Here is a 56,910-nt window from a genome sequence, read left to right on the forward strand (position 1 = left end):
TGCCATTGCCATTGCCATTGCCATTGCCATTGCCATTGCCATTGCCATTGCCATTGCCATTGCCATTGCCATTGCCATTGCCATTGCCATTGCCATTGCCATTGCCATTGCCATTGCCATTGCCATTATCGTCGTTATCGCCCTCGGTGTCCTCGTTATCGTCGACCAATTCTTCTGCAGGTTCCTCGGTCGGCTCAGGTGTAGGTTCCGGTGCTGGCTCGGGAGTAGGTTCCGGCGTTGGCTCGGGTGTAGGTTCCGGTGCTGGCTCGGGAGTAGGTTCCGGCGTTGGCTCGGGTGTAGGTTCCGGCGTTGGCTCGGGTGTAGGTTCCGGCGTTGGCTCGGGTGTAGGTTCCGGCGTTGGCTCGGGTGTAGGTTCTGGCGTTGGCTCGGGTGTAGGTGCTGGCGTTGGCTCGGGTGTAGGTGCTGGCGTTGGCTCGGGTGTAGGTTCCGGCGTTGGCTCGGGTGTAGGTGCTGGCGTTGGCTCGGGTGTGGGTTCCGGTGTTGGCTCGGGTTGCTGCGATTCTATCCGGGCTTCGCTAATCGTGTTTTGTACCGAGCTGTCGTCTTCTAACGACGTGAGTTCAGCGTTTTCAAAGAAAGTACCTGCCGAGGATGTGCCGGGATTATTTGATGGCTCAGTAGCTGTTGTGTCTGGAGGCGTTTCTGTTGTTGAGTCTTCGCCCTGCGGCATGTTGTTATCGAGCTGCTCAAAGATGTCGATGCCCCCGGGAATCAGCTGTGGTGCGGTATCGAGTGACGGCGTGAAAAAGACTTGGCCCGGGCGAATAAGGGTTTCGCCTGCATTCGTCGACATGGCCAGCATGCCGCTTTCCACATAGAAATAGCTACCTGTATCGACGCCGGGGAGCGATGAAGTGCCACCTTCCGGTACATGGAGGATTTGAAAGCTGGTGCCACGTATCCCGATGGTGGCAACGGGGGTTTTATGCGTGACGTTCTGCGGCGCGTTTTTGCCAATGGCGCCGGTAATCGAGCGCAGTCCACCGCGGAGAAGTTCGCCGCTTTGTGCCGAGTTTTCTGGTGTCTCTTCGTCGAGCACATAACGCTCAAGGATATAGGAGCTATCAGGACGAATCGCCTTGGTACCGCCATCGCTGTAGCGCAGTTGCAGCGTACTGGCTTGAGCGGTATGAAAGGTATCCCCGGCAAAAAAATCGTCGCCGCGCTCAGCCGGTAGACGCTGTCCGTCGCGCTCGATGGTGGCATCGCCATGAACAAACATGATACGCCCTGCTGGCGTATCAGCGAAGGAGGGAAACGGCAGTAGCGCCAGGCTACCCAGGCCGATCGTTGTAAAGCGAGCTAATGGGCGTTTGTGAAAACAGGCCATAATAATCCTCGTTAGAAAAGGTAGCGAAGCGCTAACTGAGTCTGGTAACGGCGCGTGTCAAAGAAATTGACTGAGGAGCGTCGGCGTTCAACATCGGCGCTGGCTTCCAATAGCCAGTCCGTATTGAATTGATGTAGCCACGAGAGCCGTGCTTGCCAAATGCGATCGCGGCGGGTTGTGGCTGAAAATTCGTTAAACGGTGCGTAACCATCTTCTTGGTAGGTGCGAATTCGGTGGTTGAGGTTGGCGCGAATCAGGTGGCGATCACTTAATGGATAGTCGATACCTGCGCCTAGCAGCAGGTGCAGAAGATCACCGCCGTCGCGAATGCCAGTGGCCCACTCATGCTCAATTTGCGCGGTTAAACGAGTACGAAGCGCGGTATAGTTGGTGTTCAACTGAACGCCTAAACGACCTGAATCGTAGTTATTGTTGGCGGCGCTAAAGCGGTTATGCTGCGCATCAAGCTGCCAGGTGAGTTCGCTGTCCAATCCGATGGGATGGCGTAAATCCACACCGCTGCCCCAGCGGGTAAGCAGGCGGCTTTGGCTAGGCCCGCTCCAACCCTGCAGTGCGCTGCCTTTGAGCATTATCGTGCGCTGCGCTGCTAGGTCGCGCTGGTAGCCCAACTGAGCCTGGGCCAGTGTGAGGTCGTAATCTTGTGCCGCCACTTCGGTATAGCGCTGAGCTTGTCCAGTTGTGTTAATTCGCCAGCGAGACTGCGAATCGATAGGGAAAAGACCCTGATAGTTTCCTTGTAGCCGCTGATAGCTACTGGCATCGCGGCTGAATACTTGCTTATCAAACATCGATGGATCGCCATTGGGCTCCAGCCCTAGATCGATAAGTTCTTCAACCACACGACGTATATCGGGCCGCAACGGGTCGATAGCAATTTCGTTAGGAAACTGCTGAGGATTGCTGTCATAACCGATATCCACACCTAAAAGGCCTTGATGCTGCGGGCCATTCTTGGCTTGCTGGCGCTGCTCAATTAAGGCTTGAAATCGGGCAATGGCGGCTTGAGCATCGGGTGGGGGTGAAAGGGCTTGTAATTGCTTTATTTCACGTTTGGCTGTCTCAAGTTGATCGAGCTGAACCAGGGCGGCAACGCGCTCCATACGGGCGCCGGCATGGGTGGGTTGACGTAAAATCGCCCTTTCTAATGCCATCAATGCGTGACTGGCTTCACCCGCGCGGAGGGCAGTGACACCTAGCCAGTAATCATATTCAGGGTTACCGCTGTGTTCGAGTTCTGTGGCTCGCAACTGCGAGTAGGCGGACTGGTTATCGCCTTGGGCCAACAAATCTTGAGCGCTAACAAGTTCTGCTTGAAAAGCCCATAAGGGGGAAATCACTGCCGCACTAAGTGACGTGCCAAGAAGGCATTGAATTATGCTGCGTCGCATAAATTGCCTCATGAAGGCAGGGCCCAGTTCAAGTTAGAGGGGAGGTGCTGACGAAGCTCACTGGCAATGCGTTCGCGCTGTTTAGGCTTTAAGTGTGTAATCCATAGCTCTTTTGGGGGTGTATCCAGAGACTCAAGGAGCGAAGCGAGTCTTGAAGGTGTGAGATGATGGCCAACTTCTGCTAGTGCATCAAAGTCGTTGCTATAGGCACATTCGATGGCCAATCGATCTAGTGGTCCTAGACGGTTAAGTGATTCAATCGTGGACTCGCTAAGACCAGTGTCACCACAGATAGCCATCTGTTGGGACCCATCGCTAATCCAATAGCCACAAGTGGGGACACCATGGGAGAGGGGAAACGGTGTCACTTGTAACGCAATATTTGCTTCCCCAGGTAATGTAAATGTCTGCCACAAAGTGATCGGCACAAAGTTGAGCACAGGAGCGACCGATGAGGGTAGCTGTGTGAAATCAGGCCAAATATGCTCGTTGAATATATGTCGTTTAAGTGTCTCTAGCACTTCAGGAAGCGCAAAGACACTTAAGGCACGCTCTTGATCAGCAAGTGCTTCAAACTGCATATCGATTAGAAGTGGGAGACTTGCAATATGATCAAGATGGGCATGGGTTAGCAGTACACTATGTAGTGACGTTAGTTCTGAAATACTGAGTCTCTGAGTGCCTGTGCCAGCATCAATAAGTGTATGAGGTGGCAAATGGAAAGCGGTGGTGCCCTGCTGTGGTTCAAGCCCGCCACTAGCACCCAGAGTTATTATTTGCATAATTAGATATGTATCTTAAAAAAGTTAATTGTTATCTTTTTTGAATTACGTGATACGTAATCCTGGGAGTGAGTCGATATCAACAGTGTCAATTTGACATTCGTTCAAGTACTGGTTTGCATAATCGAGGTAGACACCTTCTTCGATAAACACAGCGAATAAAGCCGGGTCGAGGTGCTGATCCTCTACCATTTGCCCCATGATGGTCAGGGCTTGGGACAATTTCATTGCGGCTTTATAGGGACGGTCTGGTGCTGTAAGCGCTTCAAAAACATCGGCGATGCCCAACATCCGTGCTGGCAAAGAAAGCTGGTTTCGGGTCAGCCCTTTAGGATAACCCGTTCCGTCCATTCGCTCGTGATGGCCGCCCGCATACTCAGGAACTCGTTGTAAATGTTTCGGGAAGGGGAGCTCATCAAGCATATTGAGTGTGGCAACCACGTGCCCTTCAATGATTTTGCGCTCTTCCTCATTCAGTGTGCCGCGACGAACACATAGATTATCTAGCTCATCTTCAGTTAATAAGGGCTGAAGTTGACCATTGGTATCTTCCCAGGTTTCTTGCGCTATCGCCTTGAGACGTTGAATATCAATATCATCTATAAACTCACCATCTGTATTCGAGCGACGAACCAGTTCGAGTTGCTTCTGCAGTGCTAACTGATCTATTACGAAACGTTTTCGGTCTACGTCAGTAAAGGCCTCATCCTTGCGATAAGCGTCGAACTCCGCACGCAACTGTGCCATCTTCAGTGCTTGCTGTTTAACTGCGAAGCGGGCTTCAATTGAAGGGAGGCGGTCAAACAGCCCTTCAAGTTTTGTCGACTTTTCCATCACATGGTGAGGTATGACGACTTTTCCGCAGTCGTGCAGCCAGGCAGCCGTTTTAATTTCGTATCGATCTTCGTCAGTTAAAGTAAAACTGGCAACTTCAGGATGTTTTGAGCGGTGTGCGGCCTCGGCGAGCAGCAGAGTCGCATCAGGTACACGGCGGCAATGTGCACCGGTATGAGCAGATTTAGCATCAATAGCGGTGGCGATAACGCGGACAAAACTGTCGAAGAGAGCCTGCATTTCGTCAACAAGGCGATGATTGGTGATGGCTACGGCGGCCTGCGAAGCAAGCGACTCTGCAATATGCTGATCAGCTGAGCTAAAAGTACCGTCAATACCGCTTGCGGTACGTTTATTCAAAAGTTGCAAAACCGCTACAGTATCACCCTGGTGGTTGTGCATCGGTACAGTGAGAAAAGCCCGCGACCGATAACCCGTGGCTTGGTCGATTTTACGTGTGCCAGCGAAATCGAAGCCTTCTGCGGTGTAAGCGTCTTCAACATTGACGGTACAGTCGTTTAAAACGGTATAGGCTACTACTAGGTGGTGATTGGGTAAGCCATCAGCTTGATATAAATCAATGAGGGGAAACTGTTCGCCTACTGGTTCGCTAAGTCCCCCAAGGCGTAGGTTCAATGTATCGTTTTGTACGATGGCAAAAGAGAGCTGCTGTTTTGAAGCATCAAAAGTGTAGAGCGTGCCAGCGTCTGCTTGGGTTAATTCCCTTGCGCTAGTTAGGAGGTTCTCTAGCAAAGCATCGTGATTGTGCTCTGAGGAAAGAGCAATGCCAATCTCGTTGAGTTGGCGAATCCGTGTAATGTCATTGCTGTAAGCCTCCCCACCCATATAGCACCTATTTTATTTTGTTTCATTCATTATATAGGATGAAAAAAGTTAATCCAGAAAAGATGTAAATTCTAATCGAATCATTTGCTCGGCTAGGCGAAATGAACTAGCTCCAGATTAACAGACATTTGGGATAACAACTTGAAAATTACCTGAATGAGAACAAGCCGATGGGTTTTTTAATCTACTCTCGGTAGTCAAAAGCCCAGTCGGCGATAAAATATCGATATAAGCTATTGTTTATAAAACAAAATATAATTACATCGATCGTTAAGAGCAAAATTGGTAGTCAGATTCTTGGGTGTGAAGAGACTCCCAGCGGACTCCTAAGTGCTTTCAATAAGCCTGCGGCTCACCTGTAAATGAATCATCGGCTATCATTAAAAAGTATGGTGCAGGAACGGCCGCTGCGCTTCGCCAGATACATGCTGCGGTCGGCGGCTTCAATAAGTTCAAGAGGTGTCCGAAAGATAGCGTCACTCATGCTGGCAATACCTATCGAGGCACTCACCTTAAGAGGTTGGCCCGATATTTCGGTCATCGTGGTAGTTAGCAAAGCGTGGTTCAACTGTTTTGCTAGATGTTCAGCTTGCTCGGGTGACTGTTGCGAAAGCAATACCAGGAACTCTTCGCCTCCGTAACGACCCACCATAATATCCTGTAGATTGACCGCTGACTGTTTTTTGTTTGCTACTAGACCTGAAAGAAGTTTGGCGAACTGTCTTAACACATCGTCGCCTACTTGGTGTCCATAAGTATCATTAAGTTGTTTGAAGTGATCCAGATCAATAAAGATTACGCTTAGCGTTTCTTGGCCAGAGGTGGCTTGCTTGAAAAAAAGTGCCAGTTGCTTTTCCAGATATGCGCGATTGGCGATGCCGGTGAGTGGATCTGTTCGGCTCTGGTGATCAAGGAGGGTATTTTGCTCCTGCAGGGCAATGCTTTTTTCCTGCTCACGTTTCAGTAGTAACTGAAGCTGCTGATTTCGCTCGTGCAACAGTTGTTTGGCTTCTGCCAGCAGGACCTCACTGTTGAGCATAGGGGGCATGATGAGGTTGAACAGCTGTGCTATAGGCGGTAGCTGCGTTTGCAAATGATCCAGAAGATTTGCTAATAGCTTGGGTTCTAATGCTGGATGGTGCGTTACTAATTCTCTAAAACACTTTTGCGGAGTAAGTGAAAGCCAGGCGTCGGCAATACTCCCCGAAAGTTGCAGGCATAGCAGGGGAGTCTTAATAGTCTCATTGCCGTCATGGCTTTGAGCGACCAAGATGGCGAGATCCTCAGGTATTCCCAAACTCTTCAAAAGCCAGGCACCAATGGCGGCATGATCGCAACCAAAGAGTGCTTTTTCCTGAACGCAAAGTGCAGTGTGATCGTGTAGATATATCTCAAGCATTTCCGCATAAGGAGGTGCGATTTCATGCAGCGCCATTATCCCAATATCCTGCAACAAGGCAGCGGTAAAAAGCTGTCTCGCTTGTGACTGACACAGAAAATGTTCGCTGAGACATTGTATGCTGAGAGTTGCGATTACGGCTCGTTGCCAGATATATGTATAAGTCGCAGTGCTCTGTTTGCCGCCAATCAAGCTAAAGCTCAATACGGCGGCAATGGTTGCGTCAGTACCAAGCCGGATGACAGCTTCCCGGCAAATCGTGACTTTTTTCTTGGTTCCCCGGTACAGGGCACTATTGGCAAGAGATAAAAAGCGCACGGTAAGGGCGGGGTCACGCTCTATAGCATTGGCGTAGTCGCTCAACGAGGCGTCTGGGTCTCGTGCTACTTTTAGGACCTCCAAGACTGCGCCAGGCATTGAAGGCAGGGACTTGCAATTCTTCAGACGTTGCGTCAAAGCGGGCGGTAGGTCGAAAAATGGTGGTAAAACATTACTAGCCAAATTGGTGCTAACGGTCGGTGCCTGGAAGTGCTCGGACATAATTTATCTCTTATTTTTTTTACGACCTTGGCCTAGAAAGTAGCATTGCATAAGGCCAATGTTTGGCTGTGCTTCTTAGAATGTATGAGTTTTCTAAGAAAATACGACTAAAATTTTGGTGCTAACGATTTTTGTATTCACATATCAGCTTGTGAACGCTCGAATTTCAATAAAAATACCACTATATTTCAATAGCTTATTAGTATTTTGTGCAATGACCCGTCTGCACTAATCGTGCTTTCTTTCGGTTGCTTCACACATAAAATAAGCACTTTTATTCTAGCATGTTACTTAAAAAATGGACATATTGGATGGTAAAAATACGGTTGTTCTAATTAATATTTACCAGAAAGCTAAGTCTAAAGCATGAATTGTCCTGGGTATTCTAGGCACCCGTTAGGCTCTTAAAATAAGCTTTTCATATTCGGCCGATGACAAGTTATCACTCGTGCCGTGTCGGCGCTGAACACGCCGCGTCTAGTCGCTTCTTGTGTGGAATATATCTGCCGCTTGATCCGCTCTCTACATGTCACGGCGAGGATGCTCGGTACAGTAGAGGATACTGCGCGCAACGATGCGGGGTTCGTAGAGCGGTGGCGGCAGAGTTGGTTCCCTTTCCATGACGTTACCAGCGTGCTCGGGGAAGGGCGTGGCGATGCTGGCAGGTTTGATCAACGTGACCGAAATGGGCGCTTCGGCATGCTCGGCAGCCATGCGCGCCGTTACTAGGCCGATGCCTGCGGTGTCGCCTGTGATAATTACCGTCTGGTGTTCCAAGCTTTTAAATGCAGTGTCATTTCGCTCTCCTTGCTAGTGTCTGCGGTTTTTGGGTAGGAACTGTTGAACTCAGCTTTTCAGTTCACTCCACTTTCTCAGAATAGACGCTCTGTAAAGATTGCAAAATGCTGTGACACAACGGGCATGGCCTTGAGTTGCTCGCCCATTAAGCGTCTGCGCTGCCTAGCATACAGTTAGAAACAATAGCCCCGCTGGTTGTCCAGCGGGGCTATTGTGGCGTAGTGGCTTAACATTCTATGAGGTTGTAAGCCACTTTATGTCTGGCCAGCATCGCTAGTTGTGAATATTAAGGCCGATTATCGTAATCGTTGTTGGGCCGTTGCGCTGTTGTATTGCGAGAAGTGTCTTGCGGCTGCTTCGAAGCATTTCGATTACGAAACTTGCTCCATGCAGATTTGGCTTTCTGTTGATTTTCTGGCTTACGCAACCAGTTAGCAGCTGCCATCATAATCCATTTTTTCATGCGAACCTCCAAGTTCTTAATTGCTAATGGGCATATGCGTTATAGCACTGCCGCCTGTGTCTAGCCATTCAAAATTGGCCAGCACTCATTTTCGTATTCGACGTGCACTAGTGCCTTGAGTTCCAGTCTTCGTATTTTCCTGCTGCAAGACAGTCTGGCGTCTATGCTGCTTTTTTTTCTGACCGGCCAACCGGCTTAATCTCCAACGCTGTATCTCCGGACATGTTGTTTTTTTGTACTTCTCTTACTGGGTAGCCGGCTTGCTCTCTTGCTTTGATAGCTATCGACATGCGCTTCGAGAGAAAGTAAACTGACTTCTATTGAATATTGCACACAATGATCATTAACTCGACGATAGTATAATATGCCCAGTACAACAATTTTAAACGCGCTGGTGAAAAGGCTGATGGCGGGGTACTGAGTAAATTGCAAACGTAAAAGCAGTTTAGGGAGAAAGTAATGGAGCTTATCAATAGTGTGCCTGCGGTCATTAGGCTGAATCTTCATGACAACGTTGGCGTGGCAAGTAGGGCTGTTCCGAAGGGTTATCCCATCGACGATGCACAGCACACTGCCCATGAGAATATTGATGCTGGTCATAAAGTTGCGTTAACGGCCATTGAACCAGAGCAGCCCATCATCAAATATGGTCAGATTATTGGGTTGGCAACGCGCCGAATTGAAGCCGGTGAGCATGTTCATACGCACAATATTGTTATGCTGGAACTTGACACATCGCTTGAGCATTTCAAGCCAGCGCCAAGAACAGGGGTGATGGAAAATCAGCGCACCTTCAATGGCTACCACCGTGCCAATGGTCAAGTAGGTACGCGCAACTACATTGGCGTTCTCTCCACCGTGAATTGCTCGGCCACGGTCTCAAAAGTGGTTGCAGAGCGTCTCAATGCAAGCGGCGAGTTTGAAGCGTTAGGCTTTGATGGCGTTGTGCCGGTGACGCATGGTTCAGGCTGTGCGATGAATACCGACTCTGAAGGGTTTGCCTTCCTTGAAAGGGTCTTAAATGGCTATGCGATCAACCCTAATTTTGCTTTCGTGCTTATTATTGGGTTAGGTTGCGAAGCCAATCAAGTTAAACAACTGGTTGAAAAATACGGACTGACGGATACATCAAGAATATTTTATTTCAATATTCAAGGCGCTGGCGGTACTCGAGCCAGTATTGAAAAGGCGTCGGAAAAAATTCGGCAAATGTCGAATGACTACCGTCATGCCGAGAGGCGCCCGGCCCCGTTGAGTCACCTAACCGTGGCACTGCAGTGTGGTGGATCAGATGGTTATTCTGGCATTACTGCTAACCCCGCCCTGGGCCATGCGGCTGATCTCATCGTCCAACATGGCGGTAGCGTGATATTGAGTGAAACGCCTGAAATCTATGGTGCTGAACATTTGCTTTTAGATAGAGCCATTAATGAAGACGTGGCGCGTAAGCTGCTCGCAAGGATCGAGTGGTGGAAGCACTACACCCAGATTAATGGGGCAGAATTAAACAATAACCCTTCGCCGGGAAATAAAGCAGGGGGGTTGTCGACCATTCTGGAAAAATCGCTGGGCGCCGTGGCTAAGAGTGGTTCTTCAAGCCTTAATGACGTGCTTGAGTATGCCCAACCGTTGAAAGAGCCCGGTTTTAATTTTATGGATAGCCCCGGCTATGATCCGGTATCCGTCACGGGCCAAATTGCTTCAGGCGCAACCGTCGTGTGCTTTACCACCGGGCGCGGCTCTGTCTCCGGGTTCAAGCCTGCACCGTGTATCAAGCTGGCCACCAATACGCAGATGTATGAAAGCATCCTCGAAGATATGGATATTAACTGTGGCACCATTGTGGATGGTACCGCCACGGTTGAAGAAGTGGGCGAGCATATTTTTGAGAAGATCATTTCGATTGCCTCAGGCGAGCAGAGTGCCAGTGAATCGTTGGGTTATGGTAACAATGAATTTGTGCCGTGGATGGTAGGTGCCGTTACTTAACAGCCTTTTACTAATACCTATTTAATGAGTGGCTTGAATGTCGCAGTCGTTGAAAGACCAGCTTTATGAGGCGCTTAAGCGAAGTATCAATAGCGGCCACCTTGAACCAGGCTTAGTGCTACTCGAAGGCAATATTGCAGAGATATTCGGTATGAGTCGATCACCTGTTCGTCAGACGTTAGGGCGATTGCATGATGAACAGCTAATTTGCCGTTTCGGTGGTCGTGGCTATTTGGTGGGAGCTGCGGCTGGTGAGCCTATCCGACGGAACCTAACGACGGCCGATTTCAGTGCGTTGGGCGAGGATGCCAAGATTGAGCGCACTGACACTTGGCGCGCCATTGCTGATGTCGTCGAACATGATGTTGTCTTGAGTTCGATGAAGGGTAGGTTCGAACTCAATGAACTCCAACTGGCAAGAAAATACAGTGTCAGCCGTACCATTACGCATCGCATTCTGCTCTATCTGCAGTCCATTGGCGTGGTTGAAAAAGTGAAGTACACCAGTTGGTCCATCGTGCCACTGGACAATGATCGGCTGCATAACCTTTATGAGGCGCGTAGGCAGCTAGAACCCTTTATGATTGCCAGGGCTACGCAGGTAATGCCCGAGCAACAAATCTCCCATTTCATTGAGAAGTTAGAGCAGACGGCTGCGAAATATCCTAACGTCGAAGGCGCGACACTGGATGAACTTGAAAGCGATCTGCACTACAAAACCGTGAGTATGGGGGGGAATCAAGAAATTTTTGACATGCTAAGGCGCACGCATCCTGTCCTGCTTATGAGCAAGCATCTGCTCGGTTCGAGCATGGCTCTGCCAGACAAAGATCCTTTCTTTTATGACCACCTGAAAATCTTCGACAGAATGCGTCATAAGGAGGGTGAGCAAGCTAGCCAAGCGCTCTCTGCTCACTTGGCAGGCTCCGAAGCCAAGGTTCAAGAGCGCCTTAGCGATTTTCGTGACCATGGGGTTCTCGACATCCCCGATTACTTGCGCTAACGATAGTGTGCGTTATTAATCGATGGGCATTGTGTTTCTACGCCTGAGTTCTCGAATCAAGGCGCTATGGTCGAGTTCTCCTTCGTCATGGGCGACCACATCAGTAAATTAGTCAATCACCAGTAATATTAGCGGAAGCTTGGGAGATGATAATGCTTTGGCGTGCACTGATGCGTTACCAGCAATCATGCATACCATCACCATGGGCTAGTGATAAACAGCACTTTCCGCTAAGCTCCTCAGCAATTTTTATTAACGTTTGCGTTGAGGTGAGTATATGTGGAGCCTTTTCAGGCTGTCTGCCATCACACTATCATTACTCATGATAGCGGGTTGTTCAGATCCCAAAATTGATACAAGCTCGATGCCAGCATCGGTCGTCTCGGTCGAGAAGGTGCGTAACTCACTGCCTACTTATAAGCGTGACGATTTTGATCAAGGGCTCATTATCATTGCTACCGCGTCGGCGTTCGACGGTATCGATATTCTTAATCCTCATCGCATGAACGCGGCCGAAATTGCCGAGTCAGCCAATTTACAAATGCATGGCTTGACGGGTGACCAAGTCATTCAACGTGCCGACCAGATACTCCGCGAACGTCGAGCCCGCGAGCGTGAGCAGGCCATTGGCACGTTAAAACGTTTGGAGGAGAAGCAAGCGAAAGCGGAGAGCGACCAGCAGCAATTGGCGCGTTTTAGTATCGATAGCGCGCGTTACTACATGGATGAGAGTCCTTACGGTGCGACTGAACCGGTTATTGATCTGGAAGTGACTAATGGTACGAATCAAACTATTTCTGAGCTTTTGTTACGAGGCGTTGTTACTAGCCCTGGTCGTTCAATTCCTTGGGTAGATGAAGAGTTTTACTACGTGGTATCAGGAGGCATTGAGCCGGGAGAAACACTTACCTGGAGTCTTGCGCCAAATCGGTTTGGCCCCTGGGGAGAGCCTCAAATTCCTAGCAATGCAGAACTGACAGTTAGTTTGGAAGGCTTGCGAGATGCCAATGAGCAGCCATTATGGGAATCCCCAGCTTTAAGCGAGAGTGAAGTGACAAAACTGGAGCGTCTGCGGGAGGAGTATGGTGGAGTGGTGCTTTCAAGCACTGACTAAAAAGCGACGGTTGTTATAGAGCCTATTGTCATTAATAACGCCCTATCGGTTGGCCGGTAGGGCGTGTTATTTATTTCAAGAGCAGCTTTCGTTACGTTGTTTATTCATTAGCTTCGTGATCGGCCAAGGCCGCCACAATTGCCTCTTCCCATTGCCCTTCCGTAATGCCCCAATGCTCCATTTCGGCTTGGTCGGGGCTGCCTTCAGCGGCATCGCGTAATTTATCAACACTGCTGCTTTCATAGCAGTGTTTGGCAAAATCTTTGGTATTTACATCTTTTAACTGATCGATCATCGACATGTTGAGTTCCTTTCAAGGGTAGGAGGGAGCGGCATGCTAAGTGTAACGAATCAGGCCACTATTTTCTGCAATGGTTCCAACGCAGGCGCATAGCAATAGAGGGCACAATGCTAAGCCTAGTTTTTAGCACTCAATGAGCCATCAGTGTATCGATAAAAATTTTGCAAGCGATACCTGCCAGCAGCAGCATAATTAAATTATCAAACCAGCGGTGCGGTAACCGTTTACCAAGGTGGGCACCAAGCGGCATGGCTGCAACAATAGCGACTAAGGCAATAACGCTGAAGAGGAAACGTTCAGCCGTCAAAATACCGGCGCTTAGCAGCGCCGGAATCTGCACGCAGGTAATGGCTACAAAGAAAACAGAAATGGAGCCAATGTAAACGCGACGCTCCAGTTGCATGGCATTTAAAAACGTTACCGATGCGGGTGCCGACATGCCGGCGGCACCTTGTAATATGCCTGCCAGTAACCCAACGGGGATCACCAGTCGTGCAGCGATATTGAAGGGCAGAGCGACACGGCGTTTTAGCATTTTAATGATTAGGTACAACACGATGGCACTCGCCACCACAAGTGACAGAATTTCCGTCGAGAGCACCACCAATCCCCACGTACCTAGCACAATGCCAAGACCACCCGCTAGAGAGAATGCAGCCAAAAAGCGAAGCGGTAGCAAGTGGCGTCGATATTGCCAAACTTGCAGGGCATTGCTTATCAAATTGGGCGCTACCAGCACTGCAATCGCTAGCTGAACATCGTAAAGCATTGTCAGCACAGGCACGACGATCACCGGGACACCCGAGCCAATGGCACCTTTGACGATGCCTGCGGCTAGCAGCGTTATGAATGCAATCAGCATTGAGGCATCCCGGCTCCTATCTACTTTACTCGCCACGAGCTAGCAGCGGCAGTGCGTTTCATTTGAGCCTCGCTATTTCAATACATAGCAAGGCGTATAGGGTTGGCCATCAAGTTTCATACGGCCCTGGGCCACAAACGAGGTCAGCAGCTCATCTAAACGCTGCATCAACTCAGGCTCAGCCGTCAGCACAAAGGGGCCATGGGCCTCAATAGCGCGAATGCCGGGCTCTTTAACGTTGCCGGCGACAATCCCAGAGAAGGCGCGGCGTAGGTTGGCAGCTAATTCATGCGTCGGCTGCTGACGGTGGAGCGCAAGCGAACGCATGGCTTCATGGGTGGGTTCAAACGTCGCCTGGAATTCCCGTGCAATGGTCAAGCGCCAATTGTAGTAAAACGCATCCTGATGAGTACGCCGGAATTCGGCGATTTCATCAATACCGTGGCGCATGGTACGCGCAACGGCAACCGGATCGCCGGTAATAATGGTGTAGTAGCGACGAATGTCCTCGCCCAGGGTATAGACCAAGAATTCGTCAATTTTTTGGAAGTAGGCGGCTGAATTGGCAGGGCCTGTAAAAATTAACGGGAAAGGAATATCTGTGTTGCTTGGGTGTAGCAGAATGCCCAGCAGATAAAGAATTTCTTCTGCGGTACCCACCCCGCCAGGAAAGACGACAATGCCATGGCCCAAACGAACAAAGGCTTCCAGGCGTTTCTCAATGTCGGGCATGACGACCAACTCATTAACAATTGCGTTGGGCGCTTCGGCGGCGATAATACCGGGTTCTGAAATACCCAAATAGCGGCCTTCCTTCCGGCGCTGTTTGGCATGAGCGACGTTCGCACCCTTCATTGGGCCTTTCATCGCGCCAGGCCCACAGCCTGTGCAGATATCTAAATCACGCAGGCCTAGGTGATAACCGACATCTTTTGTGTATTCGTACTCTTCACGCGAAATGGAGTGGCCGCCCCAGCAGACGACCAGACTCGGGTCGCGGCCCGGTTTCAACGTGCCTGCTTTGCGTAGAATATGGAAGACGGCATTGGTTGTGCCTTCGCCTGTGCTAAGGTCAAAACGGTTGTGGTGTTGAATTTCGTTGTAGACGTAAACAATGTCACGAATGATGGACGAGAGATGTTCGCGTATACCGCGGATCATCCGGCCATCCACAAATGCTTCTGCTGGCGCGTTAGTGAGCTTTAAACGAATACCACGGTCTTGTTGCAATACTTCAATATCAAAATCTTTATAGGCTTCTAAAATAGCCAGACTATCGTCACTTGGATTACCGCAATTTAAAACCGCCAGAGCGCAGCGCCGAAGTAAATCATGAAGGCCACTTTGAGAAGTGCTATGTAGCCGATTAACTTCATGCTGAGAAAGCACTTCAAGGCTTCCTTCAGGAGAAATGGTGCTGGAAAGGGTGGCGCGGGGTTGAGCAGTTGCGGTCATCAGTGGGGCTGTCCCTAGTCGTTTGAGTGCTGTCAGCAGTCTACCACGCCCTGGCAGACGGTACAGCGGGGCAATGACTGCCAGCATGCTGTGCTACTATGAGGCTTATTTAAAACGATGGCTGCTAAAGACAATGGTTCTTTACTATGTTTAATGCCCAATATTTCCGTACATTCATTACGCTAGTAGAAACGGGTAGTTTTACCCGTACCGCGCATCGCTTGGAAATGACGCAACCGGGTGTAAGCCAGCATGTACGTAAATTGGAAAGCTATTTAAACAAAGAACTGCTAGAGCGTAAGGGGCGTAGCTTTACGCTAACCGAAACGGGTCGGCGCGCTTATGATTATGCGTTAAAGCTGTTTGCCGAGCATGAACAGTTTCGGCATGGCCTAGATGATGACTCACTGGATAGTGGTGATTGTCGTATTGCCTCACCGGGAAGCGTGGGTCTGATGTTTTATCCGTACATTTTGGGTCAACAACAGATGCACCCCAATTTAACGGTCAATTATAGCTTCGCCTTTAACCATGAAATCGTGAATGATCTTTTAGATGGTCGCTATGATATCGGCATTGTCACGGAGGCGATGCAGCATCCAGAGCTTGATTGTTCCATTTGGCATCAAGAGCCTCTCTGTCTGGTAGTACCCGCCGATTTTGCAGGCAGCACACTGTCAGATTTAATGGGCATTGGCTTTCTTAATTATTACGACGGTATCAATCATGCCAATGCGCTATTACGGGCTAATTACCCAAATGATTTCCGTTCGATGACGCATTTTCGTCACCAAGGCTTTACTAACGAAGTCAGCATGGTACTTGATGCGGTCGCCAGGGGGCTTGGCTTTACCGTGGTATCGAGGTTGGTGCTGGAAACATCTCCCTGGCAACGCCAGGTGAAAGCGCTGAATTTGCCCAATGCGGTCAACGAAGTGCTTTACCTGCTGCGTCGTCGCGACTCGGTGCTGCCCAAACGCTACGAAAAGCTGCTGAACGGTTTCCATGCGCAGCGCATGCAAGAAAAAACGCCCTTGCTGCCCACGAACGGTTAGGGCAGCAAGGGCGTATTGTCGCTTTCAATATCGGCTCTTTACGATTTATCCGTGAGCGCGATTAGTCACGATATTCATCAATGCTAGGGCAGGAGCAGATCAACTGACGGTCGCCAAAAACGTTATCTACGCGATTAACGGCGGGCCAGTATTTCGCGGCTTGCACAGCAGCGGTGGGAAACGCAGCCAATTGCCGATTGTAAGGACGCTTCCATTCGTTATCCATCAAATCCGCCTGGGTGTGCGGCGCATTGACCAGCGGATTATTATCCAGCGGCCATTCACCGCTCTCTACTCGCGCGATCTCTTCCCGAATAGCAATCATGGCCTCGCAGAAACGATCGATTTCATATAGTGACTCAGACTCGGTCGGCTCGATCATCAGCGTACCGGGAACGGGGAATGACATGGTGGGCGCGTGGAAACCGTAATCCATTAAGCGCTTGGCAATATCTTCTTCGCTAATCCCAGAAGCGGCTTTGAGCGGACGAATATCGATAATGCATTCGTGAGCGACGGTGCCATTTTGGCCGCGGTAGAGAATAGGGAAGGAAGCTTCCAAGCGCTTGGCAATGTAATTGGCATTAAGAATGGCAAGCTCGGTGGCTTCCCGCAGACCGCGTGCACCCATCATTTTAATGTAGGCCCACGAAATCGGCAGAATAGAGGCGCTACCAAAAGCCGCTGCGGAAACGGCACCGCTGTCGCTATTCACACCGTTGATCGGCGTGACCACATGATTCGAAACATAGGGTGCAAGGTGTGCTTTAACACCGATCGGGCCCATGCCAGGGCCGCCACCGCCGTGAGGAATACAGAACGTTTTGTGTAGATTAAGATGCGAAACATCACCACCAAAGTCGCCGGGGCGTGTTAAGCCGACCTGCGCGTTCATGTTAGCGCCATCTATATAAACCTGGCCGCCATTATCATGTACCACTTTGCACGCTTCGCGCACGCTGGTTTCAAATACACCATGGGTCGACGGATAGGTAAGCATAATAGCCGAGAGCTTATCGCGATGCTGCTCGGCTTTGGCACGCAAGTCTGCCATATCGATGTTGCCGTTTTGATCACACTCCACCACGACCACTTTCATCTGCACCATGGCGGCTGAGGCCGGGTTGGTGCCGTGGGCGGAACTGGGAATCAAGCAAACATCGCGATGACCTTCGCCCTGGGCCGCCTGATAGCGACGAATAGCCACTAGGCCTGCGTATTCCCCCTGCGCGCCGGAATTGGGTTGCATGGAGAGATGATCGTAACCGGTGACTTCGACCAGAAAAGCCGATAATTCATCGATCATCTGATGATAGCCAGCCACCTGATCGCGAGGTGCGAAGGGGTGCAGGTGGGCAAATGATGGCCAGGAAACAGGGATCATTTCACTGGTGGCATTAAGCTTCATAGTGCACGAGCCGAGCGGAATCATCGCATGAGCAAGCGACAGATCCTTGTTCTCCAAGCGCTTCAAGTAGCGCAGCATTTCGGTTTCGCTGCGGTAGCGGCTGAAAGTAGGGTGGTTCAAGAAGTCGCTTTCACGTTGGCAGCTAGCGGGAATGCCACTGGCGCCGTTGGCGATGACCTGCTCGTCCAATACCGCCACAGAGAGACCATGCTCATCGCCAAGCAATACGTCGAATAAAGTGGCTACATCGTGAGCGGTGGTCGTTTCATCGAGGCTGATGCCCACATTGCCATTGGTAGAGTAGTGCAGGTTAATATCGTGGGTCATGGCGCGGCCATGGATCTTGCCCGCATCAACACCGCTTAAACATAGCGTATCAAACCAGTTGTCATGGGCGAGCGCCACGCCTGCCTGCTTTAGGCCCTCAGCAAGGAGGGTGGTCAAACGGTGAACGCGGCCAGCAATTTTACGCAGGCCCTCAGCGCCGTGATAGGTGGCATAAAAGCCGGCAATATTGGCCAGCAGTGCCTGGGCTGTGCAGATGTTCGAGGTCGCTTTCTCGCGGCGAATGTGTTGCTCGCGGGTTTGCATCGCCATGCGCAGTGCCGTATTGCCGCGGCTATCTTTGGACACGCCGATGATACGTCCTGGAATCGAACGCTTGAGCTTGTCAGACGTTGCAAAAAAAGCCGCGTGAGGGCCGCCAAAGCCCATCGGCACACCAAAACGCTGGGAGTTACCCACCACAATATCAGCGCCTAGTTTGCCGGGCTCTCTCAGTAGCACAAGACTCAAAAGGTCGGTAGCCACACAGGTCATGATGTTATGGTCAGCGGCTGCGCTGAGTAGCGGCGTTAAATCGCGGACCTCACCGCTGGCAGAGGGATACTGCACAAGGGCGCCAAACACATCGTGGTTGGCCAGCTCTTCTGCTGGGCCGGTGATCAGTTCAAAGCCAAAGAACTCGGCACGCGTTCTGACCACATCGAGCGTTTGTGGAAAAACATCATCGGCGACGAAGAAGGCGTTGGATTTGCTTTTCTTATTGCCGCGCTTGCAGAGCGCCATGGCTTCAGCCGCCGCGGTGGCTTCGTCGAGCAGAGAAGCATTCGCAAGCTCCATGCCGGTTAGATCCATCACCACTTGCTGGAAACTCAACAAGCCTTCCAGGCGGCCTTGAGAAATTTCCGGTTGGTAAGGGGTGTAAGCCGTGTACCAACCGGGATTTTCCAGCACATTGCGCTGAATGACCGCTGGCATGTGCGTGCCGTAATAACCCTGACCAATGTAGCTTTTTGCCACGCGATTTTGCCGCGCCAGCTGGGCTAGGTATTCTAACGCTTCAGCTTCGCTACGTGGTTCATCCAACGCTAGTTCGCGGCCAAGGCGGATATCGCTCGGCACGGTCTGCTCAATCAGATCTTCCATGTGCTGCATATTGAGCGCTTTTAACATCGTGGCGACGTCATCGCTACTTGGGCCATTATGACGTTTGATAAAAGCATCGTGGTCGGCCAACTCGGCCAGGCGGCGTGTTTCAAAAGGCATGAGGAAGATTCCGAACGTTAAGAGAGAACCGTGCAGGGGAAAAATGCAAAGCGCCTGCTGTGAGTGGCAGGCGCTGATATAAAATTTAGTCGTCGGCGCTTAGTGTTGCCTGGTAGGCATCAGCATCTAACAGACCCTCAATGGCATTGCTGTCTAAGCGAACTTTCATGATCCAACCGCCTTCATAAGGCGCTTCGTTGACCGTTTCGGGAGCGTCTTCCAGAGCTTCATTCACTTCAATCACTTCGCCAGCAACGGGGGAGTAAAGATCCGAAGCGGCTTTAACCGACTCAATCACGCCAAATTCTTGGCCTTTCGTCAGGGCTGCACCCACTTCAGGCAGCTCGACAAAGACCACATCACCCAGGGCTTGCTGAGCGTGATCGGTAATGCCGACGGTAACGGTGCCATCTTGGTGGTCAAGTACCCACTCGTGGCTTTCAGCGTAACGAAGATTGGCAGGCAGATTGCTCATGATGATTTCCTATATGAAACAGTTTTCTGGACCCGAGCATACTAGCGGTTGTCGTACGACTTGGCGACTGTCGGATAGCGTAAAAGCGGGTGCACGGTTGAGCACTTAGCCAAGTCCGATGACTTGGTATAACCACGCGAATAGGGGTGCATGTTACCGTGTTTCCGATTGGAAACAAATTTCTTCATAGCTCCTTGGCGACGCAATTCGTGTTACGAATCTGGTACCTTATCACCTAGCCGAGGTTATGAAAAAAGCGGCATCCTCTATGCGCAAGCGACATCACCCTAGATGCTTGCTGAGTTCATGGTGTAAAACAAGTAAATCGCATGCTAATCAACACTAGCGGCGGTCAAAAATGCAATAATTATTCCTAACCAACGGAGTGAGGAGATACATGTGGAAACTTTAACGAGCCTTTTGGGGGCAATCAATGGCGTGGTCTGGGGCCCCGTCATGTTGATTTTGCTTTTGGGTGTGGGGATCTACTTACAGCTTGGCTTGAAACTGATGCCGATTAGAAAGCTCGGCATGGGTTTCAAGCTAATGTGGGCAGGCCGCGAACTAAAACCCAGCGTGGGGAAAGGGGTTGCCAAAGGCGGCGATGAGGGCGAAATATCTCCCTTTGATGCCTTGATGACAGCGCTTTCAGCGACGATTGGCACCGGCAATATTGCGGGTGTTGCCACAGCGATTGCGCTTGGTGGCCCCGGTGCGGTTTTTTGGATGTGGATTACCGCCTTGGTGGGCATGGCGACAAAATTTGCCGAGGCGGTATTGGCAGTGCGCTATCGCGAAACAGATAGCACTGGCTTTCACGTCGGTGGGCCGATGTTTTATATCAAAAACGGCTTGGGCAAAAAGTGGCTTTGGCTTGGCGGTGTGTTTGCTTTCTTTGGTGCGGTAGCCGCGTTCGGTATTGGTAACACCGTGCAATCTAACTCGGTCGCTGATGCCATGGACGCTACTTTCGGTATCCCCACATGGCTTAGTGGTGTTGTCATGATGGTGTTGGCTGGAGCGGTAATACTCGGCGGCATCAAGCGTATTGCCAAGGTGGCGGGTAAGCTGGTTCCTATCATGGGCATTGCCTATGTGGTAGCAGGCCTGCTGGTGTTGATTATCAACGCCGGACAAATCGGTGAAGCCTTTGGATTGATCTTCTACTACGCCTTTAATCCCATGGCCGCTGCCGGTGGTTTTGCAGGTGCTGCGGTAATGGCAGCTATTCGTTTTGGTGTGGCACGCGGCATTTTCTCTAATGAAGCAGGGTTAGGTAGTGCGCCGATTGCCCATGCGGCGGCCAAAACCAAAAACCCGGTGCGTCAGGGCTTGATCGCTATGCTGGGCACTTTTATCGATACCATCGTCGTCTGCACGATTACGGCATTGGTCATTTTGACTTCGACCGTGTGGATAGAGGGCGAGGCGGGCGCGTCGTTGACAGCACTCTCGTTTGACGCCGCGCTACCAGGGTTTGGTAACCAGATTGTCGCGGTAGCCTTGGCCATTTTTGCGTTTACCACCATTCTTGGCTGGTCGTTTTATGGTGAAAAGTGCTGCCAGTTTCTGTTTGGAACCCGTTCTATCATGATCTACCGTGTGCTGTTCGTGTTGGCGATCCCCCTAGGCGCTATCGCTCAACTGGGATTTATCTGGTTAATGGCCGATACCTTCAATGCCATGATGGCCATTCCCAACCTGATTGCCTTGGCACTGCTTTCGCCGGTAGTCTTTAAGCTAACCAAGGACTATTTCGACGGCAAAGATGTGCTGCCGGGTGAAGAGCTAGAACATGATCAATAAAATGCGCCGCTTGTTAGGTAGGTAGCAGTGAAAAATGGGTGAAGGGAGTCGGGAAGGCACAGATAGGTGGCTTCCCGCTCTCTTTTTTAGTGAAGAAATTTAAGTGAGGAAAGCCCCCATGTCAGAATTGAAGCAAACGCCGCTGCACGCGCTGCACCTTAAACTGGGTGCCAAAATGGTGCCCTTTGCTGGCTACGAAATGCCTGTGCAGTACCCGCTGGGGGTCAAAAAAGAGCATGAGCACACTCGCCAACAGTGTGGCTTGTTTGACGTCTCACACATGGGGCAGATTAGCGTTTCCGGCGATAGCGTTGCTGAAGCGCTGGAAACCTTGATACCCGCCGATTTAGTAGGGCTTGATAAGGGCGCTCAACGGTACGGGCTGTTGACCAACAGCGAAGGCGGCATTATCGACGATCTGATGGTGGTCAATGCTGGTGATCATTTTTACCTCGTGGTGAACGCTGCTTGTAAAGATCAGGATTTAGCGCATTTACGTTTAAATCTAGCGTCGACCCATGAGATTGTGACATTAGACCGCGGTCTGCTGGCGCTCCAGGGCCCCCAGGCGCGGGATGTAATGCAACGATTGTGCCCTGAAGCCTGCGAGCTGGTGTTTATGCAGCATGGCCGCTTCACCATTGCGGGGCAAGAAGTGTGGGTGAGCCGCAGTGGGTATACCGGTGAAGATGGCTTTGAAATTTCAGTGGCGGCTGATGCCTGTGAAGCCTTCGCCGAACGGCTGCTAGCCGAGCCCGAAGTAGAAGCAATTGGCCTTGGGGCGCGAGATTCTCTGCGTCTTGAAGCCGGGCTTTGCCTCTATGGGCATGATATGGATATGCAGACGACGCCCGTTGAAGCTGGGCTGATTTGGGCGATTGGTAAACCCCGCCGTCACGGTGGCGAGCGCCCTGGAGGTTTTCCGGGCGCTGACATTATCCTGCACCAAGTGGATACCAAAGATCATACCCGTAAGCGTGTTGGCCTGTTAGCCGACGGGCGTGCACCGGTTCGTGAGGGGGCGACGCTGGTGGATGAAGGCGGTAATGAAGTGGGCAGTGTTACTTCAGGCACCTTTGGGCCAAGCGTTGGCAAGCCAGTCGCGATGGGCTACGTGAGCCGTGAGCTGGAAGCCCCCCAAAGCACCGTATACGCGGTAGTGCGGGGTAAGCAGCTACCAATGGTGGTTACCCCAATGCCGTTTGTAAAACCTGGCTACTATCGCGGCTAATATAACGGCTGAGGCTAGCCTGCTTAACCCGACGGCTCCTGTTTAAACAGGGGCCGTTTGTTTTTAAGGGTTTTAACATGCACTTTAGCAATAGCGTTACGAAACGCGTTAGCGCAGCACCTGCCTTGGGTCGATGGGCTTGCCCCCTTGGCGCAGATCAAACAGCAGATCATAGCGTTGTGTGGCGCTGCTTTGCCCGACTTCACAAAGCGCATCACCCGCGCTTACTTGCTTGCCTACCTCGACTAAAATGCGATCACACAGCGCATACACGGTTTGTAGGTTGTCGGCATGGTGGACGATCACGACTTCACCTAACTGACGCATGCCATCAGCAAAACGTACTTCGCCGGAGGCGACGGATTTTGCTTGGGCGCCGGCTTGAGTAGCCAGTAACATAGGCTGCAGCGTGCCACGGCTATCAGGACCGAAGCGACGAACGACGCGATAATCATCCAGCGGCCAGGGCCATCGTCTGGCCGAACTTGGCAGTGCTTGGCTGGGCGCACTACTGGGTGTGGCAGCGGGACGGCTAGCGTTAGCTGAACCGCTGCTGCTGGATGCGCTTCGTGGCGCAGAACCGCCAAGAGGCACGCTGACCACCTGGCCGACGCGAAGGTTAGTAGGGGTCGCGCTAGGGTTGGCGCTCTGTATGCGCCCACTGGTGGTGCTAAAGTGGCGGGCCACGCTTGAGAACGTATCGCCCGGGCGAATTTGGTAACGATAAGGGCCGCCCGAGGGCGCGCGCTCTTGCTGCGTGGGGATCAAGAGTCGTTGGCCTACCTCAAGGCGCCGTGCATTCACGCCGGGGTTGAATCGTTGTAATCGCTCTAACGGGACATTAGCCCGAGCCGCCATTTGTCCCAACGTATCACCGCGCTGCACTTGTACCCAGTTGCCACTAATCTGAGCCGTACTTGGAACCGCCGCACGCTGCGATGAAGATTGTGGGGCACTGGCACAGCCGACAAGCATTCCGACTAGTAGACACGAGCTGATCAAGCCAATCAGTCGTGATGGGTGCTGCCGTCCAACAGGCCATCTTTTTCCCGCCAGAGTGAATTGATCCATGTGTGGAAACGTTCCTTATGCTGCTTTTCGTCGTGGTTATTAGGTGCGTACATCCACTGGGGAATAGCTAATTGCCTTGCGTGCAGCGTAATAGGTGCTTCATTGCCGCACAAAAAACCCCAAAAAGTAGGGGAGGGATTGGTATAGCTTATTGTCACATCCAGAATACCATCTAACTGACTGCCTAGCAGGCTAAGAACTTGCGCGACGCCCCCCGCTTTAGGGCGTAATAAATGGCGGAAAGGACTTTGCTGGATGTCGCGCTTAGCAACGCTAAACCGCGTGCCCTCCACAAAATTGAAAATCGCAATGGGCGCATTACGTGCCTGCTGGCACATCCGCTCGGTAGAGGCGCGGTCAATCGTTGCAAGTTTAGGGTTCTTCGCTATTTGTTCGCGGCTAAAACGGCGCATGAAGGGAAATTCTAGCGCCCAAAAAGCCAAACCCACGATAGGAATCCAGATTAATTGACGCTTCAGAAAAAAACGCGGCATGGGAATACGCCGGTGTAAGGCCATAAACAGCATGAAGATATCGGTCCAACTGCGGTGGTTGGAGATCACTAGCCACCACTGCTGAGGGCTCAACTGCTCGGGAACCGTAATGGTGACGTCAGGTTTTAACCAATGGTGCATCCACCACAGGTTGAAACCAATCCAGTTGAGCGCCACGCTATTTAACCCCCGCAATACCTTCTGTTTCAGCCGCTGACCGGGCGCAATGACTTTGAGCAGCGTTAATAGAATCAGCGGTACGCCCCAAAATAGCGTGTTGAGCGTTAGCAGCAGTGCGCTGACAAGCCCCTTTAAAATAGGCATACCACGTTTCCTTACCGTCAGACGAATAGCGTAATATTGAATGCTAAATGATCCTAGCCACGCTGCCCAGCATAAACCCCGCTTACTGCATCACCTTAATGACGATTTAGTTTAGTGATGGCTTAATCGAGAGCTAGCGAAGGTGCTTGAACGGTCTTGAGTAATACAGTGCGAAGCGCGTGGGCGGCAACGGATAGCTCTTGATGCGTCAAAATACCTACCCGGCATGAGATCGCAGGCGCTGTCAGTGGGATGCAGCGCGCTCCCAGTTCATGCATTTGGCGAATACACATGGAAGGTACTGCACTGACACCCAAACCGTCGGCCACCATCCTACCTACGGTGGAGAGCTGGTGGCTTTCAAATGCCACTGGCAGTTCCATTGCTTGTTTTCGCAGCTCTTGTTCAAGTAAACGGCGTACCATTGACGGGCGTTGAAGAGTGATGAAGTCGTGTCCAAGAAGCGTCGACCAAGCTAGCTGTGAAGCCTGATTTAGTGAAGACGTTGGGGGCACCACGGCCACAAAATGATCTTCAAACAGCGGGGTGAAGAGCAGGCTCCCCGTGCCTTCGGGTGAAAAGGCGATGCCCATCTCTACTTGACGAGAACGCACCATTTCAGTGACTTCCTCATTGATGACATCGTGCACTGTAATATTGATTTTCGGGTATTGTCGTCGGAAGTTGACTAACGCTGCAGGTAACAAGTTACAGGCGAAGGCAGGCATGGCAGCGACACTCAGTCGCCCCAGTTGGAGGGTGAAGCGTTGGCGTAAGCGCTCTTCGGTATTGTCCCACTGGGCCAGCAAATGTTTGGCTAACGGTAGCAGTGACTCGCCTTCAGGGGTTAGCCTAACGCTTCGAGTACTGCGGATTAACAGCTTGCCTCCCAGCGACGCTTCCAGCCCCTTAATCGCCAGGCTCAGTGCTGGCTGAGATAAATGCAGGCGCTCGCAGGCTTGAGTAAAACTGAGCGTTTGGGCGACTACCAGAAAGGCGCGAAGCTGCTTGACCGTCATAAAATGCCTTTTATTATTTTTACAAATAAATTGATAAGAAAAACAAACTTAACAAATATATCATCTGGTACAACACTGGCACTATCTTTAGATGCGGTTATGCATCATTGGCAGCTTACACAATGACCACTCCTATCAATGACAACAACGTGAGGCACGACAATGGCAGGATTCGATAAGCGAGTAGCTTCCTACGAAGAAGCAATGGAAGGCATCGAAAGTGGTATGACCATCATCGCTGGTGGCTTCGGCTTATGCGGCATTCCAGAAAACCTGATCGCCGAGATCAAGCGCCGTGCGGTTAAAGACCTCACCGTAGTGTCGAATAACTGCGGTGTGGATGGCTTTGGCCTGGGGATACTGCTAGAGGATCGCCAAATCAAAAAAATTCTGGCGTCTTATGTCGGCGAAAATGCCTTGTTTGAGAAGCAGATGCTCAATGATGAAATTGAGGTGGTGCTGACGCCTCAAGGCACGTTGGCGGAAAAAATGCGTGCCGGAGGCGCGGGTATCCCCGCTTTTTATACCGCCACCGGTTACGGCACGCCGATTGGTGAAGGTAAAGAAGTTCGGGTCTTTAATGATCGCCACTATATTTTAGAAGAGGCCATTATTGGTGATTTTGCCATCGTAAAGGGTTGGAAAGCGGACCGTTATGGCAATGTCATGTATCGCCATACGGCACAAAATTTTAACCCCATGGCCGCCACGGCGGGAAAAATCACCGTGGTTGAAGTTGAAGAAATTGTGGAGCCGGGAGAGCTCGAGCCCAGCCAGATCCATACCCCAGGTATTTATGTGGATCGGATTATTCAAGGCACCTTTGAAAAGCGTATCGAAAAACGCACGGTACGCAGTTAAGTCTTTCTCAAAACTTAACGTACAGAAGTCTCTCTCGCTTCTCATTTAACGATTCAACAAGAGGTAGTCACCATGGCTTTAACACGTGAACAGATGGCCCAGCGCGTCGCACGCGAACTTCAAGATGGCTTTTACGTCAATTTGGGGATTGGCATTCCCACGCTGGTGGCCAATTATATTCCGGACGGTATCGATGTCATGCTGCAGTCCGAGAATGGACTGCTGGGCATGGGCCGTTATCCCAGCGAAGAAGAGCTCGATGCGGATATGATCAACGCGGGTAAAGAGACCGTAACGGCGCGGCCTGGCGCGGCGATTTTCTCTTCAGCTGAATCGTTTGCCATGATTCGTGGTGGTCATGTGGATTTGACTGTACTGGGCGCATTCGAGGTAGACCAGCAGGGCAATATCGCCTCATGGATGATCCCCGGCAAGCTTATCAAAGGAATGGGCGGCGCCATGGATTTGGTCGCCGGTGCCGACAATATTATCTGCACCATGACCCATGCTTCTAAACATGGCGAATCCAAGTTGCTGGAAAAATGCGAACTGCCGCTGACAGGGGCCGGCTGTATTAACCGAGTGCTGACCGACTTGGCTTATTTGGAAATTAAAGACGGCGCGTTTATTCTAAAAGAGCGTGCGCCGGGCGTTAGCGTTGAAGAAATCGTCGAAAAAACAGCAGGCAAACTCATTGTGCCGGACCATGTGCCCGAAATGACGTTCGATACCTAATAAGCCAATTTATCCTATTTAATTGAATCACATGCAAAAAATGGGACGCTGGCTGTTGAACGTCAGTGTCTCACGCCATTTCACAACGTGTGTGTGCGGGTAGCAGCACATCTACTAAACGCTCGTTATTGTGCGTTATCTGTTGTTGCACTAGGGCCAAGCCGCCCAAGCACAGGCGATGCTCATCCCCATCGGCGAATACGGCTTTCTGTGGTGTCGTTGGGTAGAAACGATGCTCTAAAAGCGACGACACGGTAAAAACGCCATTTTGTTGCCCTTGAAGGCTTGGCATTCCCACCTCGTAAAGACGTTGATCCAGGCATTCTAATGACTCGCCAAGCTGGCCACAGTCGAACCCGGCATGATGCAGGCGAGGGCCCATGACTGCAATCCAGGCGGCTAGCGGGTGGGCTTGCTGCAATTGTTGATAAAGCGCCCACGAAGGCATTGGCCAGGGCCGACCGCGGCAGAGCAAGTTATGCCCTTTGCAGTCCTGTGGGTGCGACTCACGCACAAGCCCTTCAATGGCTTCACGCGGCGCTTTCGAGAGGGTGCCAATTTGCAATTCTGCCAGCACCAACCAGCTACTGCCATCGCTTGGGGCCAATAAATGGACTAATAGTCCTTTATCCGCCATGGCGTAATGACCGACAGCACGGTAGCCCATGTGCGCTAGGTTGCCGCTTAATGCCGTGGCAGAAAATGGGCCATGGTTGAGTGTGACCAACGTTAAATACTCTGCAGCGGTCGATAAAGGCCATAGCCTCAAGGCGCCAATGCCGGGATGGGTGTGTACATAGTCAAGCCACAACTGCTGAACGAACTCCTGACGCTGCATGGTGAACTCCTTGCCCAAACGTGGCACACCTAGCGTGAGCCATTGAGTAACTGCTCAGTATTATAGGCAAGCTAGGTAGGCAAGGGTTCAACGGCTATTAACGAGCGTTTTAACGCCCGCGTGGTCCTGACCGCTTTTACTCTTAAACGGCAAGGAGCTGTTTGTCGCGGACAAACTGGTCAAACTCGGTAAAACCACCGACATGGGTTTGATCGACAAATACCTGCGGTACGGTATGAATAGGTTTACCCGCCGTCTTGGCAATGTCTTCTTTGGTAACGCCTTCCGAGGGCATATCAATATAGCGGTATCCTTCGATTTTACCCGCTTTTTCCAGGTGGTCGGCAAGGTGTTTTGCACGAACACAGAAAGGGCATGACATACGACCAAAAATAACCACAAACATAGGTGGAGCTCCTTTACGATAAGCAAAATAAAATACAAAGTGGTGAGTAACCGGAGAACGAGTAACCGGTAAACGGCTAACTGGTGAAATAGCGGCATAGGTTGCCCGCTAACGCTATGCCCATTGTGGAGGAGCAGTCCTTATTTCGCCAATAGCAGCTCGCTACATTAGCCATTGACACCCGTTATTACTTGGAAAAAATAACCACGAATGTATACGCTGACTGCTGACGAATACGCCTGCCTTGCTGAGCTGGCAAAGGTGTATCGTGATGTGCACCTAGCCCAGATCAAGCAAAAGCAGGGCTGGAACCCGCGCTTAGGAATTGATGCGCTATGCTTTCAGCATTATGGCGCTGAAAGCATGTTGGGGGCCTTGATTACCCCTTGTGAGCTTTGGCTGGTAGTAGTGCCTCACCAATCCTCCCTTACGGCCCCCTTGGCTGATTCACTAACGCTGTTGTTGCCTTCAGGCACCTACCGGCTCGCTCTTGAGCATTTGCCTGGCGGGTATGCCATCTATAAACGGGTGATTTTGCAAGATCTAGAAGAGCTCGAGAATATGCAGGAAGCCGCTAGGCTGGCCCAGCAAATGATGGCGCGTTTAATGCAACCTACTGATGCGCATGACGCTTAACCACGCACCGCTATACTAAACGTATCTTTCGCACACATATGAAAAGGAATTGCCTATGACTTCCTCATCTGTTTCAACGCCGCGTGTAGCGCTGGTAACCGGGACCAGTAGTGGTATCGGCGCTGCGGTTGTGAAGCATTTTTGCCAACTAGGCCATCAAGTGCTGGCTGTCGATTTTAATCCGGCGGGTAAAGCGGTGGCTGAACAGGCTGGCGCCGCCTTTTTTGAAGCCGACCTAACCGATCCGGATGCCTGTCGTGCCGCGGTGGCCGATGCCGTTAAGCGTTTTGGTGGTGTCGATATCTTGGTGAATAACGCCGGCATTCAGCATGTAGCTTCGATCGAGACGTTCCCCGAAGAGAAGTGGCGTCAGATTATGGATCTTATGCTAACGGCGCCCTTCCTGCTCACTCAGGCGGCCTGGCCGCATATGCGTCAAAAAGGATGGGGACGAATCGTTAATGTAGCGTCAATCCACGCTCAAGTGGCATCGCCCGGTAAAGCCGCTTATATCAGCGCCAAGCACGGCATGATCGGCTTGACCAAAACCGCAGCGTTGGAAGGCGGCGAACAAGGCATCACGGCTAACGCGGTATGTCCGGCCTATGTGAAAACGCCGTTGGTGGATAATCAAATTGCTGACCAAGCGAAGTTGCATGGTATGGACGAGCAGGAAGTAATTGAGAAAGTCATGCTCAAGCAGGCGGCGATCAAGCGCCTCATCGACCCTGAGGAAGTGGCGCAACTGGTCGCCTACCTAGCATCCGACGCTGCCGGTGCGGTAACCGGCTCAAGCTTCAATATTGATCTCGGTTGGACGGCGCATTAAGAGGCTGTTAACGACGCACTGGGCGTTTTTGTAATTTGCGTTGCAAGGTACGGCGGTGCATGCCCAGTGCTCGGGCGGTGGCAGAAATATTGCCGTCATGTTCCTGGAGCACCTTCTGGATGTGCTCCCAGGTGATACGGTTAATTGAGGGCGGATTATCTGCCAGCTCAATATCAGGGTCGCCACTTTGGCGCTCGAAAGCCGTGAGCACGTCGTCAGCATCGACTGGCTTGCAGAGGTAATTGACAGCACCCAGCTTGATAGCCTCAACGGCAGTGGCAATGCTTGAGTAGCCGGTCAGTACCACAATGCGACACTGAGGCGAGATAGCAAGCAGCTCGGGAAGTAGTTTTAAACCGGAGCTATTTTCCAGTTTTAGATCGAGAGTCGCCATGGTAGGCATGTGCTGGGCAGCCATCGCCAGGGCCTGCTCAGCATCATGAGCAACAATAACCTCGTAACCACGCCGCGTTAAAGCGCGATTTAGCACATGACAAAACATTTCATCGTCATCAACAACCAGCAGGCGTTGCTCTCGCGTTTGCATGTCGTCCTCAATCCAGTAAAGGAAATGCGCGGGGCTTTCGGGTCTAATGAGGCGCCGCGCAACGGGGCAGCGTCACTTCCGTTAGCGTACCGCCTTCCGGGTGATTATACAGGCTTACACCGCCCCCGAAGCGATTGATAGTGGCATGGGTTAAAAACAATCCAATGCCCATGCCTTTACTTTTGGTAGAGATGAACGTTTCCCCTAACTGGTCGGCAATCGACATGGCCACGCCAGGGCCATGATCGCGGATATCAATCACTACGCTCTCATCCTGCCAGTCCAAGCGAATCGAAATCTGCTCGGGGTTAGCATCGGCGGCGTTGTTCAATAGATTCGTCAACGCTTGGTCAAGTGTGGCGTCAACAGCCAACCAGGGTCTGCCACGCTTTTCGGCCACTTCAAACTGATGGCTAACATCAGGCCTGAGCACTAGCCAGCGTTGCACTACGCCTGCAAGCCACTCTTCTGCATCGAGCACTTCGGGTTCCGCCATACGGCGTCGGTCAGCATTCGAGACTAGGTTTTGCAGCCGTGATTTACATACGTCCACCTGCTGACGCAGTAGGGTAATATCCTCATTTAAGTCAGAATCCGGTGCTGCGTCAGCCTGCATTTCCTTGAGCAGTACCGCCATGGTAGAGAGCGGCGTTCCCAATTCGTGCGCAGTGCCTGCCGCCTGGGTAGCCACTGCTAATACCTGCTCATTACGAAGTGCGGCTTCACGCGTGCGGGAAAGTGCCTGATCCCTGCTACGCAGGGCATGGGCCATTTTGTAAATAAAAAAGGTCACCAAGCCCGCGGAGAGACCAAAGTTTAGCCACATGCCCAATATGTGCAGGCTAAGCGGGCTGTCGCTATTAATATGGCCCAGCTGGGGGATGGAATAGTAAGAGAACATTAAAAACGTATAACCCGCCATCGCGCAGCCCGCAATAATCCAGGCATGACGCCAGGGTAGGGTGGCCGCGGCAATGGTGACGGGCACCAAATAGTAAGTAATGAAGGGGTTGGTGGAGCCGCCAGAAAAATAAAACAGCAGTGTAAGGCCTGCAATATCAGCCAATAGATGCAGTAAATACTCTAAATGGGTGACCGCCCGCGGACGGCCAAGCCGCCACCAGGTAGCGATGTTAAGGGCGCCCATTGCGATGACCACGCTGACCACCGCCGTTACCGGCAAATCGAAGGCGAGTAGTTCGACACCCACGATAATGGCCAGTAAAAAACCGGTCCAGGTGATGCCGCGTACGATAGTGAGCCGCACTAAGTTGCGGTTAGGCGTCGAGAGGGGAAGGGGTAGCGCCGTCGGCATGATGAGCTTACTTGGTCCTGTTTTTTAGGCCATGAATAACAAATTTAATAAACAGGGTCATGACGTAGGTGGCCCAGCCAGCAGAGGCCAGGATATTGAAGAGCAGCATTTTAGGCGGTAACCAGGCACTGCCTAGCAGGGCTTCGAGCATGATGTGAAAGAACATCGCTAGCAGCAGCGGCAGCGCTAAGATATGTATCCACATATCGGTACGGCGTTTGCGGATATGATAACGACCCAGCAAAAAACGCAAGGGGCGATGTGCCCAACTGAACACTACAAAAGCACCCATGACTAATAGAATGCCAAGAGTGGGTTCCGTACTGCCCATATGCACCGACAGCGAAATTGACCAGGCAAGGCTTAACCATAGCACGCCCTCTAGGCTGGCAATGACATCCGCATAGCTTCGCACATTCTGCATAAACAACCGGATCCTCAACGTTAAAAGCGAGCTATCAACCCTAGCCGTTAATACGGGTTCATTAAGAAAATTGCCATTATGATACGACACTTGGGCGTCGCTGTGGTGCTTAAGCGGTGGATTTATCCGATCGCGCAATGGCGTATACTGTCGCTACCCACTTTCCCACATCACTTCAGTACAGGACTCGCCGTGGACACTGTAACACTGACTCGCCCCGATGATTGGCATCTTCATTTACGTGATGATGAGGCGCTGAAAGCGGTCGTTGGCCATACCGCTGCACAGATGGGACGCGCCATTATTATGCCTAACCTGACGCCGCCTATCACCACCACCTCTCAAGCGATCGCTTACCACGAACGTATTTTAGCTGCTTTGCCAGCGGGCAGTGCTTTTGAACCGTTAATGGTGCTCTACTTGACGGATACCACCGCCCCCGAAGAGATCGAGCGCGCGGCACAAAGCGGCCTAGTAAAAGCGGTCAAGCTTTATCCTGCGGGCGCCACCACGAACTCGGATTCCGGTGTGACAGACCTGGCTCATTGCGATGCCGCAATTGCCAAGATGGTCGAGGTCGGCATGCCACTATTAGTGCACGGTGAGGTTACCAGTCCTGAGATTGATATTTTTGATCGCGAAGCGGTATTTATTGAAAATGTGATGAAGCCGTTACTGGCGCGCCACCCAGCGTTGAAAGTCGTATTTGAACATATTACTACCCAGCAAGCCGCTGAGTTCGTTGTTCAAGCACCCGACACCGTGGCCGCTACCATTACTGCGCATCACCTACTGTTTAATCGCAATAAAATGTTGGTCGGAGGCATTCGGCCTCACTACTATTGCTTGCCCATTCTCAAGCGTGAGCAACATCGCCAGGCGCTTTTAAAAGCGGCTACCAGCGGAAGCCATAAGTTCTTTTTGGGAACCGATAGCGCCCCTCACTCTCAGGGTGCAAAAGAATCTAGCTGTGGCTGCGCCGGCGCGTATACCGCCCCCGCTGCTATCGAGCTATACGCCACCGCTTTCGACGAAATGGGTGCCTTAGACAAGCTGGAAGCGTTTGCGAGCCTTAACGGGCCACATTTTTATGGGCTGGCGCCTAACGCTGACACCATTACCCTAGAACGCCGCGAGTGGCGGCTGCCGACGAGTTATCCCTATGCGCAGGGGGAGACGATTATTCCGCTGTTAGCGGGGGAGGCGCTTGGCTGGGCCATGAAGGCCTAGCCTCAGTAACCTGCCCTGTGTAATAGGCCCCGCCGGTATTGTCTTGCCGGCGGGTCAATATGCAGAGGTTTAGCGCTAGTCTTTGCTAAGCTGCTTCAGCATGTGATCGACCATTCGCGATGAGTGGTCGGCAGCCATTTCCAGAAACTCATCAAAGGAAAGGTGATTGTCGCCGCTGCCGGGAATGTCCGAGAGTGCACGAATCACTACGAAAGGACATTGATAGAGATAGCAGGTTTGCGCAATGGCGGCACCTTCCATCTCAACGGCCAGCATGGTGGGGAATTGAGCACGGGTTGCTTCGACGCGGGCAGGGTCAGCCATGAATGCGTCGCCTGTGGCGACCAATCCTTCGCGCACGTTGACCTCGCCCAGCGAAGCGATAGCACTACGCGCGATGTCGCGGAGTGCTGAGTCGGCCTGATAGGCAGCAGGCATTCCCGGCACTTGACCTATCTCATAGCCAAATACCACGGCGTCAACGTCGTGATGGCGCACTTCATCAGAGATGATCACATCGCCAATGGCGAGGTCGGTGGCAAACCCGCCGGCAGAACCGGTATTGATAATAGCGTCAGGTTGATGTCGCTCCAGCAATATGGCGGTACCTACCGCAGCGTTGACTTTACCAATTCCCGACTGCAACACGATGACCTCAAGGCCATAGCGGGTGCCCGTGTGAAAAATAAAGCCTGCATGCTCATAGCGTTCAGCATTGTCTAGCTGACTGGCTAGGGAGCTTACTTCTTGCGCCATTGCGCCAATAATACCAATTCGCTTCACTGGGTCTTTCTCCTCCATTAAGGGGGTAAAATTAACTCAGGCGTGATCCTGGGGGGCTAAGTCGTGCTGCTCAGCGGCTTCAAGGGTGTTTTCCAGCAGCGTCGCTACGGTCATTGGCCCAACGCCTCCCGGCACTGGAGTGATATAGCTAGCGCGTTTTGCGGCGGTGGCAAAATCCAGGTCGCCTTTGAGCGTGCCATCCTCTTGGCGATTAATGCCTACATCAATCACGATAGCGCCTGGTTTAATCCACTCGCCCTGAACGATACCTGGCTTGCCCACCGCCACGACCACAATGTCCGCGCGGCTAACGTGGTCTTTAAGGTTTTGGGTAAAACGGTGACATACGGTCGTTGTACAGCCCGCTAACATCAATTCAAGCGCCATCGGTCGTCCGACAATGTTAGAGGCGCCCACCACCGTGGCATCCAGCCCGCGTAGCGCTATATCGCTTTGCGCCAGTAAGGTCATGATGCCTTTGGGTGTGCAGGGGCGTAATGCCGGCATGCGCTGTGCTAAACGGCCAATGTTATAGGGGTGAAAGCCATCCACATCTTTGTCAGGACGAATACGCTCTAAAATAGGGCCAGCATCTAGGTGTTTGGGAAGTGGCAGTTGAACCAAAATGCCATCTACAGCCGGATCGTTATTGAGTTGGTCAATCAGCGCTTCCAATTCGTGCTGCGAGGTCGAGGCGGACAAGGCATGCTGAAAAGACATTATCCCTGCTTGTTCACAGGCGCGATGCTTATTATTGACATAAACTTGAGAGGCGGGATCATCGCCTACCACAACTACGGCTAGGCCCGGTGCTCGTGCGCCTGCATCTTTTCGTGCGGCTACCTTTTCGGCAACCTGTTGGCGAACAGTAGCAGCGATGGCTTTGCCATCGATTAGTTGGGCAGTCATGTAGAGAAATCCCTGTGGATATGGAAAAGGCCTAGGCGGTGTCTTAAAGCCTTTTATCGGCTTGGCATTCAAGGCAGCACCTAGTGTCGCTAGCGCAGGCGACTGCGCGTTCTAAGCCTGCAATTTTCGCACGCTAGGGCATCCAGGCAAAGCGCCTTCACCAATAATCACTTTAATGGTTGACTTTAAAATTAAAAATAGTAATATATGCCTCGCTTGAGACGGGCCAAGCGGTAGCGTCTAGGGTGATTAAATCGGGATGTAGCGCAGTCTGGTAGCGCGCCTGCTTTGGGAGCAGGATGTCGGGGGTTCGAATCCCTCCATCCCGACCACACCTAAACGTGAAAGGTAGTAGTTTGCTTTTCCAAGCTTTGGTTGTGGTCTAGTGCTCATCAGTATTCGTTATTTCTGAATGCTATTTGTGCGCCCATAGCTCAACCGGATAGAGCAACGGCCTTCTAAGCCGTAGGTTGCGGGTTCGATTCCTGCTGGGCGTGCCACCTAATTCAGTGGTAACAACCTGTCAGTGAATCATATCTTCAAGCATGCAATGCCTGTTTCTACGTAAGATTGTCTATGGTGGGTGTAGCTCAGGGGTAGAGCCCCGGATTGTGACTCCGGCGGTCGTGGGTTCAAATCCCATCATCCACCCCAGTGACAATGTTTGCGTTACCCTTTTTAGGTTGTGGTGGGTGTAGCTCAGTGGTAGAGCCCCGGATTGTGACTCCGGTGGTCGTGGGTTCAAGTCCCATCATCCACCCCATTACCCCAGCAATTTCCCTTCCCTGTTTTTTTTGCTCTATTAATTTCTTTATATAGTATTTATGCCCTTCATTGGGATTTTGACGTTTCTGGCTTCCTGGTTTATTTACCTTATTGCTAATGCGGCATCACTTTATCCCTGCGCATAGTCAATTTCTATTCCTTGCCGTGTGTCTAAGCATGTCAGTTAATAGTGGAGTCTTCCTTTTTAATTATTTTGGCAGCTTTTGTTGCTGAAAAAGCTCGCTAAAATAGTGATAACCACTGTGTTAATGCGGATGTTTTGGTGATATTTTTCAAGTAGTTATTTTGTCCGTTAAGTGGTTTTAAATCGGTAAACAGGAGTACACCAAAATGGCGCGTCAAACGGTAGTTCTGGGTGCAGGTATGGTGGGTGTCAGCATTGCTTGGCATCTGCGCCAGCGCGGTCACGATGTTACCGTAGTGGATCGCCTACAACCTGGCCGAGAAACCTCGTTTGGCAATGCGGGTATTATTCAGAGAGAAGCCGTCAGGCCTTATCCATTCCCACGGGACGTCAAAACGCTCTTGAGCGTGCTGCCTAACCGTCGAGTGGATATTCGCTACCGCCCGGCGGGCATGTTAAATGCCGCTTCCCCGCTAGTGCGTTACTGGATGAACTCGGCGCCGAAGGCTTATCAGAAAATCGTGCCGGAATATGCGTCGTTAATTCAGCTTTCTCTGCAGACCCACGGTCCAATGATTGAGTCTGCTGGAGCGGAGCACTTGGTGCGTAAACAGGGCTGGCTCGAGCTTTACCGTACGCCGGGAAAAATGACAGCACGTCTGAAAGAGGCGGAAGAGGCGCGGCGCCTTTATGGGGTTCAATTCGAGCAGCTAGACCGCGCTGAGCTTGAGGCCAAAGAGCCTTCTTTAAGCGATGCCATCATAGGAGCTATCCACTGGCTAGACTCATGGACAGTGGCCGACCCGGGTGCATTGGTCGCCGCCTATGCCGAGTCGTTTAGTAATGGGGGCGGGCGCATTGTGCAGGCCGATATCGCTTCTGTTCAGCAGGTGGGAGAGCGTTGGCAAGTGAGCACTACTGCAGAAACGCTAGAAGCAGACGATGTTGTTGTAGCGCTGGGACCTTGGGCGGGTAGCTGGCTGAAGAAGCTTGGCTATCATTTCCCTAGCTTTGTGAAGCGTGGCTACCACATGCATTATGCGACGCAAGCAGCGGCCAAGCTGAACTACTGGGTCATGGATGCAGAAGTTGGCTATTTGCTGGCGCCGATGAATGCCGGTATTCGTCTAACTACCGGCGCTGAGTTGGACCGCCTTGATGCGCCTGCCGATGTTAATCAATTGGGCGCAGCCGAGAAAGTCGCCCGCAGTGTGTTCCCATTGGGAGAGCGCCGTGATGAAGCCCCGTGGAAAGGGGCAAGGCCGTGTTTACCCGATATGAAACCGGTGATTGGCCCGGCACCGCGTCATCCAGGGCTATGGCTTGCGTTTGGCCATGGCCATCAAGGGTTTACTCTGGGGCCAGCGACGGGGCAACTGATGGCTGAGATGATGGAAGGCGAGTCAACGACTATTGATATGGCACCATTTCGCGCAGATAGATTTTAAGCAGTGTTGCCTTTGCTAATGGTTTTATCGATTAAGCCGATAGTAGTAAAAGTGAGTAGTAGAATGGGTATGTTTTTTTTGCGCCTGAACTAATGCTTTGCTAGTTTATAAGTACATTCGCACGCCACGAGGTGGAAATATGGATGTTGGGATCAGTAGTGCAGTCAGCGCTTCGCTGTATATGAACCAAGCGCAAACCGCCGAACAGGCTCAAATGCAGGTATTCAGAGACGCGTTGGATACCCAGTCTCAGCAAGTCACCGAGGTTCTAGCATCTGCAGACACCGGCGCTCAGCCCGACTTGGCTAGAGAAGGCAATGTAGGCACCCAAGTAAATACCTACGCCTAATCATTTTTTACGCTCAAGAAGCAGCGCCATTAGGCGCTCGCTATCTCAAAACGCTGACTTGCTCAGCGTTTTTTTTGGTCGCTTGCATGGGTTGTGCTATTGACGCCATTCGCGACAACCACCGCCTCCAGGCGTTACAATTACCGTAATGGAATTGCTTAACGCGCGGTGGCCAAGTGTTGGAGTGCTGCGCTGGGTACCTATATTTGAAGAGGCATAATGAAAGAGACTCAATTAGCCCGTGAAGCAGAGCTTCGCAGGACCTTCGCTATTATCTCGCACCCGGACGCCGGTAAAACCACGATCACCGAAAAAATGCTGCTATTTGGCAACGCCATTCAGTTAGCAGGCTCGGTCAAAAGCAAACGTAATGATCGCCACGCGACGTCTGACTGGATGAAGATGGAGCAGGAGCGGGGAATTTCGGTGACAACCTCGGTGATGCAGTTTCCCTACGGTGGGCGCATCGTCAACTTGCTGGATACCCCAGGTCACGAAGACTTTTCTGAAGATACTTATCGTACGCTCACGGCGGTTGACTCGGCACTGATGGTGATCGACGGCGCTAAGGGTGTTGAAGACCGCACCATTAAACTGATGGAAGTGTGTCGTCTGCGGACAACGCCCATCCTCACCTTTATCAATAAAATGGACCGTGACATTCGCGACCCTATTGAGGTGATGGATGAGGTTGAAACGGTACTCAATATTCAGTGCGCGCCGATGACTTGGCCGATTGGTATGGGGCGCCACTTCAAGGGCGTTTATCACCTCTACAATGACGTGGTCCATCTTTACACTCAGGGGCAGGGTAGCCGAATCCCTGAAGATAAGCGCATCGAAGGCTTAGATAATCCCGAAGTCGATGCTGTGCTAGGGGAAGAGCAGGCGGAAGAGCTGCGCATGGAAGTGGAGTTGGTGCGCGGCGCGTCTCATGAGTTTGATCTGGAGGCTTACCGTTGCGGCGAGCTTTCACCGGTCTATTTCGGCACCGCGATGGGTAACTTCGGGGTACGTGAAATGCTGGATGGCTTTGTTGAATACGCGCCACCGCCCCAGGCCCATGAAACCGATACCCGAGTGGTGACTTCTGAAGATGATCGCTTCACCGGGTTTGTGTTTAAAATCCAGGCCAATATGGACCCCAACCATCGCGACCGCATCGCATTCTTACGCGTCTGCTCGGGCAAATACGAAAAAAACATGAAGATGCGCCACGTACGCATTGGCAAGGATGTCAAAATTGCTGATGCGCTGACCTTCATGGCCTCTGACCGCTCGCAGGTGGAAGAAGCGTGGCCTGGTGACATTATCGGTCTGCACAATCACGGTACCATTCAGATTGGCGATACTTTCACTGTTGGTGAGGATATGCGCTTTACCGGTATACCTCACTTTGCTCCAGAGCTCTTCAAGCGGGTAAGGCTGAAAGATCCGTTAAAAATGAAAGCGCTTCAAAAAGGCTTGCAGCAACTGTCTGAAGAGGGTGCAACCCAGGTCTTTATGCCGATGGATAATAACGATCTGATTCTCGGCGCGGTGGGTACGCTACAGTTTGACGTGGTCGCGCATCGCTTGAAAGAAGAGTACAAGGTCGATTGCCTCTACGAAGGCGTCAACGTGCAGACTGCCCGCTGGGTCTATTGTAAGGATGCTAAAAAGCTCGAAGAGTTTAAGCGCAAGGCCAGTGCTAACCTGGCAATTGATGGTGGGGGCTACCTTACCTATATCGCGCCAACCCGAGTTAACCTGCAGATGACCCAGGAGCGCTGGCCGGACATTCGCTTCCAACCCACTCGTGAACACTAAGCATTGCTATGTTGATTGATGCGCATTGCCATCTCGATTTCTCTCAGTTCGATCCTGACCGCGCTGAGGTATTTGAGTCTGCCAAGGCGGCGGGTGTAGCGCGTTTTGTGGTGCCAGGTACCACCCGTACCCGCTGGCAACACGTGCTGGCGCTGGGCGAGCGGGGTGACACTGCTGTGTGCCTAGGGCTTCACCCGTACTTTATTCAGCAGCATCAAGAGGCCGACATCGAGGCGCTCGACCAAACCTTGAGCAAGCACCCTGAGGTTGTTGCACTAGGCGAGTGTGGTATTGATGGTCGCTTTAGCGACACGCTGGATGCCCAATGGCACTATTTTGATGCCCAGTTAAAGCTCGCAAAGCATCACTCTCTGCCGGTAGTGGTGCACTGTGTTCATGCTAACGATAAGGTCGCCAAGCGACTTCGCCAACTTGCGTTACCTCAAGCTGGATTAATTCACGCCTTCTCAGGCTCTCTTGAGCAGGCGGAGAAGTTTCTCGATTTGGGGTTCAAGTTGGGACTGGGCGGCGCGGTCACTTATGAGCGTGCCAAACGGCTGCAGCGAACCGTTAAAGCACTGCCTGATGATGCGTTCGTACTGGAGACCGACAGCCCTGATATGCCGCTTAGTGGCTACCAGGGCAGGCGGAATGAGCCCTGTCGGGTGGCACAGGTATGCCAAATAGTGGCTACCCTGCGCGGCCAAACGGAGGAACAAGTCGCGCGCTTGAGCAGCCACACCGCCACGACGCTTTTTGGCTTACCTAACGCTTAGCAAATGCTAGCCGTTGAGGCGTACTGCCAACTGCTCAGGGTCAACCCGCTCGATCGTATAGGGCAGCGGTAACAGAGACGCAGGTGCCCCCGCTAAAAAGAGCGGCACTGTTTCTTCGGTGACCTTAGTGCTCATCACCGCAAGCAGTTCGACGCCACCTTGCTCGTTGATGGCGCTGACCACCACTTCGCCCACCGCTTTATCGTCCCCGTTCGTAAGGCTGGCGCCTACCTCCGGTAGTGTAGCCGTCTCAATACTGATAGGCAGCAGACGCTTTTTTACCTGACCGCGAAAGTGGGCCCGCGCAACGACTTCCTGACCGGTATAGCAGCCTTTCTTAAAGCTAATCCCGCCCAAGGCTTCCCAATTGAGCATTTGCGGTAAAAAGTGATCCTGCTGCGCGTCGGTCAGCCACGCTAAGCCGCTGCGAATATCTTCAAGTTGCCATGCGTTGCGATGCGTATCGTCGTCCGAGATCGATAGTTCGTCAGCGTGGATAGCGTTATCGAAACATACCAGCCAACGTGGTGTCTTACCGGGGTAACGCAGTGCAAAAACCTGCTCGCTGCTGGTGTGGGTGCCAATCTGCTCAGGAAGGTTCTGCTCAGAAAGGTTCAGGCCAAGTTGGTCAGTCAATGCTTGGTGATTGCCGTCGGTGCCAATGAAAGTGAGATTGGGTAGGGCCGTCAGTTCAACCTTATAGAAAGCGGCGAATTTTTTAAGATGATTGGCTAGGCTATCTAAGAGGGTGCTACTTAACAGCAGTCGGTAATGGTCGTCCCCCATGAGCAGCAACTGGGCGTTGGCCAGCATGCGCCCTTTCGGCGTGCAAAAGCAGGTTAGTGGCGCAAAGTGCCCATTGGCCAGACTGACCTGCGCGCTCGTCTGCCCTTGGAGAAACTTTTCTGCATCGGCGCCTTTTACGTCCAGTGCCGCTAGGTGAGTAAGGCGGACGCTGCCAAGGGCGGCATTGCTTGAGGTAACGGTCGCCATAAAAACTCCTGATCAAAATAGTGAGATGCTTGCCATGGTAAGCATGCGGGCAGAAATGTGTGTCGTAGTGCCTTTAAGTGTGGGCATTGAGCATTAATTGCAAGGCACTATTAGCGTGCTAGACTCCTTCCTTCGCAGGAGTCTTGCATAGGTCAATAGGCAGGGAAACGGTATGGCGCAGCAATCATTAACGTTCCAGGGTGTTAAATCGGTCGAGCAGGTGAACAAAATTACCACCGCGCTCATGATGCTTGATGGCGTAGAAAGCGCCGAAGTGGGGCGCCACGGCGCCGACGTAGAAGGCCGAGCAAAGCGCGAATCGCTCATCAACGCCATTGAAAAACTCAAGCTTGGCGTCAAGGTATCCTAATGCATATCCCCATTACCGTTATTAGCGAACGTAATCATGCCTTCAGACAGTGTGTAAAAGTCGATGGGCTGGAGGATTTGTACGCCGATGTGCCCCCCGTCGTTGGCGGCGAGGGGAGCGCGCCTGATCCTCACGACTACTTCGATATTGCCCTGGGCACGTGCAAGGCTATCACGGTAAAAATGTATGCCAAGCGCAAGGGATGGCCACTTGAAGGCGTGACCGCCACGGTACAGCGTGATGATAGTCAGGAAAGGAAAGGCCTGTATCGGCTGGAAGTCGCGCTAACTTTGCACGGTATTCACGACCCTGAACAGCGCGCCAGGCTTGAAGAAATCAGCCACCGCTGTCCGATTCAGCGATTAATGACGGAATCGACGGTTGAGATCGCGACACGACTTGTTTAGTTACCACTTATCCCGTTTCCCCTTTTTGGAGTACCGATGAGCAAAGCCTTTCGATTACAGTCAAAATTTCAGCCTGCCGGTGATCAGCCTGCCGCCATTAAAGGGCTGATTAGTGGCCTGGAATCTGGGCTTGCCCACCAAACGCTCCTCGGCGTGACGGGCTCCGGCAAAACCTTCACCATGGCCAATATCGTTGAGCAGCAACAACGTCCGACGATTGTGATGGCGCCCAATAAGACCCTGGCGGCCCAATTGTATGGTGAGTTCAAGGCGTTTTTCCCGGATAACGCGGTGGAGTATTTCGTTTCTTACTACGATTACTACCAACCGGAAGCCTATGTGCCTTCCTCTGATACCTTTATCGAGAAAGATGCCTCCATCAATGATCATATTGAGCAGATGCGTCTCTCCGCCACTAAGGCACTGCTGGAACGCCGCGATGCGCTGATCGTCGTCTCTGTTTCAGCTATCTACGGTCTGGGTGACCCGGATCAGTATCTAAAGATGCGCCTCCACTTTACGCGAGGTGAGCTGATCGACCAGCGCGCGTTCCTGCGCCGGCTAGCCGAGCTGCAATACACCCGTAACGACATGGATTTTCGGCGCGGTACTTATCGCGTCCGCGGAGACGTGATTGATATCTTCCCCGCCGACTCCGATGAAGAAGCGGTGCGTGTGGAGTTGTTCGATAGCGAGATTGATACGATTCGCCTGTTCGACCCGCTAACGGGGGCCGTCAAGGGCGAGGTACCGCGCATGACGATTTATCCTAAATCACACTACGTGACGCCACGGGAAACCATTCTTGGCGCCATTGATGCCATTAAAGAAGAGCTTAAGCAGCGACTTGAGTGGATGCGCAAGCATGAGCGCTTGGTTGAAGCGCAGCGCCTGGAACAGCGCACGCTCTACGATATTGAGATGATGTTGGAGCTGGGGTACTGCAACGGCATTGAAAACTACTCACGTTATCTATCCGGTCGTGCCCCTGGCGAGCCACCGCCGACATTTTTTGATTACTTGCCCGATGACGCACTGCTGTTTATTGATGAGTCGCACGTCAGCGTGCCCCAGGTAGGCGGCATGTACAAAGGCGACCGTTCACGGAAAGAGACCTTAGTGGAGTACGGTTTCCGGTTGCCTTCAGCGCTAGATAACCGGCCCATGAAGTTTGAAGAGTGGGAGGCGATTTCCCCCCAAACTATTTTTGTTTCTGCCACCCCTGGCCGCTATGAAGGCGAGCATGCTAGTCAAACCGTTGAGCAGGTAGTGCGCCCCACGGGACTGCTGGATCCTGAAATCGAGGTGCGCCCGGCCAGCACCCAGGTTGATGATTTGCTTTCGGAGATTGGCCTGCGCACGGCGGTGGGCGAGCGGGTGTTGGTCACCACGCTCACCAAACGCATGGCGGAAGACCTGACCGAGTACTTTGATGAGCACGGTATACGGGTTCGTTACCTGCACTCGGATATCGATACCGTTGAGCGTGTCGAGATCATTCGCGACCTCCGTTTGGGTAAGTTTGATGTGCTGGTGGGCATTAACCTGTTGCGTGAAGGATTAGATATTCCCGAAGTCTCGCTGGTGGCCATTTTAGATGCCGATAAAGAGGGCTTTTTACGTGCGGAGCGCTCGCTGATACAGACCATTGGTCGGGCTGCCCGTAACGCGCACGGTAAGGCGATTCTGTATGGCGACCGCATTACTGACTCAATGCGCAAAGCCATTGATGAAACCGAACGTCGCCGGGCGAAGCAAACTGAGCACAACGTGGAGCACGGTATTACGCCCACGACGGTCACACGTTCGGTGGCTGATATCCTTGAAGCCGCCCAGGCGCCCGGCAAGAAAAGCAGCCGTCGGCGCGGCAACGAACGCAAAGTGGCGGAAAATAGCGCCGAGTACGATGTGTCCACCATGAACAAGCAGGATCTGTTGGGGGCGATCAGCAAGCTCGAAGATGCCATGTTTGAAGCTGCGCAAAACCTGGAGTTCGAGGAAGCCGCGCGACTACGTGACCAGCTCCATCAAATGAAAGAAAAACAGCTGGCGCTGGGCTAACGGGATGCCCGAAGGCCCAGAAATCCGGCGTGCGGCAGACCGTGTAGCGCAGCAGATAGGCGGGCGGGTCATTGAAAAAGCCTGGTTTGCCTTTCCAGAGCTTGCAAGCCAGGCAGACTCTTTTATTGGCGTTCAGGTGGCACGGGTAGACACGCGTGGCAAAGCGATGCTGATCCGGTTTGCTGATGAGCGCGTGCTTTACTCCCATAATCAGCTCTATGGTGTTTGGAAGCTTCATAGCGAGGATAAACCGCCCGCCACGAAACGCACGTTACGCGTTCGGCTAACGGCAGAAGGGCGCTGTGCTAGCCTTTACAGCGCTTCAGATATATCGCTTTGGCATAGCGATAACCTCGCCGAACACCCTTTTTTGGCTCGTTTAGGGCCTGACTTATTAAGCCAGGAAGTAACCCCCGCGGATGTCCTTCAGCGGTTGCAACTAAAGCGTTTTTACCAGCGCAGCTTGGGCGCACTGCTGCTTGATCAAGGGTTAGTGGCAGGGCTGGGCAATTATCTGCGCTCTGAAATTCTCTTTTTTACTCAATTGCCCGCCAGCGCGCGGCCAGTAGACCTCACCCCAAGGCAGCAGCAGTCCCTTGCACGCTCAATTATCGAGACGACTCGGCGAGCTTACCAAACCGCCGGCGTAACCAATGCAGAAGCGTGGATTGAGCAGGCTAAAGCAGCGGGCGAATCACGCAAGCAGTGGCGTTTTGCAGTGTTCGATCGAGCCGGACTTGAGTGCCACCGCTGTGGGTCGGTCATCGAGCGCCAAATGGTGGGATCGCGCAGGCTCTATTATTGTCCGAAGTGCCAATCCCAAGCCAAGGGATAGCCTGTTAATTAGTCAATGTCTTCGTCCAAACCAAATATTTATACTGTTATCTTGCTCGCCTTAAAAAATCATCAACGAAATAGCCACGTCAACCAAGTCGAGACAGAGGAGGTGCTGCCGGCGGAAGGTCAATACGGTATACTGGCGTCACGCTAAGACGGCACTTGCGCCTTTGCGCAAGAATGCCGCTGACTAGACGATAACCTAGGAGCTGTTAGTCCATGACCGTGATTCGCCAGGACGACGTTATTCAAAGCGTTGCCGATGCTCTACAGTACATCTCTTACTATCATCCTAAAGATTTTATTGATGCCATGGCGGCCGCCTACGAGCGTGAAGAGAATCCCGCTGCGAAAGATGCGATTGCGCAAATTCTGATCAATTCGCGTATGTGCGCTACTGGGCATCGCCCGATTTGTCAGGACACCGGCATCGTTACCGTGTTTGTTCACGTGGGTATGAACGTGACCTGGGAAGCGGACATGAGCCTGGACGACATGATCAACGAAGGTGTTCGTCGTGCCTATCTGCTGCCTGATAACGTCCTGCGCGCCTCGGTACTGGCTGACCCTGACGGCAAACGTGCGAATACCAAAGACAATACTCCCGCCATTATCCATCACCAAATTGTGCCTGGTAACAGTGTGGAAATTCACGTGGCCGCTAAGGGCGGTGGTAGTGAAGCCAAGTCTAAATTTGCCATGCTTAACCCTTCCGATAGCGTCGTGGATTGGGTAATGGAGCAACTGCCTAAGATGGGCGCGGGCTGGTGTCCGCCTGGAATGCTGGGCATTGGCATTGGCGGCACCGCTGAAAAAGCGATGATGATTGCCAAAGAAGCGCTGCTGGATCCTATCGATATCCAGGATCTGCAGGCCCGCGGCCCCAGCAATCGCGCCGAAGAAATACGCCTGGAGCTGTTTGATAAGGTTAATAAGAGCGGCATAGGCGCCCAAGGGCTAGGCGGTTTAACCACCGTGCTCGATATCAAAGTGAAAGATTATCCGACCCATGCGGCCAATAAGCCCGTCGCGATTATTCCCAACTGTGCGGCGACGCGTCATGCCCATTTTACGCTGGATGGTTCAGGCCCTGCGGCCTTAAAAGCGCCGAAGCTGGAGGACTGGCCGGAAATCACTCGCGAGGCAGGCGATAACGTCAAGCGTGTCAATCTTGATACCGTGACACCCGCTGAAGTCAAAACCTGGCAGCCAGGCGATACGTTGCTGTTGAACGGTAAACTGTTAACCGGCCGCGACGCTGCCCATAAGCGCATGGTAGACATGCTAGCCAAAGGTGAGCCGCTGCCTGTTGACATGAAAGGGCGCTTTATTTATTACGTGGGCCCGGTTGATCCGGTCGGTGATGAGGTGGTGGGGCCCGCTGGTCCAACGACCGCCACACGAATGGATAAATTTACCCGCACCATGTTGGAAGAGACCGGCCTGTTAGGCATGGTAGGTAAGGCAGAGCGTGGACAAAGTGCCATAGAAGCCATCCGCGATAACGAAGCGGTATATCTGATGGCTGTGGGTGGCTCGGCTTACCTGGTAGCTCAAGCGATTAAGAAATCGCGGGTAGTGGGCTTTGAAGATCTAGGCATGGAGGCGATCTACGAATTCGAGGTAGAAGATATGCCCGTGACGGTGGCTGTCGATAGCCAGGGTACGTCGGTCCATCAAACAGGCCCTGCCAAGTGGAAAGAGATTATTGCTCAGTCAGCGTAGTAAAAGTGGTAAGGTTGCTTAGGCTTTGAACGCCTAGGTTTTAAGCGCATAAAGGCCTCGCTGACGGCGAGGCCTTGTTCTTTGTGAGGGCTTTATAAGGACGTGGCTATGACCTCCTGGTTGCTTGGGACCAGTATTTTACTGATTCACCTGTTGGGAATCGTTTCGGCGATTATGGCCTTAATGTCCAGCCGCACCTCCCAGGGGGCCGTTGCGTGGATTATATCGCTGCTTACTTTCCCTTACGTGGCACTGCCTGCTTACTGGTTTTTTGGTCGGCCGAGATTTTATGGCTATGTCTCGGCGCGGGGGCAGCGGGACACTGTGCTACGCCGCGTGCTGGTGCGTTATCGTGCCAACATAGAATCTTTCGTAGCGCCCTCCAATAATGCGGATATCCAAGCGGTGGAGCAACTTGCCATGATGCCCTTAACCCATGGTAACCATGCCACGCTGCTTATCGATGGCCCTGCGACCTTTGAAAGCCTTTTTGACGGTATTGACCGAGCAGAGCAGTACGTCCTGATACAGTTTTTTATCGTTCGCAGTGATGCACTGGGACAGCGCTTAAAGCAACATTTGCAACGTGCTGCGCAACGCGGCGTCCGCGTCTATTTCCTTTACGATGAGGTAGGGAGCCGTAAATTAAACGAAGGTTATCTCACCGACTTGACCAATGACGGGGTGTCGGTAAGCGCGTTTCGCTCATCACGTGGTTTAAAGCACCGTTTTCAGCTTAATTTCCGCAACCACCGCAAAGTCACCGTGATCGACGGCAAAGAGGGGTGGGTCGGTGGCTTTAACATAGGGGTCGAGTATTTAGGCGAAGATCCCCGCCATGGCGCCTGGCGAGATACACACTTGAAGCTTGAAGGACCAAGTGTACTCGGTTTACAGGAAGCATTTTGGGAAGATTGGCACTGGGCCACTGATGAAGTGATTAGCTTAAACTGGATGGCCGAAACGTCAGCGTCAACCAACCACCATGTGGTTATCGTACCTTCTGGGCCTGCGGATCGTCAGGATACGGCCAGTCTGCTGGTGCAACAGGTTATCCATAGCGCAAAGCAACGGCTTTGGGTGACCAGCCCTTATTTTGTACCCGACCAAGGCGTTCAAGATGCACTGCGATTAGCGGCAATGCGCGGAGTAGACGTACGGGTGATGATTCCCGAGCGGCCCGATCATTTGTTGGTTTTTCTGTCAGCGTTCTCTTTCTTACCGGACATGTTAAGAGCAGGTGTTAAAATATACCGTTATCTTCCTGGTTTTCTTCACCAAAAAGTAATACTCATTGACAACGATGCAGCAACAGTGGGCACGGTAAATCTGGATAACCGTTCATTTCGCTTGAATTTTGAAATCACTGCGTTCATTCCCAGTCAGGCGTTTGCTGCCAGCGTAGAGACCATGCTTGAAAATGATTTCGCACAGTGTCGCCGTGTCAGCATTGATGAAATTAACCAGCGCTCACTGTGGCTGAAGGTGGTTTCACGGGCGGCTTATTTAATGGCGCCGGTACAGTAGTTAAATAATCTCAAAGGAATCAAAATGCGTGAGCAAAGGGTGAGACAAGGAGTCTTGGGGTGAATCTTGAAACAAAATGGCTAGAAGATTTTGTCGCACTCGCCAATACACGCAGTTTCTCAGCGTCAGCCCGCCAGCGGCACGTGACACAGCCAGCGTTTAGTCGCCGCATACGAGCGTTGGAACAGGCGGTTGATGTCACCTTGGTGGATCGTTCGACTACCCCCGTTGGACTAACGCCAGAAGGGCAGTTGTTTTTGGTGACTGCCCGAAACCTAGTCGAACAGTTAAATGAGTCACTTAGCCATTTGCGAGGCCTGTCGATTGCCAACGAAGCGCTGGATATTGTCGCTGCTCACTCTTTAGCACTCAGCTTTTACCCGCCCTGGATTTCCCGTTTACAGCAAGGCTTAGGCGAATTACCGACGCGATTGGTAGCCATGAACGTGGGTGAGGCAATTCATGTGCTGCGCGAAGGCAATTGCGACCTAATGCTCGCTTATTACGACCCTTTTGCCACCATGCAGCTCGATGCCGAAGTGTTTCCTTCGTTCTCGATCGGGAAGGTCAACATGCTGCCCGTCTCGCTGCCGGATGCCCACGGCAAGACCAAATTTTCTCTTCAGCATGACACTTCCATTCCTTATCTTTCGTATACGCAGGGCGCGTTTTTGGGGAGAAGCGTACGCATGCTGCTCAAGAATGACCCATTGCGAATGAAGCTGCGTACCGTGTATGAAACGGCAATGGCTGAAGGCTTAAAAGGCATGGTGCTGCAGGGAGTAGGTGTTGCCTGGATACCGGATTTTTGTATTCGTGAAGAGCTGAAAAGCGGTCGCTTGGTCAGGGCAGGAGACCAAAGCTGGGACATTCCTTTGGAAATTCGCTTATACCGATGTTCAATGGTGCATAAACCCGGTGTCGAGCGTTTATGGCGGCAAATGATGAAATTGCCCCGCGATTTCCTGCAGGCATAGTTCATCCATAGCCCAGTCATATTTCAACCGGGCGGGTGTTTTTCACGTGAGTACTCAATTATTGCTAAAATCGGCAGGTAAACCGAGAAAGTTTTGAATAATAAAAAAGTGGTCTTCAAACAAGCTTTCAGGCTCAAGATCCGCCAGCGCCACCCAACGCGCATGATCACCGCCTTTCACAGGCTTCAAACGGGGTAACTGTTGGTCGGGGCGCAGCGCAAAGTAGAACGCTTCTGCCAAGGTACGGCCTCGCCAACTGCGATGGGGCTCGTCAAATAGGTGCTGGCCACGCAATGAGCCCTTAAGTACCGGTTCAGGCACCTTCAACCGTATGCGCTCGCGAAGCTCGCGCAAACAGGCATCGAGTAAACGCTCATTGGGATGAATAAACCCGCCTGGCAGGGCGTAAAGCCCTTTACCCGGTGCCGCTGTCCGCCGTGCCAGCAGGACATGGCCTGATTGCACCACAACCGCATTTACCGTCACAAAGATAGGTGGGTAGGGGGCATGAGCCCACCCCTGGCGGTATTGGTCTAATAACTGCTGTTCTTCGAGCAGGCGCTGATAGTCGCTTGCATGGCAAAAACGTTTTACCCGTTCGACGACGCCGTTAGGCAAGTCATGGTAGGCACCGGTGCCTAAGTAATCTTCTGCGGCGCTAGGCGAACGAAACAGGCGCTCCCGAATTTGGCTGGCGGAAATACCTTCCACCAATGGCACACTCACCGACTCCCACTGTGGAAACAGGGAAAGGTAGTAGCTTGATTGCCCGCGGCTGGCTCCAATCAACCCAATGCGGGGCAGACGAGCATTAACGGGGGCGGCCAAATCACGCACTTTGCGCTGCACGTCTCGTACCCAAACGTCATCGTTGTAAAGCGCATCCAGTAGCGGGGTTATCTCTAACCGTTGATTGTCACCATCATCAAAGGCTGCACGAAGCATGGCTTGCCGCTCATCGAATCGCCACGGGTTGCGTAATGAGCGGGCCTGCCATGCTGAGCCCACCAGTATGATCACCTGCCGTGCGCGTTTCAGCGCTTCACGAATAATCGCTAAGTGCCCGAGGTGAGGCGGTTGGAAGCGCCCGATAAACACTAAGCAGTCGAAATCGCAAGCAGTCGTGGAGCACGCAATATCGGTGGCCATCCAAGCTTCCTTTTGGTGTGCTGATATCAAAAAGTTAACCTACCAGAAAACTGCGCTAAACGCTGTGGTTAGGTATGCTAGAGAAAACAGCCTATTGATAACGCTTAAAATTTGTCTTAATACTAAGACACAGGGAGTGGACATGATAAAACGTACGGCTAATTTTTGGTGGCAAGTCACCCAAGACGCCACTTCATTATGGCTGGAACGCAATGCGTTTAGCTATGCGGGTTCGCTTGCGTTTTATACGCTTTTCTCATTGGCACCGACGATTATCATCGCCGTCACGGTAATCGGTGTGGTGATGGGAGAAGAGGCCGCTCAGGGGCAAATAGTCGCTCAGTTACAGGGCACGTTAGGCGTTGATGCCGCCATTGCCATTCAGGAAGCCGTTGCACAGTCGAGAATCGAAGAGTCGGGCCTGTTGCCTACGCTGTTAGGAGTAGGCGCGCTCATGGTGGGTGCAACAACTGTCTTTGCGCAAATGCAGTTTTCGCTCAATACCATTTGGGGTGTAACGGCAAAGCCTACCTCTAACAGTGCGTTGAGATTTATCAAAAGCCGCTTACTTTCGCTAACCGTGGTTCTGTCTATCGGCTTTATACTGCTGGTATCGTTGGTGCTTGGGGTAGTGCTGCGTGGCATGTTGATTGCTGCAGACAACTTATTACCCTTCGCTAGCCTGTTTACGACCTCACTTGAATCGCTCATTTCAGTTGCTATGGTGACCCTGCTATTTGCGACTATCTTTAAAGTGCTTCCCGACGTGGTGTTGCGCTGGAAAGATGTGCTCATAGGCGCAGTGGTGACTGCCGTGCTGTTTACGCTGGGTCGCAGCGTTATCGCGATTTATTTGGCTTATACCGCCACCGCTTCCACCTACGGTGCTGCAGGGTCAGTGGTGATGATACTGCTATGGGTGTATTACAGCTCCTTGATATTGCTGTTTGGCGCAGCGTTTACGCGTTCTCTGCTATTGCGCCGTGGGCACCCTCTGATTCCGCGTAACAGCGCCGTGTTGATCAAGCAAGAGTATGTTCAATAACGGATAGTGAGGAGGAGAGCATGACGGATTGCTGCGTACGTGCCTTGGTCACGGGTAAGGTGCAAGGCGTATGGTTTCGCCGGGCGACCCAAGAGAAAGCGCTTCAGCACAGCCTCACCGGTTACGCTAAGAACCTGCCGGACGGTCGTGTTGAAGTGCTGATGTGTGGTCACTCAGACGCGGTCAAGCTGCTAAGTGAATGGCTATGGCAAGGCCCAGAAGGGGCGCAAGTCACCCACGTCGAGCTTGACGTGCTGGATGATTGTCGCGCCCCTAGCCATTTCGCTACTCACTAGGTGACTCGAGCCTAGTGAAGTCCTAGTACTGGCAAGAAAGAACGTAATCCCCCTGCTTAGGCGCTTTTCCATGCGCGGATATTATTAGCCGTAAGGCTGACAATATTCTGCCGGGCTTCGGGGGTAATCCAGGCATTGTGAGGCGTAACAATTAGGTTGAGCGGCTCACTGAGCGCTTCTAATAGCGGATGGCCCTCTTTAGGCGGTTCTGCGGGCAGTACATCAACGCCCAAACCACCCAATTGGCCGCGGCGTAATGCTTCAAGTGCAGCGACTTCGTCGATAACCCCGCCGCGAGCACAGTTAACCAACAGTAAAGACGGTTTGGCCCTGGCCAGGCGCTCTCGATTAATCAAATGCTTGGTGGCGTCACTGAGGGGGCAGTGCAAGCTAATTACGTCAGCGTCGGTTAGCAGGTCGTCCAGTGCGGGGCGCTGGTCGTTGGCTTCGTTGCCTGGCCTAGCCGCAAACGTCACGCGCATGCCGAACGCTTCCGCCAGCCGCGCCACTTCTGTGCCCAGTTCACCTTGCCCCACCATGACCAAATGCTTGTCGGACAGCTGCAGCGTTGGGTAATCCTGCAAACAAAAAAAGTCGCTGCGCTGCCATTCGCCAGCCGCGATATCGCGTTGATAGCGGGGAAGACGATTAGCCAAGGCGAGTATCAGCATCAATGTATGCTGCGACACGCTGGCGGTACCGTAAGCAGCTACGTTTTTAACCTCGATATTTTGCGCTTTTGCCGTTTCGAGATCGATATTATTGAGCCCCGTGGCGAGCACGCATATCAGTTTTAGATTAGGCAGTTGCCGCAACGTTTCAGCGTCCAGTACTACCTTGTTAACTATGGCAATGTCCGCTTTTGTTAAGCGCTCAAGCGTCTGCTGCGTGGTGCTTTGCTCAAACACCTCTAGGTGTGTGACCGACTCCCTTATAGCGCTTAAATCTATCCCAGGGCCTAGGCTTTGTGCGTCTAATATGACGGCATGCGGCATTTTATTCTCTCCATTAACTGCCGAAGGCTGCATAACCTTGCTCGGCAGGGGTCACAAAAGGGTATAATGGCGGCGCTTTATCAACCGCAGCCTTGGAATTTATTTCGACAGGCCACATATTGGTTGCCTGGCAGCGTTTGTGTTCGCCACTGTTCTTTTCTTTCAGCACTTGGTTTTCCAGGACTGTGTCTGTCAGTACTGAATCTGTCAGGGTTGAGCTTTTTAGGAGCCAATAACATGCCCATCTATGAATATGAGTGCAAGGCCTGTGGCCATCGCCTAGAAAAATTGCAAAAAATTAGCGCCGATCCGTTGAAGGATTGTCCCGCCTGCCAGAGCGAAGGCTTGGAGAGGCTAGTCTCGGCGGCGGGCTTCCGCTTGGCTGGCGGCGGTTGGTACGAAACCGATTTTAAAACGGGTAGCAAAAAGAACTTGGTCGCTGAAGGTAAGACTGCCTCTTCAGATACTGCTAAATCAAGCGATTCCAGTGCTACTCCCAAGAGCGTTACTCCCAGTGACAAAGGCGCCGCAGCATAACTGCGGCAGTCAGGGTCGGGACGCCCGCGACATTTTAATTGCCACGTAACAGAACAGGATTTGACATGCGCAGCCATTATTGCGGCCAGCTAAACGAAACTTTGGTGGATCAAACAGTGACGGTATGCGGGTGGGTTCACCGCCGCCGTGATCACGGTGGGGTTATTTTCCTCGACATGCGCGATCGCGATGGCATCGCTCAATTCGTGGTCGACCCTGATACCGCCGAGGCGTTCGCTAATGCCGACCGTGCCCGCAGTGAGTATGTCCTGCGTATCACTGGTCGCGTACGGCTGCGTCCTGAAGGTACCCAAAATCCCAACATGCCTACGGGTATGATTGAAGTGCTGGCGAAAGAGGTGGAAGTTCTCAATACGGCCATTACACCGCCTTTCCAGCTGGACGAACATGGCAAGGTGGGTGAAGAGGTGCGCTTAAAGCACCGTTATATCGATCTTCGTCGCCCCGATATGATCGAGAAGCTACGCCTGCGTTCGAGCATTTCTCACAACGTACGTGCTTATCTGGAAAGCCAAGGCTTCCTCGATATCGAAACACCGGTACTCACGCGCGCCACGCCAGAAGGCGCACGCGACTACTTGGTACCTAGCCGTACCCACGCGGGCAGTTTCTTTGCACTGCCACAGTCGCCGCAGTTGTTTAAACAGCTGTTGATGGTGGCTGGTTTTGACCGTTATTACCAAATTGCCAAGTGTTTCCGCGATGAAGACCTGCGCGCCGATCGCCAACCTGAGTTTACTCAGATCGATATCGAAGCGTCATTCGTGGAAGAGAGCGACATCATGGGCATTACGGAATCCATGATTCGTCAGCTTTTCCAAGATGTGCTTAACGCTGAATTGCCTGAATTCCCTCGCATGACTTGGCAGGAAGCGATGGATCGTTTCGGCTCGGATAAGCCGGATCTGCGCATCCCGCTCGAATTAACCGATGTCGACGATCTGATGCAGCAAGTCGATTTCAAAGTCTTCTCTGGCCCAGCCAGCGCTGATGATGGTCGTGTCGCGGCATTGAAAGTATCCGGTGGCGCCAAGTTATCGCGTAAAGAGATCGACGAATACACCAAGTTTGTCGGCATTTATGGTGCCAAGGGCTTGGCGTGGATCAAGGTCAACGAGCGTGCTAAAGGGCTCGAGGGTCTGCAGTCACCGATCGTTAAGTTCATGGAAAACATCGTTGAAGAGTTACTCGACCGGGTGAGCGCTGAAGATGGCGACATTATCTTCTTTGGTGCGGATAAAACCCGCATCGTCAACGAAGCCATTGGTGCGCTACGCGTTAAGCTAGGCGCTGATCTGGAGCTTTACACTCAGGAATGGGCGCCGCTATGGGTCGTCGACTTCCCGATGTTTGAAGCCGACGACAACGGCCGCCTTAGCCCGCTTCACCACCCGTTCACTGCGCCTTCTTGCACACCGGAAGAGCTGAAAGCGGACCCTGCGAACGCACTGTCTCGCGCTTACGATATGGTGCTCAACGGTACTGAATTGGGCGGTGGCTCCATTCGTATTCACGACCAGACCATGCAGAGCACCGTGTTTGAGATCCTGGGCATCGGTAAAGCAGAAGCTCAAGAGAAATTCGGATTCCTGCTGGATGCGCTGCAGTACGGCGCGCCGCCCCATGGTGGTTTGGCCTTTGGCCTGGATCGCTTGGTCATGCTGATGGTCGGCGCTAAGACTATCCGCGAAGTGATTGCTTTCCCGAAAACCCAAAGCGCTGCTTGCTTGATGACCAATGCACCGGGCGAAGTGAGCCCCGAGCAATTGAAAGACCTGAATATCCGTCTACGGCAGAAAGCCAAGCCAGAAACTGCCACCGAATAAAATGGTTAGTTGAGTGCATAGCACCGACGCTCCGGCGTCGGTGTTTTTGTATAAAGCCCTAATGAGTTTCGACGACATGGATGAACTAAAGTCTGCCAGCCCTATTCGGATTCTGGGCATTGACCCAGGATCTCGTGTGACAGGGTATGGCGTCATCGACATGGTCGGTGTCAAACCTTGCTATGTGGCAAGTGGCTGTATCCGAACCGCAGAGGGCGCGCTAGAACAACGCTTGGCACAAATTTATGCAGGTCTTAGTGAAGTCGTTGGCTTGCATCAGCCTAGCCAGGTGGCGATCGAGCGGGTGTTTATGGCCAAAAACCCTGACTCTGCCTTGAAATTGGGTCAGGCGCGCGGCGTGGCACTGGTGTGTATCGCCAATCATGGGCTAGGCCTTGCTGAGTACGCGGCAAGGCAAATCAAGCAAGCGGTCACCGGGCAGGGTGGTGCTGACAAAGAGCAGGTTCAGCACATGGTGACGGCAATCTTGCAGCTTTCCGCCACTCCCCAAGCCGATGCGGCTGATGCGCTGGCGATTGCGTTAACGCATGCATTTAGTGGTTCTGCCTTTAGCAGCCCTGGCCTACCTGCCGCACCAGCGCGGGCTCGCCGACGCTCCACCGGGCGCTGGCGTTTGTAAGCCTTTCTCTGCTTGTGACTGAACTACTGGTCACCTGTACAGAGTCGCTTTATAGTAAGCGACGGTTGTTACCTGTTTTTTATTACCTTTTTTCACATCAGTTTGAGTGACTTTATGATTGGACGTCTGAGTGGACAGCTAGTGGCAAAGCAACCTCCCTGGATTGTGATCGACGTTCATGGGGTAGGTTACGAACTGGAAACCTCGATGAATACGCTGGTTGCCCTGCCAGCCATCAACGAAAGCGTTTCCTTATTTACCCATTTAACCATTCGTGATGATGCCCACTTACTCTATGGCTTTGGCCGTGAGCACGAACGTGCACTCTTCCGCGCACTGATCAAGGTCAATGGTGTAGGACCCAAACTCGCACTCGCCATTCTATCGGGGATGGATGAGGACGCCTTTATGCGCTGTGTGCGTGACGACGACAGTAAAGCGCTCACGAAATTGCCAGGCGTGGGTAAAAAAACGGCTGAGCGTCTGATCATTGAAATGCGGGACCGTTTCCCTGAGTGGGAAGATGGTAGCAATGTGCTACTGCCTCTTGAGTCCACCAATGGCCGCATGCCTGCCCGCGATAACCTTGCCGATGCAGAAGCCGCCTTAGTAAGCTTGGGGTACAAGCTTACGGAGGCATCGAAAATGTTGGCAGACATTGACCCCAATCAGTCTACCGAAGCGCTAATCAAAGCGGCACTCACCCAACGCATGAGTGGTTAAGGCTAAGCAGGCAGCGGTATCAGGATACAATTGCGGATAGCGGATAGACCTTGGTGAATAGACCTTTTGAATCGCCTTAAAGAAGAGCACTTATGCTAGAACACGATCGGCTAATTGCCGCTGAGCCTGAACAGGGAGAAGGGCGGATTGATTACGCGATTCGCCCTAAGCGGCTGGACGACTATATTGGCCAACCGCGTGTCCGGGAGCAGTTGGAAATCTTTATTGGCGCCGCACGACTGCGCGATGAGAGCCTGGATCACACCCTGGTATTCGGCCCTCCTGGTCTGGGTAAAACGACTCTTGCACATATCATTGCCACCGAGATGGGCGTGGGTATGAAGTCCACTTCAGGACCGGTACTTGAGCGGGCAGGGGATCTGGCCGCCATGCTGACTA

The 56,910-nt window shown here is 52.2% G+C and carries 54 protein-coding genes and 4 tRNA genes (1 of these 58 only partly in view); 33 read left to right on the top strand and 25 right to left on the bottom strand.

Annotated features, from left to right (window positions below; all coding sequences use genetic code 11):
• The 7 genes from ACUN8H_RS14710 to ACUN8H_RS14740 all read right to left on the bottom strand — a co-directional run.
• The coding region (locus ACUN8H_RS14710) for a FecR family protein (protein ID WP_445532818.1) at positions 1-1,351 on the bottom strand (1,351 nt) is incomplete at its 3' end.
• Between the two features lie 11 nt (positions 1,352-1,362).
• A complete protein-coding gene (locus ACUN8H_RS14715) occupies positions 1,363-2,760 on the bottom strand; it encodes a tetratricopeptide repeat protein (RefSeq protein ID WP_445532819.1) in 1,398 nt (465 codons plus the stop codon).
• An 8-nt stretch (positions 2,761-2,768) separates the two neighbouring features.
• Positions 2,769-3,542, bottom strand: a complete 774-nt coding sequence (locus tag ACUN8H_RS14720; RefSeq protein WP_445532820.1) for a 3',5'-cyclic-nucleotide phosphodiesterase — start codon at positions 3,540-3,542, stop codon at positions 2,769-2,771.
• A gap of 45 nt (positions 3,543-3,587) precedes the next feature.
• Positions 3,588-5,222 carry a GAF and HD-GYP domain-containing protein gene (locus ACUN8H_RS14725; RefSeq protein WP_445532821.1) on the bottom strand — a complete coding sequence of 545 codons (1,635 nt, stop codon included), beginning with the start codon at positions 5,220-5,222 and terminating at the stop codon, positions 3,588-3,590.
• Positions 5,223-5,589: 367 nt separating this feature from the next.
• Positions 5,590-7,161, bottom strand: a complete 1,572-nt coding sequence (locus ACUN8H_RS14730) for a sensor domain-containing diguanylate cyclase (RefSeq protein ID WP_445532822.1) — start codon at positions 7,159-7,161, stop codon at positions 5,590-5,592.
• A 522-nt stretch (positions 7,162-7,683) separates the two neighbouring features.
• A complete protein-coding gene (locus ACUN8H_RS14735; RefSeq protein WP_445532823.1) occupies positions 7,684-7,938 on the bottom strand; it encodes a hypothetical protein in 255 nt (84 codons plus the stop codon).
• 307 nt (positions 7,939-8,245) lie between these two features.
• Complete coding sequence (locus ACUN8H_RS14740) at positions 8,246-8,422, bottom strand: hypothetical protein (RefSeq protein ID WP_445532824.1); 177 nt, start codon at positions 8,420-8,422, stop codon at positions 8,246-8,248.
• 459 nt (positions 8,423-8,881) lie between these two features.
• Here ACUN8H_RS14740 and ACUN8H_RS14745 point away from each other — a divergent pair, with 459 nt between their 5' ends.
• The 3 genes from ACUN8H_RS14745 (at position 8,882) to ACUN8H_RS14755 (ending at position 12,528) form a co-directional block, all read left to right on the top strand.
• Positions 8,882-10,411 carry a UxaA family hydrolase gene (locus ACUN8H_RS14745; protein ID WP_445532825.1) on the top strand — a complete coding sequence of 510 codons (1,530 nt, stop codon included), beginning with the start codon at positions 8,882-8,884 and terminating at the stop codon, positions 10,409-10,411.
• 37 nt (positions 10,412-10,448) lie between these two features.
• Complete coding sequence (locus ACUN8H_RS14750; protein WP_445532826.1) at positions 10,449-11,414, top strand: GntR family transcriptional regulator; 966 nt, start codon at positions 10,449-10,451, stop codon at positions 11,412-11,414.
• A 277-nt stretch (positions 11,415-11,691) separates the two neighbouring features.
• Complete coding sequence (locus ACUN8H_RS14755) at positions 11,692-12,528, top strand: DUF6694 family lipoprotein (protein WP_445532827.1); 837 nt, start codon at positions 11,692-11,694, stop codon at positions 12,526-12,528.
• Positions 12,529-12,628: 100 nt separating this feature from the next.
• On the opposite strand, the gene ACUN8H_RS14760 is transcribed toward ACUN8H_RS14755, so the two are convergent.
• The 3 genes from ACUN8H_RS14760 to ppnN all read right to left on the bottom strand — a co-directional run bounded on the left by ACUN8H_RS14760 (position 12,629) and on the right by ppnN (position 15,146).
• Positions 12,629-12,829 (bottom strand): hypothetical protein, encoded by a 201-nt coding sequence (locus ACUN8H_RS14760; protein WP_290694292.1) that lies wholly within the window; start codon positions 12,827-12,829, stop codon positions 12,629-12,631.
• A 130-nt stretch (positions 12,830-12,959) separates the two neighbouring features.
• The gene (locus ACUN8H_RS14765; protein WP_445532828.1) at positions 12,960-13,691 is read right to left on the bottom strand and encodes a sulfite exporter TauE/SafE family protein; all 732 of its coding nucleotides are present in this window, start codon (positions 13,689-13,691) and stop codon (positions 12,960-12,962) included.
• A 72-nt stretch (positions 13,692-13,763) separates the two neighbouring features.
• Entirely contained in the window at positions 13,764-15,146 is a 1,383-nt protein-coding gene (gene ppnN, locus ACUN8H_RS14770; RefSeq protein ID WP_445532829.1) for a nucleotide 5'-monophosphate nucleosidase PpnN, read from the bottom strand.
• 146 nt (positions 15,147-15,292) lie between these two features.
• Here ppnN and ACUN8H_RS14775 point away from each other — a divergent pair, with 146 nt between their 5' ends.
• A complete protein-coding gene (locus ACUN8H_RS14775; RefSeq protein ID WP_445532830.1) occupies positions 15,293-16,201 on the top strand; it encodes a LysR family transcriptional regulator in 909 nt (302 codons plus the stop codon).
• 61 nt (positions 16,202-16,262) lie between these two features.
• Here the strand turns inward: ACUN8H_RS14775 and gcvP are convergent, their stop codons facing one another.
• Positions 16,263-19,157, bottom strand: a complete 2,895-nt coding sequence (gene gcvP, locus ACUN8H_RS14780; protein WP_445532831.1) for an aminomethyl-transferring glycine dehydrogenase — start codon at positions 19,155-19,157, stop codon at positions 16,263-16,265.
• Positions 19,158-19,242: 85 nt separating this feature from the next.
• Positions 19,243-19,632, bottom strand: coding sequence for a glycine cleavage system protein GcvH (gcvH, locus tag ACUN8H_RS14785; RefSeq protein ID WP_445532832.1), 390 nt, complete (start codon positions 19,630-19,632; stop codon positions 19,243-19,245).
• A 399-nt stretch (positions 19,633-20,031) separates the two neighbouring features.
• On the opposite strand from gcvH, the gene ACUN8H_RS14790 reads away from it, so the two are divergent.
• Both ACUN8H_RS14790 and gcvT read left to right on the top strand, forming a co-directional pair.
• On the top strand, positions 20,032-21,438 hold the full coding sequence (locus ACUN8H_RS14790) for an alanine/glycine:cation symporter family protein (protein ID WP_445532833.1): 1,407 nt from the start codon (positions 20,032-20,034) through the stop codon (positions 21,436-21,438).
• A gap of 118 nt (positions 21,439-21,556) precedes the next feature.
• Positions 21,557-22,669 carry a glycine cleavage system aminomethyltransferase GcvT gene (gene gcvT, locus ACUN8H_RS14795; RefSeq protein WP_445532834.1) on the top strand — a complete coding sequence of 371 codons (1,113 nt, stop codon included), beginning with the start codon at positions 21,557-21,559 and terminating at the stop codon, positions 22,667-22,669.
• Between the two features lie 108 nt (positions 22,670-22,777).
• Here gcvT and ACUN8H_RS14800 read toward each other — a convergent pair whose 3' ends face one another.
• From ACUN8H_RS14800 to ACUN8H_RS14810, 3 genes are all read right to left on the bottom strand, one after another.
• Entirely contained in the window at positions 22,778-23,644 is an 867-nt protein-coding gene (locus ACUN8H_RS14800; RefSeq protein WP_445533013.1) for a LysM peptidoglycan-binding domain-containing protein, read from the bottom strand.
• A gap of 32 nt (positions 23,645-23,676) precedes the next feature.
• Entirely contained in the window at positions 23,677-24,558 is an 882-nt protein-coding gene (locus ACUN8H_RS14805; protein WP_445532835.1) for an acyltransferase, read from the bottom strand.
• A 122-nt stretch (positions 24,559-24,680) separates the two neighbouring features.
• Entirely contained in the window at positions 24,681-25,577 is an 897-nt protein-coding gene (locus ACUN8H_RS14810; RefSeq protein ID WP_445532836.1) for a LysR family transcriptional regulator, read from the bottom strand.
• A gap of 162 nt (positions 25,578-25,739) precedes the next feature.
• On the opposite strand from ACUN8H_RS14810, the gene ACUN8H_RS14815 reads away from it, so the two are divergent.
• Both ACUN8H_RS14815 and ACUN8H_RS14820 read left to right on the top strand, forming a co-directional pair.
• Positions 25,740-26,438 (top strand): CoA transferase subunit A, encoded by a 699-nt coding sequence (locus tag ACUN8H_RS14815; protein ID WP_445532837.1) that lies wholly within the window; start codon positions 25,740-25,742, stop codon positions 26,436-26,438.
• A 72-nt stretch (positions 26,439-26,510) separates the two neighbouring features.
• A complete protein-coding gene (locus ACUN8H_RS14820) occupies positions 26,511-27,173 on the top strand; it encodes a CoA transferase subunit B (protein WP_445532838.1) in 663 nt (220 codons plus the stop codon).
• Positions 27,174-27,243: 70 nt separating this feature from the next.
• On the opposite strand, the gene ACUN8H_RS14825 is transcribed toward ACUN8H_RS14820, so the two are convergent.
• Together ACUN8H_RS14825 and ACUN8H_RS14830 are read right to left on the bottom strand one after the other, a co-directional pair.
• Positions 27,244-28,011, bottom strand: a complete 768-nt coding sequence (locus ACUN8H_RS14825) for a DUF1338 domain-containing protein (protein WP_445532839.1) — start codon at positions 28,009-28,011, stop codon at positions 27,244-27,246.
• A gap of 142 nt (positions 28,012-28,153) precedes the next feature.
• Entirely contained in the window at positions 28,154-28,417 is a 264-nt protein-coding gene (locus ACUN8H_RS14830) for a GrxA family glutaredoxin (RefSeq protein ID WP_445532840.1), read from the bottom strand.
• Positions 28,418-28,627: 210 nt separating this feature from the next.
• On the opposite strand from ACUN8H_RS14830, the gene hybE reads away from it, so the two are divergent.
• Entirely contained in the window at positions 28,628-29,053 is a 426-nt protein-coding gene (gene hybE / locus ACUN8H_RS14835) for a [NiFe]-hydrogenase assembly chaperone HybE (protein ID WP_445532841.1), read from the top strand.
• Positions 29,054-29,108: 55 nt separating this feature from the next.
• Positions 29,109-29,882 carry a 3-hydroxybutyrate dehydrogenase gene (locus tag ACUN8H_RS14840; protein WP_445532842.1) on the top strand — a complete coding sequence of 258 codons (774 nt, stop codon included), beginning with the start codon at positions 29,109-29,111 and terminating at the stop codon, positions 29,880-29,882.
• A 7-nt stretch (positions 29,883-29,889) separates the two neighbouring features.
• On the opposite strand, the gene ACUN8H_RS14845 is transcribed toward ACUN8H_RS14840, so the two are convergent.
• Genes ACUN8H_RS14845 through ACUN8H_RS14855 form a run of 3 tightly spaced genes read right to left on the bottom strand, consistent with a single transcriptional unit; the run spans position 29,890 to position 32,168 of the window.
• Complete coding sequence (locus ACUN8H_RS14845) at positions 29,890-30,429, bottom strand: response regulator transcription factor (RefSeq protein ID WP_445532843.1); 540 nt, start codon at positions 30,427-30,429, stop codon at positions 29,890-29,892.
• A gap of 43 nt (positions 30,430-30,472) precedes the next feature.
• Complete coding sequence (locus ACUN8H_RS14850) at positions 30,473-31,744, bottom strand: ATP-binding protein (protein ID WP_445532844.1); 1,272 nt, start codon at positions 31,742-31,744, stop codon at positions 30,473-30,475.
• 7 nt (positions 31,745-31,751) lie between these two features.
• A complete protein-coding gene (locus tag ACUN8H_RS14855; RefSeq protein ID WP_445532845.1) occupies positions 31,752-32,168 on the bottom strand; it encodes a hypothetical protein in 417 nt (138 codons plus the stop codon).
• A gap of 192 nt (positions 32,169-32,360) precedes the next feature.
• Between ACUN8H_RS14855 and pyrC the strand changes: the two genes are divergently transcribed.
• Positions 32,361-33,398, top strand: a complete 1,038-nt coding sequence (gene pyrC / locus ACUN8H_RS14860; protein ID WP_445532846.1) for a dihydroorotase — start codon at positions 32,361-32,363, stop codon at positions 33,396-33,398.
• A gap of 75 nt (positions 33,399-33,473) precedes the next feature.
• Here the strand turns inward: pyrC and mtnN are convergent, their stop codons facing one another.
• Together mtnN and folD are read right to left on the bottom strand one after the other, a co-directional pair.
• The gene (mtnN, locus tag ACUN8H_RS14865) at positions 33,474-34,181 is read right to left on the bottom strand and encodes a 5'-methylthioadenosine/S-adenosylhomocysteine nucleosidase (protein WP_445532847.1); all 708 of its coding nucleotides are present in this window, start codon (positions 34,179-34,181) and stop codon (positions 33,474-33,476) included.
• A 36-nt stretch (positions 34,182-34,217) separates the two neighbouring features.
• Positions 34,218-35,090 carry a bifunctional methylenetetrahydrofolate dehydrogenase/methenyltetrahydrofolate cyclohydrolase FolD gene (gene folD / locus ACUN8H_RS14870; protein ID WP_445532848.1) on the bottom strand — a complete coding sequence of 291 codons (873 nt, stop codon included), beginning with the start codon at positions 35,088-35,090 and terminating at the stop codon, positions 34,218-34,220.
• A 255-nt stretch (positions 35,091-35,345) separates the two neighbouring features.
• Here folD and ACUN8H_RS14875 point away from each other — a divergent pair.
• From ACUN8H_RS14875 to ACUN8H_RS14910, 8 genes are all read left to right on the top strand, one after another.
• Positions 35,346-35,422: transfer RNA gene (locus ACUN8H_RS14875), tRNA-Pro, on the top strand.
• A 91-nt stretch (positions 35,423-35,513) separates the two neighbouring features.
• A tRNA-Arg gene (locus ACUN8H_RS14880) sits at positions 35,514-35,590 on the top strand.
• Between the two features lie 79 nt (positions 35,591-35,669).
• Positions 35,670-35,744: transfer RNA gene (locus ACUN8H_RS14885), tRNA-His, on the top strand.
• Positions 35,745-35,778: 34 nt separating this feature from the next.
• Positions 35,779-35,853, top strand: a tRNA-His gene (locus ACUN8H_RS14890).
• Between the two features lie 353 nt (positions 35,854-36,206).
• Positions 36,207-37,448, top strand: a complete 1,242-nt coding sequence (locus ACUN8H_RS14895; protein WP_445532849.1) for an NAD(P)/FAD-dependent oxidoreductase — start codon at positions 36,207-36,209, stop codon at positions 37,446-37,448.
• 139 nt (positions 37,449-37,587) lie between these two features.
• On the top strand, positions 37,588-37,797 hold the full coding sequence (locus ACUN8H_RS14900) for a putative motility protein (protein ID WP_445532850.1): 210 nt from the start codon (positions 37,588-37,590) through the stop codon (positions 37,795-37,797).
• 219 nt (positions 37,798-38,016) lie between these two features.
• The gene (locus ACUN8H_RS14905; protein ID WP_445532851.1) at positions 38,017-39,606 is read left to right on the top strand and encodes a peptide chain release factor 3; all 1,590 of its coding nucleotides are present in this window, start codon (positions 38,017-38,019) and stop codon (positions 39,604-39,606) included.
• 8 nt (positions 39,607-39,614) lie between these two features.
• A complete protein-coding gene (locus ACUN8H_RS14910) occupies positions 39,615-40,382 on the top strand; it encodes a TatD family hydrolase (protein ID WP_445532852.1) in 768 nt (255 codons plus the stop codon).
• 6 nt (positions 40,383-40,388) lie between these two features.
• Here the strand turns inward: ACUN8H_RS14910 and ygfZ are convergent, their stop codons facing one another.
• A complete protein-coding gene (gene ygfZ / locus ACUN8H_RS14915; RefSeq protein ID WP_445532853.1) occupies positions 40,389-41,375 on the bottom strand; it encodes a CAF17-like 4Fe-4S cluster assembly/insertion protein YgfZ in 987 nt (328 codons plus the stop codon).
• A 172-nt stretch (positions 41,376-41,547) separates the two neighbouring features.
• Here ygfZ and ACUN8H_RS14920 point away from each other — a divergent pair, with 172 nt between their 5' ends.
• From ACUN8H_RS14920 to ACUN8H_RS14950, 7 genes are all read left to right on the top strand, one after another.
• Positions 41,548-41,745, top strand: coding sequence for a hypothetical protein (locus tag ACUN8H_RS14920; protein WP_445532854.1), 198 nt, complete (start codon positions 41,548-41,550; stop codon positions 41,743-41,745).
• Positions 41,745-42,152, top strand: coding sequence for an OsmC family protein (locus tag ACUN8H_RS14925; protein WP_445532855.1), 408 nt, complete (start codon positions 41,745-41,747; stop codon positions 42,150-42,152). Before ACUN8H_RS14920 ends, ACUN8H_RS14925 begins: the two co-directional genes overlap by 1 nt.
• A 36-nt stretch (positions 42,153-42,188) precedes the next feature.
• Positions 42,189-44,213 (top strand): excinuclease ABC subunit UvrB, encoded by a 2,025-nt coding sequence (gene uvrB / locus ACUN8H_RS14930; protein ID WP_290694249.1) that lies wholly within the window; start codon positions 42,189-42,191, stop codon positions 44,211-44,213.
• Positions 44,214-44,217: 4 nt separating this feature from the next.
• A complete protein-coding gene (gene nei, locus ACUN8H_RS14935) occupies positions 44,218-45,048 on the top strand; it encodes an endonuclease VIII (protein WP_445532856.1) in 831 nt (276 codons plus the stop codon).
• Between the two features lie 221 nt (positions 45,049-45,269).
• On the top strand, positions 45,270-46,775 hold the full coding sequence (locus ACUN8H_RS14940) for a fumarate hydratase (RefSeq protein WP_445532857.1): 1,506 nt from the start codon (positions 45,270-45,272) through the stop codon (positions 46,773-46,775).
• A 108-nt stretch (positions 46,776-46,883) separates the two neighbouring features.
• Positions 46,884-48,302, top strand: a complete 1,419-nt coding sequence (cls, locus tag ACUN8H_RS14945; RefSeq protein WP_445532858.1) for a cardiolipin synthase — start codon at positions 46,884-46,886, stop codon at positions 48,300-48,302.
• Between the two features lie 59 nt (positions 48,303-48,361).
• Positions 48,362-49,279, top strand: a complete 918-nt coding sequence (locus ACUN8H_RS14950; protein ID WP_445532859.1) for a LysR substrate-binding domain-containing protein — start codon at positions 48,362-48,364, stop codon at positions 49,277-49,279.
• A 54-nt stretch (positions 49,280-49,333) separates the two neighbouring features.
• On the opposite strand, the gene ACUN8H_RS14955 is transcribed toward ACUN8H_RS14950, so the two are convergent.
• A complete protein-coding gene (locus tag ACUN8H_RS14955) occupies positions 49,334-50,428 on the bottom strand; it encodes a bifunctional nicotinamide-nucleotide adenylyltransferase/Nudix hydroxylase (RefSeq protein WP_445532860.1) in 1,095 nt (364 codons plus the stop codon).
• A 142-nt stretch (positions 50,429-50,570) separates the two neighbouring features.
• Between ACUN8H_RS14955 and ACUN8H_RS14960 the strand changes: the two genes are divergently transcribed.
• Entirely contained in the window at positions 50,571-51,473 is a 903-nt protein-coding gene (locus tag ACUN8H_RS14960; RefSeq protein WP_445532861.1) for a YihY/virulence factor BrkB family protein, read from the top strand.
• 20 nt (positions 51,474-51,493) lie between these two features.
• On the top strand, positions 51,494-51,769 hold the full coding sequence (locus ACUN8H_RS14965) for an acylphosphatase (protein ID WP_445532862.1): 276 nt from the start codon (positions 51,494-51,496) through the stop codon (positions 51,767-51,769).
• Positions 51,770-51,825: 56 nt separating this feature from the next.
• Here the strand turns inward: ACUN8H_RS14965 and ACUN8H_RS14970 are convergent, their stop codons facing one another.
• The gene (locus ACUN8H_RS14970; protein ID WP_445532863.1) at positions 51,826-52,764 is read right to left on the bottom strand and encodes a D-2-hydroxyacid dehydrogenase; all 939 of its coding nucleotides are present in this window, start codon (positions 52,762-52,764) and stop codon (positions 51,826-51,828) included.
• Between the two features lie 237 nt (positions 52,765-53,001).
• Here ACUN8H_RS14970 and ACUN8H_RS14975 point away from each other — a divergent pair, with 237 nt between their 5' ends.
• The 5 genes from ACUN8H_RS14975 to ruvB form a co-directional block, all read left to right on the top strand.
• Positions 53,002-53,301, top strand: coding sequence for an FmdB family zinc ribbon protein (locus ACUN8H_RS14975; RefSeq protein ID WP_445532864.1), 300 nt, complete (start codon positions 53,002-53,004; stop codon positions 53,299-53,301).
• Between the two features lie 65 nt (positions 53,302-53,366).
• Entirely contained in the window at positions 53,367-55,148 is a 1,782-nt protein-coding gene (aspS, locus tag ACUN8H_RS14980) for an aspartate--tRNA ligase (RefSeq protein ID WP_445532865.1), read from the top strand.
• Between the two features lie 76 nt (positions 55,149-55,224).
• Entirely contained in the window at positions 55,225-55,788 is a 564-nt protein-coding gene (gene ruvC, locus ACUN8H_RS14985; RefSeq protein ID WP_445532866.1) for a crossover junction endodeoxyribonuclease RuvC, read from the top strand.
• A gap of 114 nt (positions 55,789-55,902) precedes the next feature.
• Positions 55,903-56,511, top strand: coding sequence for a Holliday junction branch migration protein RuvA (ruvA, locus tag ACUN8H_RS14990; RefSeq protein WP_445532867.1), 609 nt, complete (start codon positions 55,903-55,905; stop codon positions 56,509-56,511).
• Positions 56,512-56,603: 92 nt separating this feature from the next.
• Positions 56,604-56,910, top strand: partial view of a Holliday junction branch migration DNA helicase RuvB gene (gene ruvB / locus ACUN8H_RS14995; RefSeq protein ID WP_445532868.1) — the beginning only. The gene runs 731 nt beyond the window's last position; only the first 307 of its 1,038 coding nucleotides appear in the window; the start codon lies at positions 56,604-56,606; the stop codon falls past the right edge of the window.

Source organism: Vreelandella sp. V005, from assembly GCF_052645115.1.

Coding starts and splice junctions, on each gene's coding strand:
- ACUN8H_RS14760 (WP_290694292.1), bottom strand. CDS start 12,829: ATGTCGATGATCGATCAGTTAAAAGATGTAAATACCAAAGATTTTGCC.
- ruvC (WP_445532866.1), top strand. CDS start 55,225: ATGGATGAACTAAAGTCTGCCAGCCCTATTCGGATTCTGGGCATTGAC.
- ACUN8H_RS14720 (WP_445532820.1), bottom strand. CDS start 3,542: ATGCAAATAATAACTCTGGGTGCTAGTGGCGGGCTTGAACCACAGCAG.
- ACUN8H_RS14825 (WP_445532839.1), bottom strand. CDS start 28,011: ATGCAGCGTCAGGAGTTCGTTCAGCAGTTGTGGCTTGACTATGTACAC.
- ACUN8H_RS14805 (WP_445532835.1), bottom strand. CDS start 24,558: ATGCCTATTTTAAAGGGGCTTGTCAGCGCACTGCTGCTAACGCTCAAC.
- ACUN8H_RS14800 (WP_445533013.1), bottom strand. CDS start 23,644: ATGCTTGTCGGCTGTGCCAGTGCCCCACAATCTTCATCGCAGCGTGCG.
- gcvT (WP_445532834.1), top strand. CDS start 21,557: ATGTCAGAATTGAAGCAAACGCCGCTGCACGCGCTGCACCTTAAACTG.
- ACUN8H_RS14850 (WP_445532844.1), bottom strand. CDS start 31,744: ATGCCGACGGCGCTACCCCTTCCCCTCTCGACGCCTAACCGCAACTTA.
- folD (WP_445532848.1), bottom strand. CDS start 35,090: ATGACTGCCCAACTAATCGATGGCAAAGCCATCGCTGCTACTGTTCGC.
- ACUN8H_RS14755 (WP_445532827.1), top strand. CDS start 11,692: ATGTGGAGCCTTTTCAGGCTGTCTGCCATCACACTATCATTACTCATG.
- uvrB (WP_290694249.1), top strand. CDS start 42,189: ATGAGCAAAGCCTTTCGATTACAGTCAAAATTTCAGCCTGCCGGTGAT.
- cls (WP_445532858.1), top strand. CDS start 46,884: ATGACCTCCTGGTTGCTTGGGACCAGTATTTTACTGATTCACCTGTTG.
- ACUN8H_RS14730 (WP_445532822.1), bottom strand. CDS start 7,161: ATGTCCGAGCACTTCCAGGCACCGACCGTTAGCACCAATTTGGCTAGT.
- ACUN8H_RS14765 (WP_445532828.1), bottom strand. CDS start 13,691: ATGCTGATTGCATTCATAACGCTGCTAGCCGCAGGCATCGTCAAAGGT.
- ACUN8H_RS14965 (WP_445532862.1), top strand. CDS start 51,494: ATGACGGATTGCTGCGTACGTGCCTTGGTCACGGGTAAGGTGCAAGGC.
- ACUN8H_RS14715 (WP_445532819.1), bottom strand. CDS start 2,760: ATGCGACGCAGCATAATTCAATGCCTTCTTGGCACGTCACTTAGTGCG.
- ruvA (WP_445532867.1), top strand. CDS start 55,903: ATGATTGGACGTCTGAGTGGACAGCTAGTGGCAAAGCAACCTCCCTGG.
- aspS (WP_445532865.1), top strand. CDS start 53,367: ATGCGCAGCCATTATTGCGGCCAGCTAAACGAAACTTTGGTGGATCAA.
- nei (WP_445532856.1), top strand. CDS start 44,218: ATGCCCGAAGGCCCAGAAATCCGGCGTGCGGCAGACCGTGTAGCGCAG.
- ACUN8H_RS14725 (WP_445532821.1), bottom strand. CDS start 5,222: ATGGGTGGGGAGGCTTACAGCAATGACATTACACGGATTCGCCAACTC.
- ACUN8H_RS14815 (WP_445532837.1), top strand. CDS start 25,740: ATGGCAGGATTCGATAAGCGAGTAGCTTCCTACGAAGAAGCAATGGAA.
- ACUN8H_RS14830 (WP_445532840.1), bottom strand. CDS start 28,417: ATGTTTGTGGTTATTTTTGGTCGTATGTCATGCCCTTTCTGTGTTCGT.
- gcvH (WP_445532832.1), bottom strand. CDS start 19,632: ATGAGCAATCTGCCTGCCAATCTTCGTTACGCTGAAAGCCACGAGTGG.
- ACUN8H_RS14745 (WP_445532825.1), top strand. CDS start 8,882: ATGGAGCTTATCAATAGTGTGCCTGCGGTCATTAGGCTGAATCTTCAT.
- ACUN8H_RS14845 (WP_445532843.1), bottom strand. CDS start 30,429: ATGCAAACGCGAGAGCAACGCCTGCTGGTTGTTGATGACGATGAAATG.
- ACUN8H_RS14740 (WP_445532824.1), bottom strand. CDS start 8,422: ATGAAAAAATGGATTATGATGGCAGCTGCTAACTGGTTGCGTAAGCCA.
- ACUN8H_RS14905 (WP_445532851.1), top strand. CDS start 38,017: ATGAAAGAGACTCAATTAGCCCGTGAAGCAGAGCTTCGCAGGACCTTC.
- ACUN8H_RS14910 (WP_445532852.1), top strand. CDS start 39,615: ATGTTGATTGATGCGCATTGCCATCTCGATTTCTCTCAGTTCGATCCT.
- ACUN8H_RS14895 (WP_445532849.1), top strand. CDS start 36,207: ATGGCGCGTCAAACGGTAGTTCTGGGTGCAGGTATGGTGGGTGTCAGC.
- ACUN8H_RS14955 (WP_445532860.1), bottom strand. CDS start 50,428: ATGGCCACCGATATTGCGTGCTCCACGACTGCTTGCGATTTCGACTGC.
- ACUN8H_RS14960 (WP_445532861.1), top strand. CDS start 50,571: ATGATAAAACGTACGGCTAATTTTTGGTGGCAAGTCACCCAAGACGCC.
- ACUN8H_RS14840 (WP_445532842.1), top strand. CDS start 29,109: ATGACTTCCTCATCTGTTTCAACGCCGCGTGTAGCGCTGGTAACCGGG.
- ACUN8H_RS14920 (WP_445532854.1), top strand. CDS start 41,548: ATGGCGCAGCAATCATTAACGTTCCAGGGTGTTAAATCGGTCGAGCAG.
- ACUN8H_RS14820 (WP_445532838.1), top strand. CDS start 26,511: ATGGCTTTAACACGTGAACAGATGGCCCAGCGCGTCGCACGCGAACTT.
- ppnN (WP_445532829.1), bottom strand. CDS start 15,146: ATGACCGCAACTGCTCAACCCCGCGCCACCCTTTCCAGCACCATTTCT.
- ACUN8H_RS14855 (WP_445532845.1), bottom strand. CDS start 32,168: ATGCAGAATGTGCGAAGCTATGCGGATGTCATTGCCAGCCTAGAGGGC.
- ygfZ (WP_445532853.1), bottom strand. CDS start 41,375: ATGGCGACCGTTACCTCAAGCAATGCCGCCCTTGGCAGCGTCCGCCTT.
- ACUN8H_RS14810 (WP_445532836.1), bottom strand. CDS start 25,577: ATGACGGTCAAGCAGCTTCGCGCCTTTCTGGTAGTCGCCCAAACGCTC.
- gcvP (WP_445532831.1), bottom strand. CDS start 19,157: ATGCCTTTTGAAACACGCCGCCTGGCCGAGTTGGCCGACCACGATGCT.
- ACUN8H_RS14900 (WP_445532850.1), top strand. CDS start 37,588: ATGGATGTTGGGATCAGTAGTGCAGTCAGCGCTTCGCTGTATATGAAC.
- ACUN8H_RS14750 (WP_445532826.1), top strand. CDS start 10,449: ATGTCGCAGTCGTTGAAAGACCAGCTTTATGAGGCGCTTAAGCGAAGT.
- ACUN8H_RS14925 (WP_445532855.1), top strand. CDS start 41,745: ATGCATATCCCCATTACCGTTATTAGCGAACGTAATCATGCCTTCAGA.
- ACUN8H_RS14970 (WP_445532863.1), bottom strand. CDS start 52,764: ATGCCGCATGCCGTCATATTAGACGCACAAAGCCTAGGCCCTGGGATA.
- hybE (WP_445532841.1), top strand. CDS start 28,628: ATGTATACGCTGACTGCTGACGAATACGCCTGCCTTGCTGAGCTGGCA.
- ACUN8H_RS14975 (WP_445532864.1), top strand. CDS start 53,002: ATGCCCATCTATGAATATGAGTGCAAGGCCTGTGGCCATCGCCTAGAA.
- ACUN8H_RS14775 (WP_445532830.1), top strand. CDS start 15,293: ATGTTTAATGCCCAATATTTCCGTACATTCATTACGCTAGTAGAAACG.
- ACUN8H_RS14940 (WP_445532857.1), top strand. CDS start 45,270: ATGACCGTGATTCGCCAGGACGACGTTATTCAAAGCGTTGCCGATGCT.